A 57,671-nucleotide genomic window follows, 5' to 3' on the forward strand; every position below is an offset into this window, starting at 1 on the left:
CCCCGGCTGCGCGCCCTGCTGGCACTGGATCTTACGGTCGCGGCGGGCGGTGCCATGGTCACCGTCAACACGGTCGTCCTGGTCCGCGACCAGCTGGACCGGGCCGTCGGTGATGTCTCACTGGCGCTCGGCGCGTACGGAGCCGGCTCGCTGACCGCGGCCCTGGCGCTGCCGCGGCTGCTCGAACGGGCCCGCGACCGTACGCTGATGCTGCCCGCCGCCTTCGTGACGGCGGGCCTGCTGGCCGCACTCGCGGTCGGTACGGCCGTCGCTCCCGGGCCCTGGGCGTGGCCGGCCCTGCTCGTCGCCTGGACACTGCTCGGCACCGCCTCCTCCGTCGTCGTCACCCCCTCCGGGCGGCTGCTGCGCCGCTCCGCCACGGACGCCGATCTGCCCGCCGCCTTCGCCGCGCGCTTCTCCCTCTCCCACGGCTGCTGGCTGCTCACCTATCCGCTCGCGGGGTGGCTGGCGGCCCGGGCGGGAATGCCGGTGGCGGCCACCGCGCTGGCCGTCCTCGCGCTGGCCGGCGCCGGCACCGCCCTAGCGCTCTGGCCGCGTACGGACCCCGCCCGCCTCGACCATCTGCACAGCGAACTCCCGGCCGGACACCCGCACGTACGGGACGCGGTCCCCACGCGAGGAGGATTCCGGCACGGCCACGACTACCGTATCGACACCCTGCACCGGCGCTGGCCCTCCGCGCAGAGCGCTTCGGTGAGCCGCTGACCGGCCGCGCGTCCCGACGCGTTCACCGGTCGCCCCGTACGGTGTCGACGAACTCCACCGGATCCCGGGGCAGTTCGTCGCCGCGCCACGCCACATGACCGTCCGGCCGGACGAGCACATAGGACCGTTCGTAGAGCGCGGCGACCGGCCCGTCACCGCCCTCGCGTACGGTGAACGGCACACCCCGGTCGGCGAACGCCCGTTCGATCCGCGCGAGTTGGCCGTGCGCGGCGTGCTCCGCGCCCTTGGTGAAGGCCAGCAGGACGAAGCCGCGCCCGAACAGGTCCAGTGTGGAGGTGGTGGCGTCCCACCACGCGTGCGCGGCCCGGTAACCGGGCTCGCTGCCGGGGCGCCAGGCGGCGTCCGGCTTGCCGTCCCGGGCCGGTACACCGGGGTCCTCGATAATGGCCGGCGAGCGGTAGCGCAGCCCGAAATGGATCTCCGGAGCGTCGAACTCCCTTTGTACGTTGCCGCTCTCCAGCCGCCGCGCCATCTCCGCACGGGCCCGCTCGCCCTCGGGTCCGTCCAGGTGGATCTCGGGCGGCACCCGTCTGCGCAGGGTGCGCTGGAGGTTGAGGTGGGCCTCGTGCAGACTCTCCACGGCGATCGGTCTGCGCTCGGTCTCGTACGTGTCGAGCAGCCGGCGCCCGGCCCAGCCGTCCAGCACGGCGGCGAGTTTCCAGCCCAGGTCGGCAGCGTCGGCCACACCGGTGTTGAGTCCGAAGCCGCCGGAGGGCGACAGGGTGTGCGCGGCGTCCCCGGCCAGCAGGACGCGCCCGGCGCGGTACCGGTCCGCGACCCGGTGGGTGAGATGCCACGCGCCGTCGCTCAGCAGCTCGACCGGGGTGTCAAGGGCGAGGGCGTCCCTGATCAGCGACAACGCGTCGACAACGCCGGTGTCGCTGTCACTGTCGCTGTCGTCGACGCCCACGACCAGGTTGTAGAGATCGCTCCCGTTCAGCGCGCGCAGGGGGAAACGCAGGGTGGACGAGAGCATGAGGAAGTGGACGAGGGCGGCGCGGTCGCCGAGCTGCTTCCTCAACTCGGGTGCGCGGAAAAGGATGTTGCGGAACACCTGCGTACGGTGGCGCGCGGGCGCGTCGATGCCGCAGGACCGGCGGACGGGAGAGGCGGCGCCGTCGCAGGCGACCAGGAACCGGGCCCGTACGGTGCCGGTCGTACCGGTGGCGTGGTCGGTGAGGACGGCGTCGACGTGGTCGTCGGCCGGCAGCACACGGCCGACGGTCGTACGGAGCCGGAGCGGACCGTCCGGGTGAACGCCCACGGCCCGTGTCAGCACGGGGTTCAGCCAGTGTGCCGGACAGATCTGGTCGGGCTCGGGGGTGTGCGCGAAGGCCGGGCGGCCGGCGGCGGTTCCCCGGCGGTACCGGTAGATCTCGTGGCCGCCGACCCGGGTGACCCAGGCGATGTCCAGGGGGTGATCGGCGGGCCAGCCTGCGTCGCGGACGGCGTCCGCGACCCCCCAGCGGCGCAGCAGTTCCATCGAGCGCGGACCGATCGTGCTGACCTTGGGATGCCGGACCGTGCCGTCGCCCGCGTCGGCGACCACACAGCCGATGCCCCGGTACGCCAGGTCCAGCGCAAGCGCCATGCCGACCGGGCCGCCGCCCACGATCAGTACGTCGGTCCGCTCAACGGGGTTGGTCATCACGGGCGTTCCGCGATGACCAGAAGGCAGCCGAAGTCGTCGGCCCCCGCCAGGTCGGACGGCCGGAAGGCGTCCTCGTCGGTGAAGTCGAAGTTTCCCTCGTTCATGGCGGCGGGACGGTCCTCCGCGGTCGCCGCCCTCGCCAGCTCCTCCGCGAGCCGCAGCGTGGTCTGCTCGGTGATGTCGAGGATGCCGCGCAGCCGCAGGCCGCAGCGGTGGAGCAGGGCGACGTAGTCGTCGATGTCCGCGGTGGTGGACATGAGGTCGCGGCAGAACTTGTCGATGCCCGGGTGCCGTACCGCCTTGCGCGGATGGCGGTCGAACACATCGGTGAGAACGAGCCGGCCGCCGGGCGCGAGGACCCGGGCCACCTCGGTGAACACCTGCTCGCGGTCGGGCATGTGGCAGACCGACTCCAGGGCCATCACCGCGTCGAACGCCCCGTCGGAGAAAGGCAGTCCCATCGCATCGCCGTGCCGGAACACGGCCCGGTCGGCGAGTCCGGCCTCGGCCGCCAGCCGGTTGGCGGTCTTGATCTGCTCCTCGCTGATGCTGATGCCGGTGACCCGGGCGCCGGTGTGCGAGACGACCCGCAGACCGGGGCCGCCCACACCGCAGCCGAGGTCGAGGACATGGGACGAGCTGTCGGCCTTCAGCCAGTCGATGAACACATCGGTGAGCCGGTCCATCGCCTCGTCGATCGTGGCCTCGGAGTCCGGTGAGTCCCAGTAGCCGATGTGGACGTTGGGGTTGAAGGTGCCGTCGCGCATCGCGCTCAGTGTCAGCCGGTCGTACAGCTCCCCGACGGCTCCCGGTACGGGCAGGATCTGGGTCTGGTCCGGGACCCGGGTCCGGGTCCGGTTACGGTTCTCGGTCCGGTTCTCGGTCCGGTTCTCGGTCCGGTTCTGGGTCCGGGCGGATTCGGTCATGGCAGCGGCCTTTCGTTGTGGGGTCCGGGAACCTGGGGGGACACGGGCGAGTGGTGCGCGCTCTCGATCTCCCGGCACCGGGCGTAGTCCGGCAGCAGGCCCCGCTCCCGCGCCTCGGCGAGGGTGGGCGCCGCGCGGTCCCGCGCGGAGAGGAGGGGCTCACCGGCGGTGAGGGGCAGCCCGAGGGCCGGATCGAGGACGGACAGGGCGAGTTCGTGCTCCGCCACATAGCTTCCGGAGAGCATGTACGACATGACGGTGTCGTCCTCCAGCGCCACGAACGCGTGGCCCACCCCCACGGGGAAGTAGCTGGTCCGGTGGTCCCGCTGGTCCATCAGTACGGTGTCCCATGCGCCGAACGTGGGCGAGCCTGTCCTGATGTCGACCACGATGTCCAGCGCCTTTCCCCGGGCGCAGTAGACGTACTTCGCGGTGCCGGGCGGTGTTGTGGTGAAGTGGATCCCCCGCACCACACCGCGCCGGGACACACTGTGGTTGGTCTGCGCGACACGGAAGAGCGGGGCACCGTGCGCCTCGGTGAACGCCTCCTCCTGGAACGGGGAGAGAAACAGGCCCCGGTCGTCGGGGAAGGCGTGGGGGGTGAACTCGATCGCCCCCTCGACAGCGAGTTTGCGTGCTTTCACATCTGCTCCCCTGTGAGGTGTGGCCGATGAAGAGGTGTGGTCGATAAAGAGGTACGGCCGGTATGAGGTGCGGCCTGCGGGTGTCACAGGGTGGTCAGCACCTCGCGCACCGCGTGGATCACCTTGTCCTGGAGGTCTGCCGAGAGCGCGGGGTACATCGGCAGCGAGAAGATCTCGGCGGCCAGCGCCTCGGTGACGGGCAGCGAGCCCGGGGCGTAGCCGAGGTGGGCGAAGCCGGTCATGGTGTGCACCGGCCACGGATAGCTGATGTTGAGATGGATGTCGTGGGCCTTGAGGCGCTCGATGATGTCGTCGCGCCGGGGGTGGCGCACCACGTACACGTAGTACACGTGGTCATTGCCGGGGACGGTGTGCGGGAGGACGAGCGCGGTGTCGGCGAGCCCGTCGGCGTAGCGCTGTGCGACGGCCCGGCGGCGGGCGATGTAGGTGTCGAGCCGCCCGAGCTTGCGCCGGAGGATCTCGGCCTGCACCTCGTCCAGCCGGCTGTTGTGGGCGGGGGTCTCCAGGGTGTAGTACCGCTCGTCCATGCCGTAGTAGCGCAGCCTGCGCAGCCGCCGGGCCACGGAGGCGTCCGAGGTGGTCGTGGCGCCTCCGTCGCCGTACGCGCCGAGGACTTTGGTCGGGTAGAAGGAGAAGGCGGCCACCTCACCGGTCGTGCCCGCCAGGGTGCCGCCCTGCCGGGCTCCGTGGGCCTGGGCGCAGTCCTCCAGTACGGCCAGCCCGTGCCGGGCGGCCAGCTCCGTCAGGGGCGCCATGTCCACGCACTGCCCGTACAGATGCACCGGGAGGAGACACCGGGTGCGTTCGGTGATCGCCGCCGCCACCTGGCCGGTGTCCATGAGGTAGTCGTGCGCGCGGATGTCCACGAAGACGGGGGTGGCGCCGGTGGAGTCGATGGCGACCACGGTGGGCGCGGCGGTGTTCGACACCGTGATCACCTCGTCGCCCGGTCCGACGCCCAGCGCCTGGAGGCCGAGCTTGATCGCGTTCGTACCGTTGTCGACACCGACACAGTGGTCCACTCCGTGGTAGGCGGCGAACTCCGTCTCGAAGCCGCGCACACTCGCACCGAGGACGAGCTGTCCCGACCGGAAGACCGTCTCCACGGCGTCCAGGATGTCCGGCCGTTCGTCCTCGTACTCCGCCAGGTAGTCCCATACGCGTGTGGTCATGTGCCCGCCTCTCGTCCGCTCGAACGTGGTTGGATTCACCGGCACTTCGCCTCTTCGCGCAGCTGCCGCGCCAGGGCGGCGACGGTGCGGTCCACCCCTTCGGGCAGCGTGGTCCGGGGGTGCCAGCCGGTGGCCGCCCGGAACGCGGAGGAGTCGATGGTCACACTGCGGAAGTCCGTCACGGGCGCGTGTGACGGCGGTTCCACGGACACCACCGGAACCGGGGGCCGGCCCGTGTGGCCGGACACGGCACGGGCGACGAGCCGGAAAACGTCGCCGAGCGCGTCGCCCCGGCCCGCGCCGATCAGCCAGTGGCCGCCCACCAGGGGGGCCGGCCGGTCGAGCGCGGCGGTGAACGCCGCCGCGACATCGTCGACATGGACGAGATCGCGCCGTACGGTGCCGTCGTGCCACATGGTGAGCGCGTCGCCCGCGAGCGCCCGGCGGGCCATGGCGGACACCACACCGCGGTCGGTCGCGCCGGACGCCGCGCCCTCGCCGTACACCGTGGGCAGCCGGAGGCTGATGCCGCGCACCCGGCCGTCGGCGGTGGCTGCCATCAGGAGGCGTTCCGCGGTCAACTTCTGCCGGTCGTAGGCGGTTTCGGGGTGGTCGGGCTCGCCGCCGTCGAGCGGCTCCCGCGGTGGCGCGCCGACCTGTGAGGCGGCGCCGCCGTACACCACCAGCGGGGGCGGCGCGCCGGGGACGGCAGGCCGCAGCAGGTCGACGAGGTCCCGCAGTACCCCCACGTTCACCCGCTCGGCGCCCGGGTCGCTCTCGGCGGCCCGCCAGCCGCCGTCCCCCAGGAGCAGATGGACCACTGCGTCCGATCCGGCGACCGCCTCGGCGAGCGCCGTCCGGTCGGTGAGATCGGCGGTGACGACGGTGGTCCCGGCCGGGCCGGGTGCCGGTACGGCAGGTCTGCGCGCCACCAGCCGCAGCCGGACCGGACGGCGCGCGAGCGCGCGGACGACGGCCGAGCCCACGAAACCCGAGGCGCCGAGCACCGTGATCAGCGGCTCGGGGGCCGGGGCCGCCGGTGCGCGCTTCACGCCGCGTCCCTCTCCCGGGGGCCCCTGGGCGCCCGGGTCCGTGTCGCCACGGCGTTGAGGCAGGCCAGCAGGGTGCGGGCCTCGACGTTGAGATAGTGGCCGTGCCGGGTGAGGGCGGTGAGCTGGGCGGGGGTGACCCAGGTGTAGCCGGGGGGAGGGTCGAGCGCGGCGGCGATGTCCAGGGCCCCGCGCGGGTCCGGGTCGGCGCCCCTGTCCGCGTCCACGTCCCTGTCCGCGTCCTCGTCCCTGTCCACGTCCACGACGAGGTAGCGGCTTCTGGCGTTCAGGAAGCGTCCGCCCTCCTCGGAGTGGACGGCCTCGTAACGGATGCGCGACGAGGGGGCGCCCAGGACGGCGTCGAGGAAGGGCGGGCGGTCCGCCGCGGGCATATGGGCGTAGTTGCCGGGCGTGCACTGGACGGTCGGGGCCAGCTCGACCGTATCCAGACAGCCGCCCTCGGCACGGGCCTGCACCAGCACATGCGGCACACCGCCGACCTCGCGCACCAGGAACGCCGCCACCCCCAGTCCGACAGGTTCGATCAACGGCTGTGTCCAGCGCACCACTTCACGGTTGCCGGCCCGTACGGAGACGGCGACGACCTTGAAGTAGCGGCCCTCCTCGTGCTCGATCGTCGCGACACCCCGGCGCCAGCCGCGTACGGAGGCGAGCGGGATGCACTGGGCGCGCATGTCGTGGCGGGAGCGCTCGCCGGTGAACCACGACAGGAACTGGAGGTCGGAGAGCAGCGCGCCGGGCGCCGCGTCCCGGTACGGCAGACAGGACAGTACGGTCCTGGCGTTCATGTTGATCAGGTCGTCCGCGTGCAGCAGTTCGGCGATCTGGCCGAGGGTGAGCCAGCAGAAGTCGTCCAGCTCGGGCACCTCGTCCAGGGTCTCGACAATCATGTTGCGATTGGACTTGTGGAAGAACCACGAGCCCTGTTCCGACTGGAGGACATCGACGATGACCCGCTCGCGGTCGGGCCGGAAGAAGCAGTCGATGAGCTTGACGTCCGTGCCCCGGTGGGCCCTGGTGTAGTTGCTGCGGGTGGCCTGCACGGTGGGTGAGAGCTGGAGCAGATTGGGGGTCCCGGGCTCCATCTTGGCCTGCATCAGGAAGTGCAGCACCCCGTCCAGCTCCTTGGCCAGGATGCCCAGGATGCCCACCTCGGGCTGCCGGATGACCGGCTGCTGCCACTCCCGGTGGGGGCCGTCGCCATGGGGGCGGTCGCGCTCCACCACCTGCATGCCCTCGACGGTGAAGAACCGCCCGCTGCGATGCACGAGATTGCCGGTGTCGCTCTCGAACCGCCACTCGTCCAGCTCCGCGAACGGGACGCGTTCCACGTGGAAGACATGGGCCCGGCGGCGCTCGGCCAGCCAGCCCCGGACGTCCTCGGTCGGCAGCCGCGCACCCCGGCGGGTCGCGGCCGACAGGGCGATACGGTCGGCCTGTTCGCGGTCGTGTCGCGGCCGTACGGCGCTGGGCGGCGCGGGGGCGGCGCGGGCCGCCGGGGCGGGCGGTGGGACGAGACTGGACGACATCGGGGAACTCCCTGTCTGTGTCGGTGCTTGCGTCTGCGTCTGTGCTTGTGTCCGGGTCTTCGCGTGTGCCGGGTCAGGGCCGCTCCGCGGTGATCAGGACATAGCCGGTGTGCGGGTGCTTCCCGAATGCCTCCATCAGGTCGGCCGCCGCGGTGATCTGCCGCGCCGCCGCGGTGTCGAGGGAGGCGGCGAGTTCCCGGAAGGCGACCGCGGCATGCCCGTAACTGGCCCGGACCTGCTCCCCGATGTCCGTCAACTCCCGCAGCCGCCAGCCCGATTCGGTGAGCCGGGCACGGTGCTCGTCGGGCGTGTTGATCCCGGCAATCCGGTACATGCGCAGCATGTCGTCCAGCAGCGTGCTGTCGGCGCCGGTGAACGGCCGCCGACTGCACAGGTCGGCGACGACCAGCCGGCCGCCCGGGCGGACGACGCGGCGGATCTCGGCCAGGGCGGTGGTCTGGTCGGACAGATGCAGCAGCGATTCGATCGCCCAGGCGCCGTCGAAGGAGGCGTCGGCGAAGGGGAGATCCAGGGCGTCCGCGAACCGGAAGGCGACCCGGCCACGGGCGGCCGACCGCTTCGCCCGGTCCGCCGCCCGGTCCAGCTCCTGGCGGCTCACTCCGATCCCGGCCACGTGGACGTCGTACGCCTCCGCGATACGCAGGGCCGGGACGCCGTTGCCGCAGCCCACGTCCAGCAGACGCTGCCCCGGCCGGGGTACGAGGTGGGCCGCGACGAGGTCGGTGAGGCGGTCGGTGGCCTCGGTGATCGGGACATCGTGCTCGCCGTCCCAGTAGCCCACGTGGATATTGCCGCCCAGCGCGGTCGTGGTGCCGGCGTCTGCGAACCGGTCGTACACCTGACCGACGGAGCCGGCGGTGGTGTCGGACTGCTGCGTCATGGGTGCCTTCTTCTCGTACGGTGCCGGTGTGTCGGTGTGTCGGTGTGTTGGCGCGTCGGCCGGGGTCATGGGTGGTCGGACAGGGTGAGTACGAGACGCGCCGGCCCGTGGAAGACCATGTCGTCGGCGTAGTCGACCTGTTGGCCGCCGAGGCCGAGCCCGGGAAGGCCGTCCAGCAGCGCCCTGAGGCCGATCTCGGCCTCGGCGCGGGCCAGTGTGGCGCCGAGGCAGTAGTGGATGCCGAGGCCGAAGCCCAGATGCCGGTCGGCGGGGCGTCGTACGTCCAGGACATCGGGGTGCGGGAAGCGCGCGGGGTCCCGGTTGGCCGAGCCCAGCAGGGCGACCACCCGGCTGCCGCGCGGCACGTCGTGCCCGCCGAGCCGGGTGTCCTCGTACGCCCAGCGCGTCACCGCCTGCACCGGCGGGTCGTGGCGCAGCAGTTCCTCGACCGCCCCCGGTGTCAGTTCGGGTGTGGCGCGCAGCTCGTCCAGGGCCGGGGGGTGGGCCCGTAGCGCCAGCACCGCCTTCGCGAGGAAGTTGGTGGTGGTCTCGTGGCCGGCGGTGAGCAGATGGACACAGGTGCCCACGATGCCGTCCACGCTCAGCGGCGCCCCGCTGTTCCGGGCGCGTACGAGGAGGGTCAGCAGGTCGCCGCGGTCCTCCCCGCGCCGCAGCCGCACCTCCCGCCGGAAGTAGCCGGCGAACTCCCGGGAGGCCGCCTCGGCCCGTGCGTAACCGTCACGGCCACCCCGCGACCGGGAGGTGCTGGCCTCCTGGAGGGCCACCGCGTTGGCGCGGAGCCACGCGTGGTGCTCCTGCGGGATGCCGAGCAGTTCGGAGATCACGAGGATGGGGAAGGGCGCGGCGAAGCCCTCCACGAGGTCCGCCTCCCGGCGGCGCTCGAGCCGCTCCAGCAGCCCGTGCGCGATCTCGGTGATCCGCGGACGCAGCCCGGCGACGACCGACGGCGAGAACTCCGTACCGAGCAGGGAGCGCAGTTCGGTGTGGTGCGGCGGGTCCAGGAACACCAGCCAGTTCTCCACGATGGCCCGCAGGGCCCGGTACTCGGCGGGCACCGGTACGGGCACCGTCCCGGGGTTGCCGGACGCCACCCGCGCGTCCCGGCCGAACCGCGCGTGGGACAGCACGCGGACGGTGTCGTCGTAGGAGAAGACGTAGAAGGTCTCCGGCCGGCCGGGGCCCGATGCCCCGCGGTGCACGGGCGCGGCGTCCCGGTAGCGGCGGTACACCGGGTACGGGTGGGCGATGTCCGCCCGGTCCCAGCCGTTGAGGTCGAACCGCGGCAGCGTCGCGGAGGGCATGCGGTCTCCTTCGGTCGGTGGTGGGGGGCGCCCTATCGGTTCGGCGGGCGGAAGTGGCCGGCCCAGAACGTGCTCATCTCCGCCACATGGGCGGGGACCAGGGGGTGTTTGCGGCAGGCGGCGGCGAGGTGGTCGAGGCGCAGCGCGATACCGCGTCGCGCCACGTCCGGGCGGGCCACCGGCGCGGGCCGCTCGGTCAGTTCGAACGACGGCCCGGCGGTCGAGCCCCGGCGCCCCGAGGGGAGGGTCACCAGCAGCTCCGCCAGGGGGCGCATCAGGCCGGTCATCATGTCGATGGCCGCGTTCATCAGGTCGGAGCGCCGCAGGCTCCCGTCCGGGCGCTCCCCGAAGTGCTGGGCCATGAGCTGGAGGGCCATGAAGTACGAGCGGTTGAACAGCTCCATGACCGACCGGGCGTCGGGATCGGTGACGGTCTCCATGGCCGGGTTTCCCTGCCCGAGGGTCGGGTTCCGTACGACGGGGTAGGCCGGATTCCACCGCTCGCGGACCGGGTGCGGGTGAGTGGTGGGGGCGGTGGGGGCGTCGTGGAGGAGATCGGAGATCCGCAGGAACGAGGTGTAGTGGGACTCCTCGGTGTGCGTGTTGTCGGCAACGCGCGGGTCCGGGTTGAGCACCCCTCCCTCGCCCTGCTCGGTGATGACGTCGATCGCGAAGAGCGCGCTGGGCAGGTCGTCCACCTCCAACTGGTAGTCGGGGTGGCGCCGGTTGACCGACTCCCGCAGGAAGAGATGGTGTTCCCCGCCTCCCCTGCCCTTCGCCACCAGGAACAGGTCCGGGACGCGCTCCAGGCCCTCCCGGATCTCCGCGTACAGCTCGCTCAGCGAGGCGTAGAGATGCCGACCGCCGGAGGTCCCGGATGCCGCCTCGGCCGCCACGGGTGCCCCCGACGGCTCCCCCCGCCGTACGTCACCGACGAGATGCGCCGGCCGTTCGATCCGGACGAACCGGTCGACACTGCCGGGTCCCAGCCGCTCCAGCGAGAAGTCCAGTGGCACCGGCAGCTCGTGGTTGACCGTGCCGAAGTCGATCCGGCGCACATGGAACGGTTCACCGAGGGCGGTGATGATGTTGTTGACCAGCAGGAAGTGGATCATCTCCTCGCGGGCGACGGTCAGCAGCATGCCGCGGATGCCCTCGTCGAGGCTCTCCCCGCCGTCCCCGCAGGCGAGTTGGAGCTGCCGGTCCGTCCACGCGCCCCGCCGTACGTACTCCGCTCCCGCGCCATGGGTGGGCACCGAGTAGGCCGCGTACAAGTACTGGAGCATGACGGCGAGTTCGATCGCGGCGGCCTCGCGCAGGGTCGCGACGAGACGGCCGCGGGTGGTGATCCGCCCGGTGCGGCGGGCGGTGGCGGGCACCGGCAGGAGGACCTCGTCCGGCCGCTGTTGGTGGCGCAGATACGCCAGCAGGAGCTGTGCCTTCGGCGCGGAGAGGTCCCGGGTCGGTGGCATGTAGTACGTCTTGGCCTTGTTGCGCGGATCGCACATCTGCCAGATCAGCTTCGCGTACGTCTCCACCTTGCACCGGTCGGCCAGGCTGAAGACCTCCGCGTTCATGAAGGAGTACAGGTGCTCGTAGTACGCGAAGACCTCCGTGTACACGAGGTCGAACGTCGCCTCCTCGCAGCCGCTCCCGGCACCGGCCAGCCGCCAGTCGTCCGGCAGCACCCGCACCGACAGATACCCGGCGCCGGACCAGTAGCCGAGCGCGTCGTCGTGGTCGTGCCCGAGGGCGGCGGAGCCGGGGAGGTCCGGGTCGCAGGGCAGGTCGGCGGCGCCGGTGGACAGCAGCACGCGGCTGGTGCCGGCCGCCCCGCCCCGCAGGGTGAACCACCCCTGTCCCGTACCGTCCGTGTCCAGGGCGCAGGCGCTCGCCCAGGTCCCGGAGCCGTCCCGCCGGCCCGCGCGCAGCCGGACGATGTCGAGGTCGGAGCACCGCGCCTCGGGGGAGCGCGCGGCCGGATGGCGCGGGAGGGCCCGGGGGTTGAAGAACTGCCGTACGCCGATCCCTTCGACGGCGCGGGGCCGGCCCCGTACGAAGGACCGTACGCGTACCTCGATGTCGTGGTCCGCGTCCTCCGGGTCCCGGGGGTGCTCCAGGAAGAGGCACGCGTCGTCGGCCTGGACATTGATCTCCTTCTCGCGCAGGTACGTCACCGGTCCGCCGGGGCCGGTGCCCACCAGGTGCAGTGCCTCCCCGGCCGCCGCGCTCGCCGGCAGCTCGATGGGGACGGTCACCAGGCCGCCGGCCAGGACGTACGCCTCCCCCAGATACGCCTGCCGGGGCACCCGGGCCACCAGCCGGCCGCTGTCCGCCGTGCGCAGTTCGAGATCGCCGAGGTCGGTCCGCGCCGGGCCGGGGCCGAGGATCGCGGTGATCATGTTGAGGGTGGCGTGTTCGTCCGTCAGCTCGACGGTGAGGTGGTGCAGCCCTTCGTGTGTTCGGCCGTACGAGGTCCCGGGCGCGCGCCGGTCCGGGACGAGCAGGCGGCCCGCCGGGTACGTACGCGGCTCGTACGGGCGCCAGGGCGCGATCGTCCCGTGCAGCCGCCACCGGCCCGGCCGGTCGGGAGCCTCCGGGGCGGACGGGTGGCTCAGCGCGAACTGCACTACCAGGCCGCCGGATTGCCCGTCGTCCGCCGTCGCGCGCAGCCGCCGTACGGCCGGTGAGTCGGCGGCCCCGTCGAGCCAGGTCAGCTCCTCGCGCTCGGTCACGAACTGGTGGACCACGGACCGGTACGGCCGCCTCACCGGCCACCGGTCACCGGCGTCATCACCGGTGTCACGCGTACACCCGGTGTCGTGCCACCGCGGCGGCTGGAAGCCGTGGACGGCCCCGGTGGCCATGTATCCGACGTCGTGGGAGCGGCCGTCGCGTCCGAAGCAGAACTGTCCGACCATGAGCGTCGTGGTCCCGTCGCACGACGGATCGACGTCGAAGACGCGCGCCCGGTTGACCGTGGTGGCGAGGTACTCGTTGTAGTGCCCCCACATGTCGACACCGCGGCCCACCACCGGGTCGGCGGTGTCGATGTCACCCGCGCGCACCTCGACACCGACGATCCGCGCGTCCACCGCGAAGTGCCCGTTGCCCGCGAAGTCGTCGCCCTTGGCCGCGCTGAAGGGCCCGTCGGGCGTGGGTGCCCCCGTACGGTCGCGGCGCGGCCCCAGCTGTTCGAGGTAGTCGTGGTACTCGCCGGGCGGGCGGTGTGCCGGGAAGGGCTGCCCGTCGGCGGTGAGCGCCGTGTTCGTCGCCAGATCGACCAGGCCGGACCGCGGGCCGGTGGGCAGATGGGTCGTCGCCACACCGCGGAAGTGCAGCCGGGGCACGTCGAAGACGCTCACGCCGACTCCTCCGAGCGGCTCGGCCGGGTGGTGGCGAACACCCGGCTCGCCCTCGGCGCGTACCACTCGATCTCGTGCGCGGCGTCGATCGCCGACTCGATCGCGCCCTCGATCCACGCGGGCTTCGACGAGCAGTGCTCACCGGCGAAGGAGAGCCCCCGCTGCGGCCGGGCCGCCTCCCGCCGCTCCGCCTCGCGCAGGGCCGCCTCCTGGTTCCAGCGGACGGTGGCGGCCCCCCAGGACCAGCGGTGGGTGCCCCAGTCGCGGCCCGCCATCCCCAGCACCATTCCGGGCCTGCGCAGTTCGGGGTGCATCACACTCAGCTCCCGGGTGACCACCTCGTTCCGCTCGGCCTCGCTCAGCCGGCTGAGCACATCGGCGTCCGGCCCGATGCTGTAGCTCGCGAGGAGCACCGCGCCGAGCGCCGGATCGCCGTCGGCGGGCGGGTAGTACGTCTGCCGCACATGCCCGCCGGTGAAGGAGGCGCCCCCGCTGATCCCGTCCTTCTCCCAGAACGCCTCGCGGCAGTGGAAGGCGATCTTCGTCGCCGCCCAGTACTTCGTCTGATGGACGATGTCCAGCTTGTCCTGGTCGAAGCCGGTCAGCCGCATCCGCCGGAGCACCGTGAACGGAATGGTGCACACCACGTAGTCGCAGATCCGGGTGAGGGTCCTGACACCCTGCCGGATCCGCAGGATCACCGCGTCGTCCCGGACGTCGATGCCCACCACCTCCTGCCCGGTCACGATCTCCCCCCGGATCCGCGAGGCGAGCCGCCGGGGCAGCGCGTCCATCCCGTCGCGCAGCCGCACGATGGTGGAGCTGGTCTCGTCCAGCACATCGTCGAGGAAGCGTTCGAGGCGCGGCGGGCAGAACGACCGCACCTGGGGGTGGTCGGCGAAGAAGGCGTGCAGGTCGATACGGTTACGGGCGCTGCCGCACCGGTAGGGGGTCAGGTCGATGTGATCGACGAGGTCCAGCAGCTCCACGCCGATCTCGTCGTGCAGTCCGTCGTAGAACTGCCGGGGTGCGATGGCGCGGATGCTGGCGTCGAGCCAGGCGCCGAACAGCAGTGTGCTGTCCCGGTAGTGGCGGTTCGGCAGCCCGGCGGCGAACTCGTCGACGAGGGTCTCGTGCGCGTCGCGCACCCGGAGGTATCCGGTGGCACCGGGCAGATAGGCGGCGTCGTCGGAGAACAGCGTCCGGAATTCCCGCACTTGGTTCTGGAGGCCGAGTTCCGCGATGTAGTGCATGGTCAGCCGGTGTCCGGCGGGGATCCGCATCGCGCCCAGTTCGGCGAACGGCCCGGTCCTGCCGCCGCCACCGTCACCACCACCGCCGCCTCCCCCACCGCCGGCGGCGGTGTCGCCGGGAAACCGGTGGGTGTGGATGCGTCCGCCGATCTCGCGGCTTCCCTCGATGATCTGGACGTGGTGTCCGAGGCGCTCCAGCTCGTAGGCCGCGACCAGACCGGCGATGCCGGCGCCGATGACGGTGACCTTCTTCGGTCCGCGGATGGTGCCGCCCGGCCCGTCGATCTCCTGTAAGGGTGCCATCACGGATTGCCTCCAGTACGCGATGTCCAAGGCCGGGAACATGTGCTGGATGAACGCCCGCGTCTTGTCCCGGTCCCGGAAAGGGCGACGCCGGAAGTTGGCCTACCGGCAATTCTGTGCGCGGGGACGGCGCCCCCGTATCCCCCGGCGGACGGGGACACGGACGGTTCACGGGGCGGCCCGCCGGCCCGTCCGGGGTGCCGGGAGGGCGCCGTACCGCGTGAACGCGTGGGGTTTTCCGCGCACCGGGGCGAGGAGGGCGGTACGGGGCGATGCTGGCGTGCGTGACCGGGTGACACGGAGGAACGGTGACCGGGTCCCACGGCAGACGGACGGCAACCGGACGGCAACCGGAGGACGAGGAGGCGACGTTGACGCGCGTGCTGATCGCGACCACACCGGCCCCTGGACATATCGTCAGCATGCTGGACGTCGCACGTGAGCTGACCCGGCGCGGGCATGAGGTGCGGTGGTACACCGGTCGCGCCTTCCAGCAACGGGTGGAGCAGGCCGGGGCGCGCTTCGAACCCATGGACGCCGCACTGGACTTCGGCGGGCTGAGCCGGGAGGAGGCGTTCCCCGCGCACGCCGGGCTGACCGGGATCGCCAGTTTCACGGTCGGGGTCCGGGACATCTTCTACCGGACCGCGCCGGACCAACTGGCCGACCTGCTGGCCGTGCTCGAACGGTTTCCGGCGGACTGTCTGCTCGCCGACGACATGTGTTACGGCGCCTGCTTCGCCGCCGAGCGCACCGGAATCCCGCTGGCCTGGCTGAGCAACTCGGTCTACATCCTGGGCAGTCGGGACACCGCCCCGCTCGGCCGGGGGCTGGGTCCCGGCGCCTCGCGGCTGGGCCGGGTGCGCAACGCGCTGCTGCGGTGCGCCGGGGACCGGGTGGTGCTGCGGGGTCTGCGCCGGGAGGCCGACCGGACCCGGGCGCTGGTGGGACTGGACCGGCTCGGGACCAGCGCCATGGAGAACATCGCGCGCCCGCCGGCCCTCTATCTGATGGGCACCGTGCCGTCCTTCGAGTTCCCCCGCAGCGATCTGCTCCCGGGCACCCACTTCGTGGGCGGGCTGCTCGGGCTTCCCCCGGAGGACTTCGAACCGCCGCTCTGGTGGCCGGAGTTGCTGGGCGGCCGGCCGGTGGTGCTGATCACGCAGGGCACCACGGCCAACGATGTCGGCCGGCTGCTCGTGCCGGCCGTCCGGGCGCTGGCCGACAGCGATGTCCTCGTCGTGGTCACCACCGGAAGCACCCTCGACGTCGGCCGGCTGCGTCCGCTGCCGGCCAATGTGCGGCTGGAGCGGTTCGTCCCGTACCACCATCTGCTGCCGCACGTGGATGTGATGGTGACGAACGGGGGCTACAACGGTGTCAACGCGGCGCTCGCCCAGGGGGTGCCGCTGGTCGTCGCGCCGGGCTCGGAGGAGAACCCGGATGTGGCGGCGCGGGTCAAGTGGGCCGGGGCCGGGCTTGTCCTCGGCCGGCGGGCCGTGTCGGAGTCCCGGCTGCGCGGCGCGGTGACCACCGTACTGAACGACGAGCGCTACCGGCTGCGGGCACGCGCGCTGGCGCGGGAGCACCGGAGCCTCGACGCCCCGCGACGGGCCGCCGAACTCATCGAGTCCATGGCCGATTTCCAGGGCCAGATCCCCACCGGAGGTATCGCACGGTGAACGTCACGACGAAGACCGGCCTGGCGCACCCCCCCGAGACGGCCATGCCGACGGACCCGGGGCCCTTCGACTGCATGCCGGAGCTGCTGGCGGCGGCGCGGGTGGCGCCGGTCGTCCGGATCCCCTATCTCGGCCACCACGCCTGGGTCGTGTGCGATCCGGAGCTGGTACGGGCCGCGCTCACCCACCCCCAACTGGCCAAGGACGTCAGCCTCGTTCCCGACTGGATGCGCAGGCCGGGCCTGATGGTGGGATCGCAGCCGGACCCGGAGTACGCCCGCGCCATGATCATGAGCGACGGCGAGCACCACGCGCGGATCCGGCGGATGCACGCGCCGGTGCTGAGCCCGCGCAACACCGAGCAGTGGGGCGCGCGGGTCAGTGTCAAGGTCGACGGCTTCCTGGACGAGCTGGAGCGGTCCCACTCCGGTGTGTCCGGCGAGGTCAATGTGGTGACGGCCTACACCCACCGGATCCCGCTCGCCTTCATCTCCGAGATGCTCGGCCTGCCGCCGGAGGCGGAGCGGCAACTGCGCGCCATCACCGACATCATGCTCTACTCCTCCGACTACCCGGCGCGCACCGAGGCGGTCGGCGCGCTGTACGGGGCGGCCGAGGGCTGGGTACGCGACCCGGCGCCGCTGCGGGACGGGGTGATCACGGGGCTGCTGGCCTCCTCCGACGGGCCGGACGCGGCGGTCACCGAGGGCGAGGTCATCGTCTGGACCCTAGGGATGATCATCACCGGTTACGAGACGACCGGCAGTCTGATTTCCGCGTCGCTGTACGAGGCCCTGCGGCGCCCGGCGGAGGAGCGTCCGCGTACCGACGACGACATCCGGGCGTGGGTCGAGGAGACCCTCCGGGTGCACCCGCCGTTTCCGCACCCGACCTGGCGCTTCGCCACCGCCGATATCGATCTCGGCGGCTATCTGATCCCCAGGGGCGCTCCGGTGCAGGTCAGCATCGCGGCGGCGAACCGTGAACCGGGCGAGGAGGCCGACAGCTTCGCCGCGGACCGGCAGGGGCAGGGGCATCTCACCTTCGGTCTCGGTATGCACTACTGCATCGGTGCTTCGCTGGTCCGGCTGGAGGCGCAGATCGCGGTGCGCGGTTTTCTGCGCCGCTTCCCCCGGGCGCGGCTGAGCGAGGACACCGCCGTCGGCTGGGAGTCGGAGTGGATGATCCGCCGGATGAGTGTTCTGCCCGCCACACTGACCTGATGAGGAGGGCGGCGGGAGTGTGACGCCGTAAAGCCATGTGCCGTCAGGAGACCGTTGTTACGCCGTGAACCGGGTCAGCGCCATCCGGGAGCGGATCCCGAGCTTGCGGTAGATCTGCCGCAGGTGGAAGCCCACCGTGTGCGGGGAGATGAACAGATGGTGCGCGGCCTGCTGGTTGGTGAGCCCGTCGGCCACCAGCTCCGCGACCTTGCGCTCGGTCTTGGTGAGGCTCTCCCAGCCGGAGACCGGGCGCTCGGTGTGCGTCCAGTGCCGGCGCCGCACACCGAGCCCGCGCAGCCGGGCCCGTACCCGGGCGGCGTCCCTCTCGCCGCCGAGCGCGCCGTAGCCGCTCATGGCGCGGTCCAGCTCGCCGATCGCGGTCTCCCGGTCGCCGCGCGCGCCCCGGGCGAGGAGCAGGCCGGCGTGGTCCTCGGCCGCCGCGGCCCGCGCCCAAGGGTTACGGTGCAGCCGGCCGGCCCGGGCCACGGCGTCCGCGTCGCCCTCGGCCAGCGCGCGGGCGTGCGCGGCGGCGGCGAGCACGGCGGGCACGCACCCGTTGCGCGTGCGGAGGTACTCCGTCGTGTCGACCACCGCCCGCGCGATGTCCGGGGTGTCCGCCGCGAGCGCGCAGCGGACGCACCAGGCCGCGGCGGCCGGGTCCTCCAGGACGAGTTCGCGGAGCGCGCCGGCGTCCGCGCCGATCTCCGCCAGCACTTCCGTCGCCGCCAGAGAGCCCGAACGGGCCTCGGCCACCTGCGCGTTGAGCAGCAGGCGCGCGGCCCACCACGGGCCGGAGGGGTCCTGGGGGAAGCCCTTCTCCAGGCTCTTGATGTGGTCCTCGGCCTGGGTGAGCGCTCCCCGGCGCAGGGCGACGAGGGTCAGCACCAGCCACGCCTGCGGGGCGAGCACCGGGAGGTACGAGCCGTCCGCGCCCACTCCGGACCGCGCCTCCTTCTCGGCCTCGTCCAGGCGTCCCTGGGCGAGCCGCAGCGGCGCCCGGAGCAGGGCCGCCACCGCGACGGCCGGGGTTCCCGTACCCGAACCGGCCGTCCGGGCGGAGCACCGGATGACGGCCGACGCCTCCTCGTACTCGTCGGTCCTGATGAGCGCGGAGGCGAGGAACCAGCGCGGATCGAGGAGCCGCGCGTCCTCGCCCTCGCGGTCGAGCGCGACGGCTCCGCGCAGGATGCCCAGGGCGTCGCCGACATGGCCGGCGCGCCACTGGCCCAGCGCGTGGAAGGCCATCGCGCCGACCCGTACGGCCGGTGCGTGGTGGTCGGGCGCGCCGAGGATTTCCCGCGCCCGTCCGGCGGCGGCGCTGTCGCCGGTCAGGCAGGAGGCGGCGAGATGGGCGATCACGGCTTCGGGCTGCTGGAATCCGCCGTCCCGCGCCGCGAGCGCGTCGCCCGCGACCCGGCGGGCCGTCCGCGCGTCCCCCAGGAGCAGCAGCGCGGCCGACATCGAGGCCCGCAGCGCGGCGATGTCGCCACCGGCGGGCGCGGTGGGAGGGGGTGCCGGTGAGGGAGCCGCCGAGGCTGACGCCGCCGGGGTTGACGCCGCGGGCACTGACGCCGCCGGGGGCGACGCCGCCGTGTGCCGTACGGCCTCCTCGATCGTCTCCTTGGCCAGGGTGACCGCCCGGTCCGGGGCGCCCGCCCTGATGAAGGCGTCCACCGCGGTCTTCCCGAGCCGCAGCCGATCGGCGTGGCCGGGGGGCAGCAACTCCATGCCACGGGTCGCGAGGGAGGCCGCGGCCGACGGGTCGGTGGCCAGCAGGCGGCGGGATCCCTCGGCGATGACGCGCAGCGCCTCGGCGTCGCCGGGCCGGGCGATGTGCGCCAGCTGGAGGGCGGCGCGGGCGACCCCGTCTGGGCGCGACAGCAGCAGCTCCGCCGCCTGCCGGCGCAGCAGGGCGCGTACGGGGAGCGGCACGGAGTCGAGCAGCACCCGCCAGACCGGCTCGCCGCGGAACGCGAGGTCGCGCTCGCCGCAGACCAGAATCCCTCGGTTGACCGCTTCGTCCACCGCGGCCAGCAGCCCGGCCGGCGCTTCGCCGAGCATGGCCGACAGATCCTCCGGCGCGAACGGCGAGCCGAGCACCGCGGCCAGTCTGAGGGCCTTGACGGTGGGCGCGGCGAGCGACCGGAGATCCCGCTGGATCATGGCGGCGAAGCGCTTCGGCACGGGCGCGGGCACGCCTCCCGCCGGGGCGCCGCCGGGTGGGCCGGGACGCAGCCGCGCGGCGCCGTCGACCACGCGTAGGTCGCCGTCCTCCATGAGCCCGCGCACCAGCTCGATCACCGCGCGGGGGGTGCCGTTGACGCTCTCCGCGAGCGCGAGGAGCGCCGGCCCGGGGACGGCTCCGGCGCAGTCGGCGACCAGCTGCGCCAGCGCGTCCCCGGGCAGCGGGCCCAGCTCCCGTACCGGCTCCACCGGGACTCTGCCCTGGAGCCCGGCGAGACAGGTCTTCACCGGCTCGTACGGCGCGGACTGACGGTCCGAGGCGAAGGCGAGCAGCCAGAGCACCGGCCGGCCCGCGTACGCCACGACGAGATCGCACAGCGCCGTCAGGGCGGGCAGGTTCGCCAGATGCAGATCGTCGAGCGCGACGACGGTGGGACGCGCGGAAAGCTGCTCCGCGTCCTCACGCAACCGCGCCCGCGCCGCCTCGATCGCACCGGAGGCGCTCGGCCCGGGGTACGCCTCGGGAGCGGCCGAGGCACCGCTGACAACCGCGACGCCGTTTCGGCCCGCGACCGCGACGGCTTCCACGAGCAGCCGGGTCTTGCCCGCGCCGCGCGCGGCCTCGATCAGAAGGACCTTGCTCCGCCGGGTACTTGTCACGCCGTGCAGATGCGCGTTCATCTGCGCCAGCTGCTGCTGCCGGCCGCGCACCGGCGGCAACGGTCGTGCGGGAGGACCCATGAAGCTCCTCGTGAATTACTCTTCGAGACGTTCCGACTTCACAGCGTGACCAATACCAGAGTGGCACGACCGCCGCCCGGAAACGACCGCGCACAACAGTTCACCGCACGGCGCTAGCAGCACTCCCGTAGCACCCCCGCACCCCCGCACGCCCCCCGGAACGAGTGACACCCGGTTTCTCGGGTCCCCTGATCCCGCGGTCAGTACCAGGACGGCCCGGCGTTGGTGTACGGCGCCTCAAGTGCTGCCGCTTCCTCGTCCGAGAGCTGGAGGGGGAGCGCCTCCACGGCCTGCTGGAGGTGGTGGGCGCGGGTGGCTCCGACGATGGGCGCCGAGACCAGGGGGTTGCGCAGCACCCAGGCGAGGGCGATCTGGGCCATGGAGACACCGCGGGCCTCGGCGAGCCGCTGGACGGCGTCGATGACCGGCTCGTCGTGCCGGCTGTCGAAGGCTTGTACGACGTGGTCGGTGGTGGAGCGGGGGCTCTGCTCGCCGACGGGGCGGGCCAGGCGGCCCTTGCCGTTCGGGGAGTAGGGCACCAGTCCCACGCCCATGTCCCCGCACAGGGCCATGAGTTCGGGTTCGTCCTGGCGGCGCAGGAGGTTGTACTGATTCTGCATGGACGCGAAGCGGGTCCATCCGCCGAGGTCGGCGGCGTGCTGGAGCTTGGCGAACTGCCAGGCGTACATCGACGAGGCGCCGAGGTAGCGGACCTTGCCGGCCTTGACGATGTCGTGCAGTGCCTCCATCGTCTCCTCGACCGGTACGTCGTCGTCGAAGCGGTGGATCTGGTAGAGGTCGATGTAGTCCGTGCCCAGCCGGGTCAGCGAGGCGTCGACCTGCTCCAGGATCGCCTTGCGGGACAGTCCCTCACCGCCCGGCCCCTCGTGCATCCGCCCGCGCACCTTGGTGGCCAGGACGATGTCCTCGCGCCGGGAGTACTCCCTGATGGCGCGGCCGGTGAACTCCTCGGACGTACCGGCCTGGTACACGTTGGCGGTGTCCCAGAAGGTGATGCCCAGCTCGACGGCCTGCCGGAAGAAAGGCGCGGCGTCGTCCTCGGTCAGCGCCCATGAGTGGGCGCGAGGGGCGGTCGGGTCGCCGTAGCTCATGCAGCCGAGGGCGAGACGGCTCACTCGCAGCCCGGTGGTCCCGAGACGGGTGTACTCCATGGTGACGCTCCTTCACGGTCATCCGCGTGCCGGCGTACGTGCCGACACCACGAAGTCGGGGGTGTGTCCCGCGGCCGGTGCGCGTCGGTCCGGCGCCGTACGGGAGGGTTCAGTGTGTGGTGTATCCGCCGTCGACGGGCAGAGCCACACCGACGACGAAGCTCGCGGCGGGGCTGCACAGCCACAGGACGGCCGCGGCGATCTCGTCGGGCCGGCCCAGCCGTCCGATCGGCTGCTGCTTCATGATCTCCGCCATGGCCTCGGCCTGGCCTTCGAGCATCCCGGCGACCATCGGGGTGTCGATCACACCGGGGCACACCGCGTTGATCCGGATGCCCCTGGGCGCGTACTCGACGGCGGCGCTCCTGGTCAGACCGATCACACCGTGCTTGGACGCGTGGTAGGCGGCCCGCTCCGGCAGACCCACCAGACCGCCCAGGGAGGAGCAGTTGACAATGGCGCCGCCGCCGTCCTGCTGCCGCATCCGGCGCAGTTCATGCTTCTGGGCGGCCCAGACACCGCGCAGATTCACGGCGTTGACACGGTCGAAGTCCGCGGCCGTCTCGTCGGCCGCGTCACTGGGCGGGGCCTGCACACCGGCGTTGTTGAACGCCATGTCGAGACGGCCGTACGTCGCGACCGCGCGGTCGACCATCGCCGCCGCCTGCTCCTCGTCCGTGACATCGCAGACGACACCGACCGCCCGATGGCCGGCCGCGGCCAGTCCCTCAGCCGCGTGCTGGACGGCCCGCTCGTCGAGGTCGGCCAGGACGACGGCCGCACCGGCCTCGGCGAAGGCCCGGGCGGTGGCCAGGCCCATCCCGGAGGCCGCGCCGGTGATCAGGGCGACCTGGCCATGGAAATCGTACGTCGGGGTCATGCGGGTTCCCATCGTGAGGTGGCGTGGGGTGAGTGAAGGGGGGAGCGGTGTGAACCGGTGTGGGCGCCGGGGGGCGTGGTGATTCAGCCCGAGGTACGCGTGCGGGTGCTGGTGCGCGGGCCGTCGTACTCCGCGTCGGTGACGTGCTCCAGCCACTCCACGTCGTCGCCCTCCCACAGCGCGATGTGCTCCATGAACCGGTCCGGCGTCGCGCCGTGCCAGTGTTCCTCGCCGGGCGGGCAGCCGATGGTGTCACCCGGGTGCGCCTCGATGATCACACCGTCGCGGGTGCCGACCAGGGCCACTCCGGACACGATGTGCAGGGTCTGGCCCAAGCCGTGGCGGTGCCAGGCGGTACGGGCGCCGGGGGCGAAGCGGACCATGTTGACCCGCACCCGGGAGGGCTCCTCGCCCCGGTGGATCACATCCGCCCAGACATCGCCGGTGAACATCCGCGCGGGCAGCTTCATGGTCGCGGGCTGGTCGATGATCTCCATGGTGGTACTCCTCGCACGGCCGCCGCGGAAGGGCGGGCCGTCAGTGCGTCAGCGGGTATACGGGTACGCGGGTGAGCGGAATCGTGCTCCATAACCGATGGAACCGCAGGTCACACGGGTGAGGAAGAACTCGTTGATACGTGTACTGGCAGTACACCCCTCGGCCCGGGACAGCGCCGTACCGGCCGACGTAGCCTCGACACCATGGACAACCGGAGTGAGGTACGCGCGTTCCTGACCAGCCGCCGCGCCAGGATCACGCCCCAGCAGGCAGGGCTGCCCGCCCACACCGGCAACCGGCGCGTCAAGGGACTGCGCAGGGAGGAAGTGGCGCTGCTCGCCGGTGTCAGCGCCGAGTACTACGCCCGGCTGGAGCGCGGCAGCCTCTCCGGCGTCTCCGAGACCGTCCTCGACGCGCTCTCCCGCGCCCTTCAGCTGGACGAGGCCGAGCGCGCTCACCTGGACGATCTCGCCCGTACCGCCAGCACCACCCGACGCCCGCAGCGCCGACGGGCCCCGCAGGCCGTCCGGCCCAGCCTCCAGCACCTGCTGGACGCCATGACCGAGGCGCCCGCCTTCATCCGCAACGGCCGCCTCGACATCCTCGCCACCAACCGGCTCGGCCGCGCCCTGTACGCCCCGGTCCTCGCCGGCACCGCCCGGCCCGTGAACCTCGCCCGGTACGAGTTCCTCAGCCCCGGCGCGGCGGACTTCCTGCCCGAGCTGGACCGCCAGGCCGCCGGGGCGGTGGCGCTGCTGCGCACGGAGGCGGGCCGCGATCCGTACAACCGGGATCTGACCGACCTCATCGGTGAACTCTCCACCCGCAGCGAGAAGTTCCGCACCCTGTGGGCCGCCCACGACGTACGGCTGCACCAGACCGGTGTCAAACACTTCCGCCACCCCGCGGTGGGCGAACTCCTGCTCCCCTTCGAAGCCCTGCCCATCCCCACGGACCCGGGCCTCACCCTCACCGCCCTGAGCGCCGAACCCGGCACCCCGTCCCACGACGGCCTCAAACTGCTGGCCAGCTGGGCCGCCACCCTCGACCAGGAAGGCCAGGAAGGTGGTCAGGACGGCCCGGGCGGTCAGGACGGCCCGGGCGGCCCGCCCGCCGTACCCACAACAGGAGTGTGAACAAGGACGGCGACAGCCTCAGGGAGTTCCGGCGGCGCCGAGCGCCTCGCGGAGTTCCGCGAACAGCCGGAAGAGGTCACGGCGGGGCGCGATGTGCAGCTCGTCCGCCTGCCACACGGCGAAGGCGACGAGAGGATGTGCCCGCAGCGCGTCGAGGTCGGTGGCATCCGGATCGCTCAGCCTGAACCGGAGGCGTACGAAGCAGTGTGTCAGCCGGGTGACGTTCTCCCGGCCGCCGACACCGCGGAGGATCGCGAGCGCGTCCGGACCCGGCTCGCCACTGGCCGGGCCGGGGTCCTGCTCGCCACTAAGCGCCGGCACGGGGCCGCTCCGCCCGGTCGGTGTGCCCCGTCAGACGGCTGACGTGCAGTGCGAGATAGAGGATCTCCTCGCGGCCGACCTCCCAGTCGAACAGCTCCTCCATCCGGTGCGCCAGCCGTTCGGCGCACGCGTACTCAAGCGGTCTCGCGTTCTTGACGGCGTCACCGACCTGGTCACCGACCTCGGGCGACTGCTTGCCGTCCCGGGCGCGCAGGAAGAGGTAGCGCAGATGGGTGACGAAGCGGGCCGCCGCGAGGGAGCGCTGGTCGATCGTGACACCGAAGTCCTCGCCGATCGTCTCCAGCGCGACCCGCAGCCACTGCGTCATCTCCACCGTCGCCGCGATGTCGCCGGAGCCGATCTGGGCGTTGACGAAGTGGAGGGCGAGGGGCAGGGCCTCCGTCCGGTCCATCCGTACACCGAGCCGCCGCTCGATGATGTCCAGCGCCACCGTGCCCATCTCGGTCTCCGCCGGGTAGAGGTTCTCGATCTCCCACTTGAGCGGGTACTCGATCGAGGCTCCGGCGCGGGCCCGGGCGAGCGCGAAGTGGACATGGTCGGCCAGGGGCAGCAGGACGTGTTCACTGATCTTCTCGCCGAGCCGGGCCCGGGCGGCGGCGACGACCTCTTCCATGACCGCGATCTCGTCGAGGGGAATCTCGGCGGCCAGGGCGGCGAGGCGCTCGGCGGGCATCGCCTGTGCGACGAACTGACGTTCGACACGGTCAGCGTCCACCACGTCGCCGGGCTTGACCTGGAAGCCGACCCCGCGTCCCAGGAACACGGTTTCGGCGCCGTGCTCGTCCACCCCGAGCACCACGTTGTTGTTGAAGATCTTCTTGACGCGCATCGTTGCGTGAGTCCTTACTGACCAGGCCCAGGAGCAGGATAGTCGTGCTCCTGGGCCTCGCGGGGAGCAGGGCTGGGGACTACGGTGTCCCGTCACCCCGCACCAGGCCGGCGCCCTGGCTGCGGATGACGTCGGCGTACCAGCCGAAGGACTTCTTCCGGTGGCGTGCGAGGGTTCCGCTGCCGTCGTCGTCGCGGTCGACGTAGATGAAACCGTAGCGCTTGCTCAGCTGCGCGGTGCTGGCGCTGACGAGGTCGATGCAGCCCCAGGTGGTGTAGCCCAGGACGTCGACACCGTCGGCGATCGCCTCTCCGACCTGGACCAGGTGGTCGTTGAGATAGGCGATGCGGTAGTCGTCCTCCACCGTCGGCCGGCCGTCCACCTCGATCAGCTCGTCCCTGGCCCCGAGCCCGTTCTCGACGATGAACAGCGGCTTCTGCCACCGGTCCCAGAACTGGTTCAGTACGATGCGCAGCCCCGTCGGGTCGATCTGCCACCCCCACTCGCTGGCTTCGAGCGTCGGGTTCTGCACCCCGCCCAGGATGTTGCCCTCGCCCGCCTTGCGCAGCTCGGGGTCGGCCGTCTCACAGATACTCATGTAGTAGCTGAAGGAGACGAAGTCGACGGTGTGCGTGAGGAGTTCGCGGTCCTCGTCGGTGATGTCGAGTTCGATGCCGTTCTCGCGCAGGTGGCGCAGCGCGTATCCCGGGTAGGCGCCCCGTACGTGGACATCGCCGAACATCAGGTTGGCGTGGTCCGCCTTCATCACGGCGAGCGCGTCGGAGGGGTGGGGGGTGAGCGGGTACAGCGGCATGGCGATCACCATGCAGCCCACCTTCGCGTCCGGCGCCTTCTCCCGGGCGATCTTGGTGGCGAGCGCGCTGGCCACGAGTTCGTGGTGGACGGCCTGGAACAGCTCCTGCTGGGAGAGTTCCTCCTTCGGTGTCGCGATCCCGCCGCTCATGAAGGGCACGTGCAGCACCGAGTTGATCTCGTTGAAGGTCAGCCAGTACTTCACCCGGTGGCCGTAGCGGTCGAACAGCACCCGGACGTACCGCTCGTAGAAGCCGATCAGCTCGCGGCTCGCCCAGCCGTTGTACTTCCGCGCCAGCGCCAGCGGTGTCTCGTAGTGGGAGATCGTGACGAGCGGCTCGATCCCGTGCTTCTCCAGCTCGTCGAGGACGCGGTCGTAGAAGGCCAGCCCCTCCTCGTTGGGCAGCTCGTCGTCACCGTTCGGGAAGATACGGCTCCAGGCGATCGAGAAGCGGAAGACGGAGAAGCCCATCTCGGCGAAGAGGGCGATGTCCTCGGCGTAACGGTGGTAGAAGTCGATGCCCTCCAGCTTGAGGTTCTCGGGCGTGGGGCCCTCGGTGCGCGGGCCGAAGATGCCGCCGGGCAGGACGTCCTGGATGGATACGCCCTTGCCGCCCTTGTCGTGGGCGCCCTCGATCTGGTTGGCGGCCGTCGCGCCGCCCCACAGGAAGCTCGCGGGGAAGGGGCTCGGGGTGTTCGGGTCGGTCATGTCTCTCCTCAGCCGATGAGTTCGAGGGCGGCGTTACGGGGCTGTACGTCGCCGGTGGCGGTGGGCACGACCGCGGTGTGACTGCCCGGGTCGGTCACGATCAGTACGGTGATGGGGTTGTAGCCCGCGTCCGTGATCACCTGAAGGTCGACGTCGGTCAGCAGATCGCCGGCGTTCACCCGCTGTCCCTGGGTGACGGCGGGGGTGAATCCCCGGCCCTTCAGTTCGACGGTGTTCAGACCGATGTGCACGAGCACTTCCACACCGGTGTCACTGCGGATGCCGAAGGCGTGCGGCATCACGCTCAGGAGGGTGCCGGAGAGGGGCGCGTACACCTTGCCCTCGCTGGGGATCACCGCCAGGCCGGATCCCATCGCCCCGGAGGCGAAGACCTGGTCGGGCACCTCGTCGAGCGGTACGACCTTCCCCGCGACCGGGGTCTGGAGCGTCGCCACGACATCCTCGGCCACAACGGCCTCGGCCACGTCCGGGGTGGTGGTCGCGCCGGCCGCCGCGGGCAGGTCCTTGAATCCGACGATCATCGTCAGGGCGAAGGCGACGACCATGGCGACCGCGCAACCGATCAGCTGGAGCGTGAAGTTGCCGATGCCCAGGGTGGCGGTCAGGGTGATGGCGGCGGGGAAGACGAATCCCTCGGCCGCCGAACCGCCCGATGCCGCGATGGCGCCACCGACCGCCCCACCGACGCAGGCGAAGACGAACGGGCGCTTGAGCCGCAGTGTGACACCGTAGATCGCCGGTTCGGTGATGCCCGCCAGGAAGGCGGAGATGGCGGCCGGGCCGGCCACGAGCTTGAGGTCGCGGTCGCGTGTCCTGAGGAACACCGCGAAGGTCGCCGCCGCCTGGGCCAGCACCGGGGCGAACAGCGCCGCGGTCATCTCCGTGTGACCCGTGTTGGCCAGCTGCTGGACGATGATCGGCACAAAGGCCCAGTGGACACCGAAGAGGACGAGAACCTGCCAGAGACCGGCGAACACACCGCCGGCCGCCCAGGGAGCCACTCCCCAGAGCCAGTCGACACCGGACGCCAGACCGTCGCCGATCCAGGTCGAGGCCGGGCCGATGGCGAGGAACGTGACGGGGACGACGACCGCGAGGGTGATCAGCGGAGTCGCGAAGTTGCGCACCACCTCCGGTGTCACCCGCTCCGCCAGACGCTCCACGTGCGACTGGAAGTACACCGCCAGGATGGTCGGGATGACGGCGGACAGATAGCTGACCATCACGACCGGGATACCGAGGAACGTCAGCTCCCCGCCTCCCTGGCCGAACGCCTGGAGCGTCACACTCGTACCGTCCGGGCCCGGCATGACCGCGATGGTGGCGGAGTAGACCAGGGCGGCGGCGATGGCCATCGAGGTGAACTGGTTCGCCTTGAAGCGCTTGGCGGCGGTGACGGCCAGCAGGATCGGCAGGAACTGGAAGGCGGCGTCGGCGGCCGAGAACCAGATCGCGTACGTCGACGTGGTGCCGAAGTCCGGGCTGATCTTCACCGCGACCGTGAGGAACGCCTTGAGCAGACCGACGGCCGCCAGGACCCACAGGAACGGGGTGAAGATGCTGGTGACCAGGTCGATCGTCCGGGCGAGCAGATTCCCGGAGGAGCCGGAGCCGGATCCGGCGCCGCCCGTCTCCACGCCCTGGGCGAGGGCCTCCTCGTACACCTTGGCGACCGTGTTGCCGATGACGACCTGGAACTGGCCGCCCGCCTCGACGACCGTGATGACACCGCCCGTGGACTCCACGGCGGCCTTGTCGGCCTTGGCCGGGTCGACGAGTACGAAGCGCAGCCGGGTCGCGCAGTGGGCAAGGGACCTGACGTTGTCCTTGCCGCCGACGCCTTTCAGGACCTCTTCGGCGATCGATGCGTACTTGTTCTTGCTTGTGGTTGTCACGGCTCCTCCTTGAGCCCCGCTGCCCCGGATCCGCGTGCCCGGTATCGGGCAACAAAAAAACCCAAGCCGCGGCCCTTTGCCATTCCGGAGAATAGGCGGGCCTCAGCTTGGGTTTTGCCTGTGGTCCAGTAACAATCCCATGCTTTGGTGCGACACCTGAGGTGTCTTGGGGCGAGACAGTAGACGTCTGTTTTATCCGTGTCCAGATGTGATGCACGACGAGTTCTCCCGGCGGGGGTCGTATACGACGTGACGGTGGACCCATTGACGCCCGGACGGACTCGCGGCTACCGTGCGGCAGACGGATTGTGACCGGCGTCAGCCGGGCAAGACCTGGGACGAGCTGCCGAGAGGCGGGGGTTCCCGGGTCTTTTTTTGTGCTTACGGCAACCGGGAGTGGCGAATGCGAACGCGTGACGTCCAGTGGGGGATCCTCGGCGCGGGCAAGATCGCCCGTGTCTTCGCGGCGGACCTCGCCGCCGCCGGGCTGCGTGTGTCGGCGGTGGCCGCCCGCGAGCCCGCCCGCGCGGAACGGTTCGCCCGGGAGACCGGCATCCCGCGCGCCCACGGCTCGTACGAGAGCCTTGTCGAGGACCCCGACGTGGATGCCGTGTACGTCGCGACCCCGCAGCCCTTCCACGCCGGCCAGGCGCTGCTGGCGATCGAGGCCGGCAAGGCGGTGCTCGTCGAGAAGTCGTTCACCTCCGACGCCCGCGCGGCCCGTCGCCTCGTGGACGCGGCCCGCGACCGGTCGGTGTTCCTGATGGAAGCGATGTGGACCCGGTTCCTGCCCACGTTCGACGCGGTCCGCGCCGAGCTGGCCCGCGGCGCGATCGGGGAGATCCGGGGCGTCGTCACCCACCACTTCCAGAAGCTGGACAGCTCACCGACCGGCCGGCACTACGACCCGGCGCTCGGCGGCGGAGCCGTCGCCGACCTGGGCGTGTACGGAATCTCGGCCGCCTTCCATCTGCTCGGCCCCGCGCACCGGATCACCGCCACGGGCTCCGCCACCCCGGCCGGTGTCGACACGAGCGCGGAGATCGTGATGGGGCACGGCGGGGGAACGACGTCCACCACCCTCACGGCCATGGACACGCCCGGTCCGAACGGCGCCGCCGTGATCGGCACGGACGGCTGGATCGAACTCGACCCCTACTGGTTCACCTCGACGGGCTTCACGCTGTACGACGCGGGCCGCCCCGGCAGTCCCGTACTGCGCTACGAACCGCCGGGCCATCCCGGGCGCGGGATGTACTTCCAGGCGCTGGAGGTGGAGCGGTGTCTGCGCGAGGGCGAGCGCGAGAGCCCGCTCATGCCGCTGGACGAGAGCGTCGCGGTGATGAGCGCCCTCGACACGATCCGCGGCGACATCGCCGCACCGGCACACGCATCGGCACACGTATCGGCGTCGGGGGCGGGCCGGCGATGAGGCTGCATCTCGTACGGCACGCGCGCACCGAGTACAACGCCGCCGGCCGTCTCCAGGGCTGGTGCGACTCGCCCCTGGCGGCCGACGGCCTCGGACAACTCCGGGCGACCGCCGCCCACTTGGCCGGCGTCGGGCTCACCGCGGCCTGGGCCAGCCCCTCCGGGCGGACGATGACCACCGCGCGGGAGATCCTCCGGCACCACGACGGACTGCGGCTGCGCGCGGACGACGGACTGCGGGAGTACGCGTTCGGCGCGCTGGACGGACACCCCGAGAGCGAGCTGTTCGGTCAGGTCGATCCACGCGAGTTCTTTGCGGATGTGATCGAGGGAAGACATCCGGGACTGCCCGGCGGGGAACCGGCCGCCGACTACCTCGCCCGGGTCGCCGGCGCCTTCGAGCGGGTCGTACGCGCGCATCCCGACGGCGAGGTCCTGGTCGTCGCGCACGGCATCACGCTGGTTACCTATCTGACACTTCTCGGGAGTACGGGCGTCATACCGCTCGCGAATTGCAGCGTGTCGACCGTCGAGATCACCGGGTCCCGGGCGGAAATCGTCCGCGTCGGTTTCGTACCTGCCGAACCGGCCGTACCCGCCGCCCGAACCGCACTCTGACCGTTCCCTATTACCCCCTCAGCATTACCCCCTCAGCACCGTGAAATGACGGCGCTGAGGAATGACGACCCGTGACAACCCTTGACCCCAAGGAGTGGAAAATGCCGGAGCGCCACGCCACCGTTCTGTGTTCGCAGGGGCTGCACGCCCGACCCGCCGCCGCCCTCGCCCGCGCGGCGTCCGGAACCGGCCACCGCATCACCATCCGCCGGACGGACGGGAGCCCGGTCTCGGCGGGCAGCACGCTGATGCTGATGAGCCTGGGCCTCAGGGAAGGGGAGAAGGTCGTCCTCGCCTCCGAGGACGACACGGCCGGGCCCGCGCTCGACCAGCTCGCGGCGCTGCTCGCCACCGAACTCGACGGACAGTGATGACCACCGCGAACCAGCCCCGTACGGTGTCAGGGCTCGGCGTCGGCCGCTCGGCCGCCGTCGCGCCGCTCGTCCTCGTACGGGCCGCCCCCGCCATCCCGCCGGACGCGCGACGGCCGCTCGATCCGGCGGAGGCCCCCGCGGCGCTCGGCCTGGCCCGGCGGGCGCTGGCCGAGGTGGCCGCCGACTTCACCGAACGGGCCGCCGCCGCGCCGGGCGCGCTCGGTGACGTACTGCGCTCCACGTCCGGCATGGCGGCGGATCCCGAACTGGCGGACAGGGTGCGCGCGCGGATCGAGGAGGGTCAGGGTCCGGCCGTCGCCGTGGACGGGGCCATCGCCGAGATCATCGCGCTGCTGACGGCGGCCGGGGGCCTCTTCGCCGAGCGCTCGACCGATCTGACGAGCGTGCGCGACCACACCGTGGCCCGTGTCCTCGGACTGCCCGCGCCCGGACTGCCCGAGCTGCGCGGCCCGTCCGTCGTCTGCGCCGTCGACCTCTCCCCCGCCGACACCGCCTCGCTCGATCTGACGAAGGTGGCCGCCCTCGTCACGGAGTCGGGCGGGCCCACCGGCCACACGGCCATCATCGCCCGGCAGCTCGGCATACCGTGCGTCGTACGGGCGGCCGGTGCGACCCGTATTCCCGAGGGGACCGTGGTCGCGGTCGACGCCGCGAACGGCACCATCACGCCCGACCCCGGCCAGGCCCTGGTCGACTCCCTCCGCGCCCGGGCGGAGGGCGAGCGCGCGCTGGCCGAGGACACCTCACCCGGCGCGACCGCCGACGGCCATCCGGTCGCGCTGCTCGCCAACGTCGGCACCGTCGACGACATCGAGCGGCTCGGCCCCTCGGCGGCCGAGGGCGTGGGGCTCTTCCGTACCGAAGTGCTGTTCCTCGACGCGGTACGGGCGCCGTCGCGCGAGCAGCAGACCCCCGTATACGCACATGCGTTCGCCGCGGCGAAGGGCGCCCGAACGGTGGTGCGCACCCTCGACGCCGGCGCCGACAAGCCCCTGGCGTTCGCCACGCAGGAGGACGAGGAGAACCCGGCGCTGGGAGTACGCGGCTACCGGCTCGTCCGTACGCTGCCCGAACTGCTCGAAGAGCAGCTCGCCGCCCTGGGCGAGGCCACCCGCGCGCTCCCTGCGGCGGACCGCGCCCAGGTCTGGGTGATGGCCCCGATGATCTCCACCCCCGAGGAGGCCCGCATCTTCGCCCGGCTCGCCCGGGCCCACGGCATCGAGACCGTCGGAGCGATGATCGAGGTCCCGGCCGCCGCGCTGCGGGCCGACGCGATCCTCGCCGAGGTCGACTTCGTCTCCCTCGGCACCAACGACCTCGCCCAGTACACGATGGCGGCCGACCGCCTGGACGGCGCGCTCACGGACCTGCTGGACCCCTGGCAGCCCGCCGTACTGAGCCTCGTCGCGGCAACCGCCCGCGCCGGCACGGCCACCCGCAAGCCGGTCGGCGTATGCGGAGAATCGGCGTCCGACCCCCTGATGGCCCTGGTCCTCACGGGCCTGGGCGTCACCAGCCTCTCGATGTCCGCACCGGCCCTGCCCGCGGTACGCCACGCCCTCCGCCACCACCCACTGTCCCAGTGCCGAGCCATGGCCGAGGCAGCCCTCTCCGCCCCCACCGCCCCCCAGGCCCGCCAAGCCGCCCTCACCCTCACCGCCCCAGAGGTGACGACACTGCTCGGACTCGGCGGCGAGCGACGGGGGTGAGTCCGGGGCTCGTGGGGCTCGTGCCCCCGGCTTCGGGCCCCTTGCGGGGGTAGCTGGGCGACGGACTATCCGTAGAAGCTCAAGCGGACGTCGCGGTGGGTGTTGCTGATGTTGGTGTCGACCAGGCAGACGGACTGCCAGGTGCCCAGCTCCAGTCGGCCGGCGATCACGGGCAGGGTGGCGTGGGGAGGGACGAGGGCGGGCAGGACGTGGTCTCTGCCGTGGCCGGGGGTGCCGTGGCGGTGGAGCCAGCGGTTGTCGGCGGGCAGGAGGGTGCGGAGGGCGGCGAGGAGGTCGTCGTCGCTGCCCGCGCCCGTCTCGATGACGGCGATCCCGGCGGTGGCGTGGGGGACGAAGACGTTCAGGAGGCCGTCGCGGCCCGCCGCGCTCTCCTGGAGGAAGGTCTCGCAGGCGTGGGTCAGATCGGTCACCGTCTCGTCGGTGCCGGTGGTGATGTGCAGGATCCTGGTGGTGAACGCGTCGGGCATGGGGACATTCTCCCGGCCGGTGGGCGGGGCCGCGCGTCCGGGGGCCGAGACGCCCGGGAAGATTTCGCCGCCCCCGGGCTGTTGGTAGAACCGTGAACAATTCTGGGGCGCGGGATGGCGCCGTGCGGGACGGCGGCGTACGGGACGAGTCGGGCGATGTCGAGGTGGTCGTCGTCGGCGCGGGGCAGGCGGGGCTGTCCGCCGCCTACCATCTGCGCCGGTCCGGGCTCGTCCCCGACCGGGACTTCGTCGTACTGGACCATGCCCCGCGGCCCGGCGGCGCGTGGCAGTTCCGCTGGCCGTCGCTGACGTACGGCAAGGTCCACGGCATGCACTCGCTGCCCGGGATGGAGCTGACCACGGCGGAGTCCGACGCCGGCCGGCCGTCCTCCGAGGTGATCGGCGGCTACTTCACGGAGTACGAACGGCGCTTCGGCCTGCGGGTGCGCCGGCCGGTGGATGTCCGGGCGGTCCGCGCGGTCCCGGCGGACACCGGGCGGCGGCTGCTGGTGGAGACGGACGGGGCGAGCTGGTCGGCGCGGGCGCTGATCAATGCCACGGGCACCTGGGACCGGCCATTCTGGCCGCGCTATCCGGGCCAGGAGACCTTCCGGGGGCGGCAGTTGCACACCGCGGGCTATCCGGGGCCGGCCGCGTTCGCCGGGCTGCGGGTGGTCGTGGTGGGCGGTGGGGCCTCCGGTACCCAGCATCTGATGGAGATCGCGGAGGTCGCGGCGGACACCACCTGGGTGACACGCCGGCCGCCCGTCTACCGCGAGGGCCCGTTCGACGAGGAGCTGGGGCGGGCGGCCGTCGCGCTGGTCGAGGAACGGGTGCGCGAGGGGCTGCCGCCCCGGAGCGTGGTCTCCGTCACCGGGCTTCCGCTCACACCGGCGATCGTGCGGGCGCGCGAGACCGGGGTGCTCGACCGGCTGCCGATGTTCGACCGGATCACCCCGGACGGTGTCGCCTGGGACGACGGCCGGACGGTAGCGGCCGATGTGATCCTGTGGGCGACCGGCTTCCGCCCGGCCATCGACCATCTCGCGCCGCTGGGGCTGCGGGAGCGCGGCGGCGGGATCCGGCTCGACGGGACACGTGCCGTCCGGGACGAGCGGATCCACCTCGTGGGATACGGGCCTTCGGCCTCCACGATCGGCGCCAACCGGGCCGGGCGGGCGGCCGTACGGGAGATCCGCGAGCTGCTCGCCCGCGTACCGGCCACCGTCTGAGCCCCCTGGGATCCCTGGACGCGTTCGGGGCGTGCGGGTCAGCCTTGGTCGGTTGCGGCCGCGCGGTTCCGGTTGAACTCGGCGACGTTCTCGCGCTGTTCGGCGTATGTGGCGGTGAACCGGGTGTCGCCGGGGCGGACGGTGACGAAGTACAGCCAGTCCCCGGGCGCCGGATCGCGCGCCGCGTTCATCGCCTCGTCCCCCGGGTTCCCGATCGGTGTGGGCGGCAGTCCCTTGTGCGCGTAGGTGTTGTAGGGGCTGTCGGTTTTTGTGTCGTGGTGGCTGGTGTCCAGGGTGGAGCGGTTCAGCGCGTAGTTGACGGTCGAGTCCATCTGGAGCGGCATGCCCAGCGCGAGCCGGTTGTGCACGACCCTGGCGACCTTGCCCATGTCCGCCGCCGTAGCGGCCTCGGCCTGCACGATGCTGGCGATGGTCACCGTCCGGTGGAGCGCCGCGTCGGCGGTGTCCTTCGCGGTGGCCGAGGAGCCGCCGTGCTGACCGGCGCCGAACCGCTGGTGGGCGGTGCTGACCATATAGGCGAGCAGTCCGGCCGGGGTCGTGGACGCGTCGACCGGATATGTGGCCGGGAAGAGATAGCCCTCGGGATTGCCGTCGGCGCCCTTCGGCAGCGGGAGCTTCGCCGTCGCCAGCGCCTTGACCGTGGTGCCGGCGGGCAGCCGGAGCGCCTCGTCCACGGAGCGGTAGATCTGGCCGGCGCGGCGGCCTTCCGGCACGACCAGCGTCGTACGGCGCTCGTCGCCACCGCCGTCCGGGGTGAGCACGGGCACCAGCACGGCCGTCGCCAGGGCGAGGACCGCGGTCGCGGTCAGGGCGATCCGGCCGCGGCGGGTCAGGCGGGGTCTGCTCATGCGGGCACGCTAACCCGGTGTGATCAACGATCCGGGCACCTGGCGTACGGCGACACGGACGGGCACACGGACAGCGGACCACGCACACCCGGGGCCGGACCGGATCCAAACGCTGAGGCAGGACCGGGGCCGGACGGAACGCCTTTCAACGCACGGCCGGCTCCGGTTCGGTCAGGGACACCCGCTGCTCGTCCGTCCCGGGCGCCTCGGATATATCAGTCCCCATGGGCGCCGGGCGGCCGTCCCTGCGGACCAGCGCGGCGTAACGGCCGTCCCGCGCGAGCAGTTCGTCGTGGGTACCGCCCTCGGCGATGACGCCCGCGTCGAGGACCACGATGCGGTCCGCTTCCCGGACGGTGGAGAGACGGTGCGCGATCGTGATTGTCGTACGGCCCTCGGAGAGCGCGTCGATGGCCTGCTGTACGGCGAGTTCGGTACGGGTGTCCAGCGCGCTGGTCGCCTCGTCGAGGATCAGCACGGGCGGGTCGCGCAGGATCGTGCGGGCGATGGCGAGACGCTGCTTCTCACCGCCGGAGAACCGGTATCCGCGCTCGCCGACCAGGGTGTCGTACCCGTCGGGCAGCGAGCTGATGTGGTCATGGATCTGAGCGGCCCTGGCGGCCGCCTCTATCTCCTCGTCGGTGGCGTCCGGCTTGGCGAAGCGCAGATTCTCCGCGACCGAGGCATGGAAGAGATAGGTCTCCTGGGAGACCACGCCGATCGCGCGCGCGAGGGTGTCGAAGTCCAGCTCGCGCACATCCACCCCGTCGAGGAGAACCCGGCCGGCCGTCACGTCGTACAGCCGGGGTACGAGATAGCTGAGCGTCGACTTGCCGGAGCCGGTGGGGCCGACGACGGCGAGACTGCCGCCCGCCGGGACCGTCAGGTCGATGCCCTTGAGGGTCGGCCCGCTCTTGTCGTCATAGCTGAAGTCGACGCCGTCGAAGCGCACTTCGCCGCGGACCGCGCCCAGCCTGACCGGCCGTTCGGGCTCGGTGATGTCGACGGGCAGGTCGAGGTATTCGAAGATGCGCTGGAAGAGGGCGAGCGAGGTCTGCATGTCCACGCCGGTCGACAGCAGGCTGACGGCGGGGCGGAACAGGCCCTGCTGGAGCGAGACGAAGGCGACCAGTGTGCCGAGGGAGACCGCCGTGCCACCGGCGCCCAGCACGATGCCCGCGGCCCAGTAGATGACGGCGGGCATGGCTGCCATGACGATCCCGATGACCGACATGCGCCAGCGGCCCGCCATGCTGGAACGGATCTCCAGATCGACCAGCCGCTCGGACTCGTCGGTGAAGGATTTGGTGAGCGAGTCCGCCCGGCCCATCGTGCGGCCCAGGAGGATACCGCTCACGGAGAGCGATTCGGTGACGGTGGCGGCCATGGTGGCCAGCTGCCCCTGGCGGGTGGTGGTGATCTTCCTGCGCTCGCGGCCGACCTTCCGGCTGATCCAGACGAACACCGGCAGCAGGACCATCGAGACGATTGTCAGCCGCCAGTCGAGCGCGAGCATCGCGACGACCGAGGCGATCACGGCCGTGAGATTGGAGACCAGGGAGGTCGCCGTGGAGGTCACGGTCGCCTGCATACCGCCGATGTCGTTGGCTATGCGGGACTGCACCTCCCCCGTCCGCGTCCGGGTGAAGAAGGCCAGCGGCATGCGCTGGAGCCGGCTGTAGACGCCGGTGCGCAGATCGTGCATGACGCGCTGGCCGACCGTCGTGGAGATAAAGGTCTGGAGCACGCCGAAGACGCTGCTGACGACCGCGGTGAGGATCATGCCGAGGGCGAGCAAGCTGAGCAGTCCCGTACGGCCCTGCGGGATCGCGGTGTCGAGGATCTCGCGGAGCATGAACGGTGAGGCGACCGCCACCAGCGACGAGGCCGCGACGAGCAGCCCGACGACGGCGAGGCGACCGCGGTAGGGGCGGAAGAGACCAAAGATCCGCCGCAGCTGCGCGGGCGGCTCCGGCCGATCCGGGTGTTCCGCCGCGCCAGTGCGGGGCGACGGTGTCCAGGTGAGTGTCTCGGGTTTCATGGGCTCCTTCGAAAACATGCGGGGCTGTGACCGTCCGACCGGGCGGAGACGATCCGACCGGCGACTTCACAGAGCATAGCTCATTGTTACCTATGCTCACAATGAACATTGCCCTGATATTATTCCGGCATGACCACCCCTGACGTCGACGGCATGCTCGCCGAGCAGCTCCTGCGGCTGACGCGACGGATCCACCGCATCCAGAAGCACCAGTTGGAGCCGATCGGCATCACCCCCGCGCAGGCCCGGCTGCTGCGCACCCTCGCGCTGTACGACACCCCGCCCTCGATGGCCGATCTGGCCCGCCGCCTCGAAGTCGTCCCGCGCGCCGTGACGACCCTGGTCGACGGGCTGGAGTCCTGCGACCGGGTGCGGCGCGCCCCCGACCCGGCCAACCGCCGGGTGGTCCGGATCGAGCTGACCGCCACCGGCACGGCCACGCTGCGGGCGCTGCGCGATGCCCGCCGGTCCGCCGCCGAGACCGTCCTGGCGCCGCTGACCACGGATCAGCGCGAGGTGCTCGGCGGGCTGCTCACGACGCTGGTGGACGGCGGTGCGGAGTTCCGCCGCTGACCCACCACCCCGCCGCACCGCCCGCCGGCCCGTTCCACCACCCCGCCGCGCCTCCTTCCGCCCCGCCCCACCGACCTCCCGCGCCTCCTTCCGACCCGCCCCACCGGCCTCCCGTATCTCCCTCCGACCCGTCCCACCGGCCGGCCCGTTGGCGTAAAACCGACGCGCGCTGGAGAAAACCCGTTGCCCCGCACCTCCCGGCAGGGCGAACCTTGCACGGTTTGGGCCATCCACGAGTCATGGGACATCATGCAGATTCGCGACCTTCCGTACCCCGACCCGGGGATTCCAGACGCCCGTTCGGGCCCCCGCTTCCTGGTGTGGCTCGGACGCAATCAGCTGGGCGGCCAGCTCAAGGCCCTGAGCTGGGGGCTGCTGCACTTCCTGGGCATCGGCGGCCTCCCGGTGGGCGCCGGCCTCGCCATCCAGGCCGTCATCGACCGTTCGGGCACCCGGCTCGCGGTCGCCGGCGGGCTGATCGCCCTGTTCGGCGTCGCCATCACCGTCGGTGACACCATGCTGCACCGCACCGCCGTCACCAACTGGATCACCGCCGCCGCCCGCGTCCAGCAGCTGCTGGCCCGCAAGGCCGCCGAGCTGGGGTCCGCGCTGACCCGGCGCGTCGCCGCCGGTGAGGTCGTCGCGGTATCCACCGGCGACGTGGAGAAGATCGGCTGGTTCGTGGAGGCGCTCTCGCGCTTCCTGGCCTCCGTCATCGCGGTCGTGTTCATCTGCGTCGGGCTGGTCCTGTATCTGCCGGAGCTGGGCGTGCTGATCGCCTGTGCCGTGCCCGTACTGGCCCTCTCCGTACTGCCGTTGCTCCCGCACGCCACCCAACGCGCCGACATCCAGCGGGAGAAGGCCGGCAAGGCCACCGAGCTGGCCTCGGACACCGTCGCCGGACTGCGGGTGCTGCGCGGCATCGGCGGTGAGGAGCTGTTCCTCGGCCGCTACCGCCGTGCCTCCCAGGAGGTGCGCGAGGCCGCCGTGCGCAGCGCCCGGATGTGGGCCCTGATCTCGGCGATCCAGGTGCTGCTGCCGGGCGTGCTGCTGATCTCGGTGGTCTGGTACGGCGCCCATCTGGCCCTCGACGGGCGTATCGGCGTCGGCTCGCTGGTGACGGTCTACAGCGCGGTAACGCTGCTGATGTTCCCTTTGCGCCACTTCGAGGAGATCGCCATGGCGTACTCCTTCTCCCGGCCGTCCGCGAAGCGCGCGGCCCGGGTGCTGTCGCTGGAGCGCACGGCGTTCGAGAGCGAGCGCGGCGGCCTCGACGACGCACGGCCGACCGGGGAGCTGTACGACCCCGCCACCGGTCTGCGTGTCGCGCCCGGGCTGCTGACCGCGGTGGTGTGCGGCGACCCGGACGCGGCGGGACGGCTGGCCGAGCGGCTGGGCGGGCACGCCACGGAGGAGGAGCAGAGCGCGTCCGTACTGCTGGGCGGGGTGCCGCTGGACGGTCTCCCGCTGACCGCGGCGCGGGCCGCGGTGCTCGTCCAGGACAAGGACCCGGTGCTGCTCTCCGGGACGCTGACCGAGCTGCTGGACGTCCCGTCCTCGGGCGTGGTCGCCGCCGACAAGGCCCTGGCCGCGGCGCAGTGCGGGGATGTGCTCAACGCGCTGGCGCAGGCGTCGGTGGACGGCAGCGGTGATCCGATGCGCTCCACGATCACCGAGCGCGGCCGGTCGCTCTCCGGCGGCCAGCGGCAGCGGCTGGCGCTGGCCCGCTCGCTGGTGACCGACCCCGAGGTGCTGGTGCTGGACGAGCCGACGTCCGCCGTGGACTCGCACACCGAGGCACGGATCGCGGAGGGGGTGAAGGCGCTGCGGACCGGCCGTACGACGGTCGTGTTCGCGTCCTCGCCCCTGCTGCTGGACCACGCGGACGCCGTGGCGTTCGTCCACGACGGCAAGGTCGCGGCGGTGGGGACGCACCGCGAGCTGCTCGTGGCCGATCCCGCCTACCGGGCGGTCGTCACCCGCGAGACGGACGAGGAACAGGCCGCCGAGCCGCCGGTCGCCCCAGGACGCGTCACCACCGAACACCGCGCCACAGATCACATCGACGCGCGGCAGATCATCACACCGGCCCCGTCGCCGGCCAGGGAAGAGATCGAGGAATCCGCATGATCGGCGTAGTGCCCCCGGCCTACGACCCGGCCGCGCCGTCGTCGGCGACGACCCTGCCGGTCGGCTCCCCCGCGACCGTACGGTCCTACGTGAGCGGGCTGCTGAAGCGGCACCGCGCCGCGTTCACCGTGCTCATCACCGTCAACGCGGTCTCGGTGATCGCGTCGATGGTCGGCCCGTTCCTGCTCGGCGGGATCGTCGAGGACCTCTCCAACGGCGCGCGCGAGCTGCATCTGGAGCGGGTGGCGTTGGTGTTCGCGCTGGCGCTCGTCGTCCAGACCTTCTTCGTACGGATGATGCGGCTGCGCGGCGCGATGCTCGGTGAGGAGATGCTCGCGGATCTGCGGGAGGACTTCCTCGTCCGGTCCGTCGGGCTGCCGCCCGGTGTGCTGGAGCGCGCGGGCACCGGCGATCTGCTCTCCAGGATCACCACGGACATCGACCGGCTGGCGAACGCCATGCGCGAGGCCGTGCCGCAGCTCGCGATCGGCATCGTATGGGTGGTGCTGCTGCTCGGCGCCCTGACGGTCACCGCGCCGCCGCTGGCGCTCGCCGTGCTGATCGCGCTGCCGCTGCTGCTCGCCGGCTGCCGCTGGTACTTCCGGCGGGCACCGTCGGCGTACCGCTCCGAGGCGGCCGGTTACGCGGCGGTCGCGGCGACGCTCGCCGAGACGGTCGACGCGGGCCGGACCGTGGAGGCCCACCGCCTCGGCGGACGGCGGGTGGAGCTGTCGGAGCGGCGGGTGGGCCAGTGGACCGCGTGGGAGCGGTACACGCTCTCCCTGCGCTCGGTGCTCTTCCCCGTCATCAACGTCACCCATGTGACGATCTTCCTGGCCGTGCTGGTGATGGGGGGCTCCTTCGTCCTCCAGGGCTGGATCACCGTGGGACAGCTGACCACGGGCGCGCTCTTCGCCCAGATGCTGGTGGACCCGGTCGGGCTGATCCTGCGCTGGTACGACGAACTCCAGGTCGCCCAGGTGTCCATCGCCCGGCTGGTCGGGGTGCGCGACATCGAGCCGGACTCGGGCGACGGCGCGGTGACGCCGGACGGCCGGGACGTCAGCGCCGACGAGGTGCGCTTCGGCTACCGGGAGGGCGTCGACGTACTGCACCGGGTCACCCTGGACATCAGCCCGGGCACCCGGCTGGCGCTGGTCGGCCCCTCGGGCGCCGGCAAGTCGACCCTGGGCCGGCTGCTGGCGGGCATCTACGCGCCCCGGAAGGGGCGGGTCACCCTGGGCGGCGCCGAGCTGTCCGACATGCCCGCGGAGCGGGTACGGGAACATGTCGCACTGGTCAACCAGGAGCACCATGTGTTCGTGGGCCCGCTGCGCGACAATCTGCTGCTGGCCCGCCCGGAAGCGGCGGACGCCGAGCTGTGGGCGGCGCTCGGCGCCGTCGACGCGGACGGCTGGGCGCGGGCTCTCGACAGCGGTCTGGACACCGAGGTCGGCTCCGGCGGTACGGCCCTGACACCGGCCCAGGCGCAGCAGATCGCGCTGGCCAGGCTGGTGCTGGCGGACCCGCACACCCTGGTCCTGGACGAGGCGACGTCCCTGCTGGACCCGCGCGCGGCCCGGCATCTGGAGCGCTCGCTGGCGCGGGTCCTGGACGGCCGTACGGTCGTGGCGATCGCCCACCGGCTGCACACGGCGCACGACGCGGATGTGATCGCGGTGGTCGAGGACGGCCGGATCAGCGAACTGGGGAGCCACGACGAACTGGTGGCGGCGGACGGCGCGTACGCGGCGCTGTGGCGGTCCTGGCACGGATAGGAGCGGGGAGGCGGGGACGGGGCGGCGGGAGGGCCCGGTCCAGCAGGCAGCAGGGGGCCAAGTGGTTCCCGTAACCCGTACGGGTGAGTTTGGGGTACTTTCCGCAACGAATGGCGGCGCCGGGGCGTGTTCCCGGCCGTACAAGCCATTCGAGAGTGGGGAGTTCGACATGCGAGCACTTCGTACGGCGCTGGTGGCCGGGTCCGTGATCGCCGCCACCGCCGCCCTGACCGGCGCCGCCACCCCGGCGGCCGAGGTGGCGGGGGCGCGGGCGGCGGCCGAGCCGAAGTTCCTGGCCGCCAAGGACCTGCCGCCGCACCCGACGATGTCGTGGAAGGCGGGCAAGATCGTCAAGGGGCTGCCCGAGGACGGCACCTTCTGTCTGGGCAAGCCGTCCGCGGGCAAGTGGGCCGCCCATCGCGACTTCAACACCGAGTCGGACACCTCGGCGAGTCAGCTCACCATCGTCGCGTCGGACGCGACGGCGGCCCGCAAGCTCGCCGAGTCGATGGAGAAGGCCCTCAAGGACTGCGCGCCGGAGTTGGTACGCGACACTCCGGGCAGCATCGGCGGCTGGGACGACCACGGAAAGATCGCGGTCAAGGACGGCGCCCACGCGTACGCGGTCTTCGCCTCTCACCCCAACTCCGAGCCCAGCATCCACGCCTTCGGTGTGGGCCGCAGCGGCAGCACGGTGACCGTGTTCCACTGGGGCCAGATGGGCCATCTTGAGGACGTCCCGGTCACGGCCTTCAAGAACACGACGAAGAAGGCGGTCAACTCGCTCTACTGATCAGCCGCGTCGCCCCCGGTGACGGCGGTGTACGGGCGGGTGGGGCGGCCCGTACACCTTCCCGTCGATGACCACCGGGGGCGATGTACGCAGGAGCCCCCGGCCACCCATCGGTTAGACGAGATTGAGGGCGAACAGCGCGCCCACCCCGCCCAGCAGCATGAACACCGGCATCAGCACCTTGACCTCCACCCAGGCCCCCGCCTTGAAGCGCATCGCCTTCGGCGGGCCGAGGGGGTACCAGCGCTTGCGGCCGATCGGGATGGGCCACAGGACCGGGCAGCCGGAGACCGTCAGCGCGTCGCCGATGTCGTGCACCAGCGCGCCGACGACTATCGGCAGGCCCAGCCAGAGGTACTCCTGCCCGGGGGAGGCGAAGAGCCAGTCCGCGCCGTTGCCCGGCTGGTCGAGGATGCCCGCCAGCATCCACGCGCTGGTGGCGCCCAGCAGCCAGACGAGGATGTCGCTGGAGACCCGGGCGGCCTTCCAGAGCAGGCCCTCCACCGCGAGCACCATATGGACGAAGAGGATGGCGAGGACACCCCAGCGCCCCCCGGCGTACGCCACCGCCGAGGCGCCCGAGCCGATCAGGACCGCCCAGAGCCAGGTGTGGGTCAGGGTGCGGTGGCCGCCCGTCCTGCGGGGGTCGCCGGGCTTGCGGGTGGCCTTGTAGACGGCGAACGACAGCTTGTCGACGACCTCGCAGAGGGTCTTGGACACGGGACCGAAGGCGCGGGAGATCGTCGCCGCCTTGTGGTCGAGGTCGGGGGCGAGGGCGGCGCCCGAGCAGATCAGCGCGCCGACGACCAGTACCGGCCAGGGCATGGCGTGGTCGGCGGCGGCCGCCGCCGCGCCCAGCCCCAGCCAGGCCGCCGCTCCTGACAGAGAGTGTGCCGGTCCCATCATCGTCGTACCCGTCCCGTTGGAGTTGTGGTGAAGCCCACTGTCCTGATGCCCAGTTGACATCGCAGAGTATCGCCCGTGATCTTCTGGCGGACGTCCGGTTCCCGCATCCGGACGGAAGACAGGCAAGATGGGGGTGTGACCCTTATCGATCAGCTGCCGCCGGATGCCGACCCCGATGCCCTCTTCGAGGCTTTCTCCTCCTGGGCCGAGGACAGCGGCATCACCCTCTACCCGGCTCAGGAGGAGGCGCTGATCGAGGTGGTGTCCGGGGCCAATGTGATCCTCTCGACCCCCACCGGCTCCGGGAAGAGCCTGGTCGCGGCGGGTGCGCACTTCACGGCGCTGGCTCAGGACAAGGTCACCTTCTACACCGCGCCGATCAAGGCGCTGGTCTCCGAGAAGTTCTTCGACCTGTGCAAACTCTTCGGCACGGAGAACGTCGGCATGCTGACCGGCGACGCCTCCGTCAACGCGGACGCGCCCGTCATCTGCTGTACGGCCGAGGTGCTGGCGTCCATCGCGCTGCGCGACGGGAAATACGCCGACATCGGTCAGGTCGTGATGGACGAGTTCCACTTCTACGCGGAGCCGGACCGGGGCTGGGCCTGGCAGATCCCGCTGCTGGAACTGCCGCAGGCCCAGTTCATCCTGATGTCGGCCACGCTCGGTGATGTCGCGCGCTTCGAGACCGATCTGACCCGCCGCACCGGCCGGCCCACCTCCGTCGTACGGTCCTCGACCCGGCCCGTACCGCTCACGTACGAGTACCGCCTCACCCCGATCACCGAGACGCTGACGGAGCTGCTGGAGACCCGGCAGGCGCCGGTGTACATCGTGCACTTCACACAGGCCGCCGCCGTGGAGCGGGCGCAGTCGCTGATGAGCATCAACATGTGCACGCGCGAGGAGAAGGACAAAATCGCCGACCTGATCGGCAACTTCCGTTTCACCACCAAGTTCGGCCGGAATCTCTCCCGTTACGTACGGCACGGCATCGGGGTGCACCACGCGGGCATGCTGCCCAAGTACCGGCGGCTGGTGGAGAAGCTCGCGCAGGCGGGTCTGCTGAAGGTGATCTGCGGGACGGACACACTCGGCGTCGGTGTCAACGTCCCCATCCGTACGGTGCTGTTCACCGCCCTCAGCAAGTACGACGGCAATCGCGTACGCACCCTGCGCGCCCGGGAGTTCCACCAGATCGCGGGCCGGGCCGGGCGGGCCGGGTTCGACACCGCCGGGCTGGTCGTGGCGCAGGCGCCGGAGCATGTGGTGGAGAACGAGAAGGCGCTCGCGAAGGCGGGCGACGATCCGAAGAAGCGCCGCAAGGTGGTGCGCAAGAAGGCGCCGGAGGGCTTTGTCGCGTGGTCGGAGACCACCTTCGACAAGCTGATCGACTCCGATCCCGAGCCGCTGACCTCGCGTTTCCGGGTCACCCACACGATGCTGCTGTCGGTGATCGCGCGGCCGGGCAACGCCTTCGAGGCGATGCGCCATCTGCTGGAGGACAACCACGAGCCGCGCAGGCAGCAGCTGCGCCACATCCGGCGGGCGATCGCGATCTACCGTTCGCTGCTGGACGGCGGGGTGGTGGAGCGGCTGGCGGTCCCGGACGCGGAGGGCCGTATCGTCCGGCTGACCGTCGATCTCCAGCAGGACTTCGCGCTCAACCAGCCGCTGTCCACGTTCGCGCTGGCCTCGTTCGAGCTGCTGGACAAGGAGTCGCCGTCGTACGCGCTGGACATGGTGTCGGTGGTGGAGTCCACACTGGACGACCCGCGCCAGATCCTGGCCGCCCAGCAGAACAAGGCGCGCGGCGAGGCGGTCGGCGCGATGAAGGCGGACGGGATCGAGTACGAGGAGCGGATGGAGCGGCTCCAGGAGGTCACGTACCCGAAGCCGCTCGAAGAGCTGCTCGTCCACGCGTACAACGTCTACCGGACGAGCCACCCGTGGGTGGGTGACCACCCGGTCTCGCCGAAGTCCGTGATCCGGGACATGTACGAACGGGCCCTGTCCTTCACGGAGTTCACGTCCCACTACGAGCTGGCCCGGACCGAGGGCATTGTGCTGCGCTATCTGGCGGGCGCGTACAAGGCGCTGGAACACACTATTCCGGATGATCTCAAGTCGGAGGACCTGGAGGATCTGACGGCCTGGCTGGGCGAGATGGTCCGGCAGGTCGACTCCAGTCTGCTGGACGAGTGGGAGCAGCTGGCCAACCCCGAGATCGAGACCGCCGAGGAGGCGCGGGAGAAGGCCGACCAGGTCAGGCCGGTCACCGCCAACGCGCGGGCCTTCCGGGTGCTGGTGCGCAACGCGATGTTCCGCCGGGTGGAGCTGGCCGCGCTGGACCGCTTCTACGATCTGGGCGAGCTGGACAACGAGTCCGGCTGGGACGCGGACCGGTGGGGCGAGGCCATGGACGCGTACTGGGACGAGTACGAGGATCTGGGTACGGGCCCGGACGCGCGCGGGCCGAAGCTGCTGGCCATCGAGGAGGACCCGGCGCACGGCCTGTGGCGGGTCCGGCAGACCTTCGCCGACCCCAACGGCGACCACGACTGGGGCATCAGCGCGGAGGTCGACCTCGCGGCCTCCGACGCGGAGGGCCTGGCGGTCGTGCGCGTCACAGCGGTCGGTCAGCTCTGAGCGCGATCGGGCGGCTCTGAGCACCACACGAACGGGAGCATGAGGCACATGACGAACCCTGCCGAGAGACTGGTGGATCTGCTCGATCTGGAGCGGATCGAGGTCGATATCTTCCGGGGGCGCAGCCCCGAGGAATCCCTTCAGCGGGTCTTCGGCGGCCAGGTGGCGGGCCAGGCGCTCGTCGCGGCCGGCCGGACGACCGACGGCGAGCGCCCGGTGCACTCGCTGCACGCGTACTTCCTGCGCCCGGGGCGGCCCGGTGTGCCGATCGTCTACCAGGTCGAACGGGTCAGGGACGGACGGTCGTTCACCACCCGGCGGGTGACCGCCGTGCAGCAGGGCCGCACGATCTTCAATCTGACGGCGTCCTTCCACCGCCCGGAGGAGGGCAGCTTCGAGCACCAGCTGCCGCCCCGGCTGGAGTTCCCCGACCCCGAGTCGCTGCCGACGCTCTCCGACGAGGTACAGGCCCATCTGGGCGCGCTGCCCGAGCCGCTGGAGCGGATGGTACGGCGCCAGCCCTTCGACATCCGGTACGTGGACCGGCTGCGCTGGACCCGCGAGGAGATCGAGGGCGCGGACGCCCGCAGCGCGGTGTGGATGCGCGCGGTGGGTCCCCTGGGCGACGACCCGCTGGTGCACACCTGCGCGCTGACGTACGCGAGCGACATGACCCTGCTCGACGCGGTACGCATCCCCATCGAACCGCTCTGGGGCCCACGCGGCTTCGACATGGCGTCACTGGACCACGCGATGTGGTTCCATCACCCGTTCCGCGCCGACGAGTGGTTCCTGTACGACCAGGAGTCACCGATCGCGACGGGCGGCCGGGGGCTGGCCCGGGGGCGGATCTACAACCGGGAGGGGCAGTTGCTGGTCTCGGTGGTACAGGAGGGGCTCTTCCACAAGCTGACCGGCTGAACCAGGCTCTGCGAACGGCACGCGCTGTCCGCCGCTCCGCGAGGCGCGGGACGGCGGACAGCGCGGGAGAACGGAGCTGCCCGCCCCGTGTCGTCACATGTCGAGTCCCGCGCACTGCAGGAGCACCGGCTCCAGGCGCAGCTGCGAGCCGTCACGGTCGAACACCTGGAGGGCGTCGAGGCAGGCGAAGCACCAGGCTGCCTCCTCCTCGTCCCCGGTACGGTAGGCGATGGCGGTCAACACGGCCTCCCGGTCGACCGATTCCCCGCCCAGCTCCGCGACGACGGACCGGTAGCCCGCCGCGAGCACAGGATCCGTGTACACCCCGGTGGCGTCGAGGAAGACACGGGCCGCTGAGCGGTCCGTGAGCATGTCTGCCAGCCGTCGGAGAACCTCTTCGGGGTCACCGAGCTCGCCGTGCAACCGGTGCGCACGGTCGACGAGGATGGGCCATCCGCCCGTCAGCGCGTGAAGCCGGTCCAGTCGTTCGCCCGTGGTGAACAATTCAACGGCCTGCGCCCAGCCTCGCAGGCTTCGGCGGTCGTGCCGGCGCAGCACCACGGGAGCCGCGGCGGTCCGCTCCCGGCCCGTCAGCAGGTCGCGCCACAGGTCCAGTTGGCCGTCGTCGGTCACGATCACAACAGCGCGGGTGACCCCGGGGGTGCTGGGCAGCAGGGTGTCGGCCTGGTCGACCGCCTTGCGGTAGGTCTCCGGCTTGGCCGGGTTGTCGAAACCGGCGAAATCGCTGATGATCACCCGTCGTTCGCGGGGACGTCCCCCGGTGAGCTCCTGCTTGAAGACACTGGGTTTGCCGACGGGCGGCAGCTCCCAGTCGGCGATGCGTCCGGCGACGGCTCGCAGGGTGTCGCTCACATCGGTGATTCCGGTGGCCGCGGTGCCCAGGACCACCCTTGTCTGGTTGGCCCGAGCGCCAAGGAGATCGTCCAGCTGGGAGAAGGTGAGCGGCGCGGACCTGCCGTCGGACAGCTCAGGGCGCCCCTCCAGCACGATGCTCTCGCCCAGCTCGCAGTCCTGTTCGGCTCTCAGCAGCCGGGCCTCGACCTCGTGTGGCGTTCCGATCATGCGCAACGCGTTCGGACCGCGCAGATGCCAGCCCTGGCCGTCATGGTTGGGCGCCAAAACACCCAGCCCCACCATCTCGGAGAGATAGGCGCGGAACCCCTCGGTGTCGAGTTGCGCGAACCCCTCGCGCCACCAGGTCTCGCACCACTCACGTAGTTCGGCGTCACTCAACCGTACTTCCAGGCCGTGGTGCCGCGCCTGATACGCCAGCACATTGGCGATCACGTCGTACCGGTGGTCCAGGCTCAGCGTCTCTGTGAAGGCCGCCGAGATACCCGTCCTGAGGGTGGTGTCCGACTCGACGGCCTCGATGTCGGCGGCCTGTACCGTGTAGGGCGGTCCCTCGGCACCGCGCCGCGCCCGCTTGCGGTGCATCAGTTCGACGAGCCGATGGCCGAACATCTGCAGCAGGAAGGGCTGGTACGAGCAGTAGCCGAGGACCCTGTTCACCAAGTCCACATCGCCGAACTCGAAGCCGAGCGCCCGCATGGGCTCGACCAGGAGATCGGCGGCGAACTGCGGAGCGAGCGGGCCGATCACCTTCGGGGTCTGCGCGAGATGCCCGAACGGTCCATTGCTCGCGAGCTTGGAGAATCGCTGTACGGAGTGCAGGCCGGCGAAGACGACCTTCGCCCGGTCCTTGGTGTCGGACCCGAGCCCCTTCAGCTTCTTGGTCTGGGCGAAGCGAGGGGCGTCCGCCTCGAAGAACTGGTCGCACTCGTCAAGAAGGATCAGCAGCCGGCGCCGGGAGTCCTCGTCGAGCCAGTGACCGATGCCCTCACGTACGCGATCGAAGCGGTCCTTCTGCGACTTGCGGCCCTGAGGCCGGCCCAGCACCTGGGCATCGGTCAGTTCCCGGTCCAGGACACTCCACAGGGCCTCCGGCCCGAGGGAGCTTCCCTTGCCGATGTTCTCCTGGTCCAGGTTCACGTACACCGACTGGTGGAACCCGGGGCGCTGCTCCATGAAGCGTTCCCCGGCGTCGCTGAGCAACGCTGATTTGCCCAGGCCGCGGCCACCGTAGATGACCTGAGTGCCCTGCGGGTCGAGGATGCTCTTGCGTTCCGCGTCCCGCCCGTAGAACATTTCCCCGCCGATCCGGCCGCGCTTCTCCCTGATGTACGGGTTGACGCCGGAGAACGGCAACAACGTCTGTGTGGCCGTGCTGACCTGCCGGTTACCACGGGCCGCGAGGTAGGCCAGGGCGGCGTCGTCCACAACGAGCAGCGGCTGCAGACGGTCGGACCCGGCGGCGAGTTCGGCGCGGGCCTCCCGGCCGAGGGTGCCGAAGTAGACGACCAGAAGACTGGTCTCGCTGGGATCCCTGGACGCCAGGCTCATGACCACCTTGGCGGGCGGTCGGCCCCAGAGCATGAGCACGCGGAGGGTGCCGCCCTGCTCCTTGATCTGCGATCCGAAGGCCGGCACCTTGGCCCGGCCGTTGATCTCCACGCCGGTCGCTTCGAAGAAGCGGTACTCGCGCCGGTGCGGCGACAGCCCTTCCAGCGGCCGGGCGCTCTTGGCGTCGTAGCCCAGGAGCTTCAGGGCCGGGAGCAACTGCCGCCGGGCGGAGGCGTTGGGACGGTCCTTCGGTTCGGTGGCGCCCAGCTCGCGCCAGTCGTTCAGGGCGTCCGCCGCGAGTGCCGCCTCGTCACTGGAGAGGTTTCCGTAGTCCAGGACGGGAACGCCCGGGTGCTTCCCGCCGGAGCGGACCATCGCGATGAGTTCGTGGTCGATGCCCTTGGGCAGTCCGTCGGGCACGACAGGAAAGAACTCGGTCAGATGGGACTCGCCCGCGTCGATCTCCGGGACGGGTTCGCCGATCTCCAGGAAGTAGACGAGGTCCGCGGCGGTCGCCAGGCCGCCGGTGTCCAGGTGCCGCAGGACCTGTGCCCGTTCCTCCTCTCCGAGGTCCAGTGCGTCGAGCCGGGCGCGGATCCGGTCGGTCGCTTCCTGACGGTACGCGGGCAAGTCCACCCGTACCGTGTCCAATGCCCGCCGTACGGCGATCAGTTCACGCTGGCCGGTGTCGTCGTCGAGGTGGGTGCACGCGTCGGCCAGCAGCTCCTGGAGCCTCAGATCCTGGTCATCCGTCACAGCGCTGTCGGCCTGGGCCCGGCGCAGCTCCGCGACGAGTTCGTCGTGCGCCGCGCGCAGAGCCGTACGCCGCGTTGCTTCCAGCTCGTCGATCTCGGCGCTCTTCCGCGGGCCGAACACCGCACTGTCCGAGCCCCGCAGCGCTCCTTTCGCCGCCAGCTCCACCAGAGTGCGGGCCGCCGTGAACGCGTCGCGAGCGAGCCGCTCGGACAGCGCCTCCTCCCAGCCGCGCTCCACAGCGATCAGGAGCAGATCGAGCGAGGGCTGCTCCCCGATGGTGTCGCAGACCTTGAGCAACTCCGCGTCCAGGACGAGTTCGGCATCGGCTCCGCCGCCGGGGGGCGCGGTGCCCGCTCCGTCGGACAACAGGACGAAGAGCTCCTCCATGGCGCTGCGCGCCGCCCACGCGGTCGCGGTGGCGACAGTGCCGGGGCGGCTCGCCAGGTGTTCGAGCTCCACCAGGACGTCGTCGCGCCGGGCCAGCACCGACTGGCGCAGGGACGAGATCTCCTTGGCGGCCCGGTTCCCGTCCGACCGGTCGCCCCTGCGGACCCCTTCGACCGCCAGACACCAGTCCTTGGCCAAAACGGTGGCCCGCTCGACGACATGGACCAGGTCACGCCGTCCGGAACCCTGAAGCGGTTTGCCGCTGGACGAACGGTACGTGCGGTCCATGCGGTCGATCTCGGCGTTGATCTCGGAGAGTTTCGAGAGGCGTTCCACCTCCCCCCGGACCGTCGGCAGAGCGTCCCGGTCATCGTTGATCACCACCGTGAGCATCGATCCGAGCAGCCCGTCTCCGGGAACCAGCCATCGTTTGGCGATGGCTGTCGCCCTGGCGAACCGGAGGCGCTGCGGCGCGATGAGGACGGCACACTGTTCGCGAAGGTCCCGCAGCCGGGCCTCGGTCTCGGAGACGTCGGCGATGACGACCAGCGGCGGGGCGATCATCAGGGCCCCGCTGAGCGCACGGTCCGCGACGGCGGTCGCCACTTCTCCCAGCGCGCCCGGCAGCCGGTTCACCATGTCCTTGAGCTGAGCACCTGCCACATGGTCTCCGGTCACCAGAGCCGCACGCAACAGAGCCGGGAACAGCACGAGTTCGCCGGCCTCCGAGTCCCGGCCGACGAATCCGCCCTGCCGCTGGAGCAGGTCGGTGACCAGCCGGGTGCCGCGGCCTGCACCGGAGCCGAGCAGCGCGGCCGCGCCGGCCAGCCGGAGCGCCGTCACCTGGGAATCAGGGCGCCCCGCGGCCCGCGCCACATGGTGCGCGAGCCCGAACCGCCGCTCCTCGATCAGCCGGGCCAGGGCCCGCTCAGCCGCCGCGTCGTCGCCGTCCGGCACGTCGCCGATGGGCTCGGGCCCGGTGTCGGACGTGGGCGTGACCTCTTCGCCCATAGCCGGCGGGGCCGGCAGGGGCACCGCGTCCGGCGCATCCGCGGAGAGTGCTTCGGGGGTGGCCGGGGCGGAGTGGGTGATCGCTTCCGGTTCCGCGTCGGGCCGGGGGCCGGTGAGCCCGGCGGGCTCGTCAGTGGTGTCTTCAACGGGGCGGTCGTTGGGTCTCTCGACCGGCTCCTCGGCCGGGGCCGTGACCGGTCGCTCGTCCGCCACCGGGACAGTCTCCCGTCCGGCGGCGGCCTCCCGCGCCTCGCCGGACGGCAGGGTGGCCGCGGCGCTTCGCTCCGCGGCCGGCGCCCCGGACTCGTCGGGTTCGGGCACGGTGCTGCCCACTACCGGTTCGGGCAGCGTCAGTTCGCGTACGAACACCGCCGCCGGGACACATGCGGGGAGTACGCGCACGATCTGCGCCTGAAGGGCCAAAGTCTCCGCCATGGCATCCGTCCGTCGCACCAACCGGACAAGGGCGGCCAACTCGGTGAGCAACGTGCCTTCCTGGCGTTCCCGCTCCGCCCACACCGACATATCCAGGAGCCGCTGGGCGGCGGCGCTCACGGCCTGGGCGGCGGAGGCGACAGCGGGGTCGTCCGTCCGGCAGCCAATGGAGACCAGTTCCCTCAGTGTCTCCCGCACGACGCGATCGTGGTCGCGAGCCACCCGGTACGACCGCGCGACCCTCGCCATGTCCTCCAGTCGTAGCGTCTCCACAACGATGTCCACCGCGTCGAACACGGTCCGGGCGCTGTCGAAGAGCCCTCTCAGCCGGGTCAACGGCATGAGGTCGTCCTCGGCAGGAGGGCGCCCGTCCCCGACCGCCGCGGTGACGCGCCGGGCGGCCGGCAGAGCCTCCGCGAGTGCGCACTCCAGCCTTCGGCAGGCATCTTCCGGGTCCGACGCGGTCCGGTCCCGGGTGCCGTCCGACGGCGCGGCGGGCGGGTTCGGTACGGCGACGTCGGCTCCCGGCCGGTCAGCACCGGAGGACGGGCCGTCGGTCGGGGCGGGCCGCGGCTTCTCACGCCCGGGACCGCCCAAGACCTCGGGGGCGCCAAGGGAGAAGTCCGGGTACGCCTCCACCACGGAGCGCGCGGCGGCACGCACGGCGTCGAGCCTTCGCTTCTCCGCCGGGTCCGACGCCGTTTCGAACCAGTCCCGCTCCGCTGCCCAAACGATGACATACGCGTCCGCGACCGATGCGTTGCACCAAGCGAATACAGCCGTCCGGATCAATGGCGCGCCCCACCGGGAAACGGGATCGGAGACAGCGTCGCCGTCTTCGGCGAAGGCGGCCGTCCCGACATCCCGCATCACGGTATGGGTGAGTGTCCTGACACCACAGACACACGAGTTCTGCCGTGCCTCGCGCCGCAGCCTGGAAAGGACGTCCCTGCACAGAGCGCTGCCGGCACGTCGGGGAGCCGCCATACGGATCCCCAGGCTTCCGAGCAGTGCCTGTCGGTCTTTGGGCGGAAGGGAGTTGAAGGCCAGTTCCACCGAGCCGACCTTCAGGTCGTCCAGGGCGGCGGCGGCCGGTTGCTCCAAGGCGCTGAGTGTCTCGGTCAGAGCTTCGAGACGCTCGACCGACACGCCCTTCGGAGACAACGGCGGCTCCGAGATGACGTGGTAGCGGTTCTGCATACGTGCGTGCTCCGTTCGGTGGTGGGTTCCGTGTGAGCGGTCCTGCCGGAAGGGTCAGTGGCCGCGGGTGTGCTGGGTCACGAACGTGTAGCCGTCGGGCAGTTCCCAGCCGTCGGCCTTGCCGAGCCTGCGGCAGTGCTCCAGAAAGGCGGCCCGCTGTGCTTCGCTCGGAGAACACCCGGGCAGCAGACGGCGCAGATGGCCGGGTACGTACTGCACACCGCGCATCCGCTCGGCCGTCGGCCCGGTGCCGCCCCAGGGCCTTATCACCCTCGTCACGGCCGGCCGATACCGAATGAGCGGTATCGGCCGCTCCCCTGAGCGCGCGGGGAAGTGTGGTCGGCCGTTGGCGTCACGGCTGCCGACGGCTGTCTCGAGGAGCCGTCCACTGAGGAGTTGGGCCACCGCCGCCTCCAGTTCGGCGGAGTGTGTTCGGGGCGGCCAACGACCGTAGACGGCGAAAGGCAGCCAGGAGCGGTCGAGCAGTGCATGGCCGTCCGGTGTCAGCAGCCCGCAGCGGCGGACTGTACGCATCACCAGTGGTCCGGGCCTCAGACCGACCGACGTGTCGCCGCCGCGGCCACTGCCCGGCGCGTCCTCCCGGGTGAGAACACACGGGTCGTAACAGTGCTCGATGACGCGGTCGTCGACCCGTACCGGCCGGTCCAGCCGGACGGTGACCACCCGCATGACCCGGCCGCCGCGCGGCCAGTGGAGCTCAAGGACCATACCGGGGAAGAAGTCGTGGGGCCAGACCACACCGGTCAGGCGGCCCTTTCCGTCATCGAGTTCCGCGAGGGCGCGCTGAACAGCTTCACTGTCGTCGAGGGCGCCTCCGGGGTGGTCGAGTTCGAGCCGTATGACGGGCCGTCCACCGCAGGTCGTGCGCAGTTCCTCGGCGATGAGCGAGGGCAGCGGAAGACAGCCGTCGATGAGTGAGGCCAGGCGCAGCGGAAGTCGGCAGACGATCTCGTCCGCACCGGACCGCAGCAGCTCGCTCTCGCCGAGGAGTGCTCCGTCCGGGAGAGGAGAGTCGACCGGCTCCGGATCGTTGGCCGTCGGTGTCGTGGAGGCCCATCCCCGTCCGGCCGGGGCCAAGGGATCCCCCGTGCCTTCCGTGTCGCCCGGGTAGTGGGAACGCCAGACACCCCCTCCTTCGAAGGCATCGTCGAGTGTGACCCGAGTGCCGTTCCTGAACAGACCCTGTTCACTGTCGCGTTGAACAACGTCGGCGAGCGTGATGTTCGCCCGGCACACCGCCGCGGCGTACTCGACACCCTTGAGCAGGTCCTGGGCTCCGGGAAAGGCCCGCAGTCGGGGCCCGACCGCGGTGTGTACGGTGACCGGCGCGGCCAGCCCGTAGCGGCGCCGTGACGGACCGGCCGCGTGTTCCACGGCGGCCGCGAGGCTCCTCAAGTCGTCACCGCCGAGGGGGCCCTTGTCGCGCCAGCAGGCCGCGAGTGCCTGCCGGGGCATGGCGTACGGGCCCCACATCCGCAGCAGTTCGCCGGAGGAGAGGACACGGCGCACGGTGTCGAGCAGACGTAACAGACCGGCGCGGAGTCTGTGGTCCTCCGTGCTGCCCACGAGTTCACCGATGGACACGGGGACGAAGGGGCTGAGGAGTTGCGCTCGTGCGCTCGTCAGCAAATAGTCCGCATAGGCGGTCAGGTCATCACACCGTGCCGCTTCCCGGGACGGGTAGCACGCTTGGATGACGACGTGCCCCTGCTCATTGATCCAGCGCTGATGAGCGCGCAAGCGGTTGAGCTGGGCAGACGAAGGACTCAGTCCCGGACCGAAGGCATGCGGGTCCGGGACCAGGAGTTCCCGCCGCCGCGGCGAGGTGTCCTCCCCCGGCCGGCCCGGGCCTTCCGCACCCGCCGGAGCGCCGGACACCCAGGCCGGTACGTCACCGAAGGCTCCCGCCTCCGGGTGGGCGCCTTCCTTGTAAACAATCTCGGCGTAGAGGGGGTCCGCCCCTGTGGTGATACGCACCATGGCGCCGACGGGGAGGGCCGGGGCGCGTTCGCCGAGTGTGACCTCGGGAAAGTCGTCGAGGCGCAGTGGGCTGCGGCCGTAGCCATCGCCGTCGAGGTCGTAACCGAAGTACACGACGTTGAAGGCGACGGCGGCGTGTACCGGCGTACGGCGTGCCGCGACGACCGCTTCCAGATACCGCAGCAACCGCTCCCGCTCCACGGGCGGTACGGCATCGTGGCCCTCGCACATGGCAGCGGTCAGCAAAGGATGTTGACCGTACGGATCCGGCACCTCGGGTGCGGTCGGGTCCGGCTGCCGGAACTCCGGCGGCCTGTCGACGCGTTCCCCGCTCTCCTGATACTCCGTCACATAGCTCTGTTGCTCTCCGGCCGGTCCCCCAAGTTCCTTGACGGCTGCTGGTCCCCGCGGATTTCCACGCATGTCACCTCCGCCGCACCACAGGCCGCACTGACCCACATGCGGTACTTCACGCAGGCTATGCCTGTCTGCCGCTCTCCGACCATGTTTTCGCCAACTTTCCCCCTCTTGACGCCACGTCATCCGGCAGTTCCGGGCACTTGCGCAGCCAGGTGGTGAGTGCCCACCACCAGTGGAGGGTGCTCAGGGGTTCGGGCGGGGTGTCGGTCAGGGATTCGCCGGTGATCCGGTGGAGTCTGCCGAGGCGGTAGCGGACGGTGTTGGGGTGGGTGAACAGGCTGGCGGCGGTGCGGTCGAGGCGGCGGCCGTGGTCGAGGAATGTCACTGCGGTGAGGGCCAGTTGGCGGTGGAAGCCGTCCGTGTGGTCCAGGGAGCCGAGCAGGCGGTCGCTGAGCCAGGTTCCCAGCAGGGGCTGGCCATCGAGGGCGATCTCGGCGGCGAAGGCGGTGAGGTCGTGGGGTCCGCGCAGCCCATGGCGGCCGGCGATGTCCAGGGCCCGCAGGCAGAGCCGGTACGCCGGGCGGAGGCCGTCGAGGGGGGCGGCCGGGGCGGTCACGGCCAGTGGGCCGGCGGCGGGCCAGGTGTCCCCGGGCGCGCGGGGGCACAGGCCCACCGTGTGTCCGTCGATCACACCGAAGACACCGCCCACGGCCCCGGGGACCGCCACAGCACCGCCGAAGACACCGCCCACGGCCCCGCCCGGCGTCGGGGCGGTGGTGGCCGCGACGAGGCAGTGGTAGGTGCCGCCGGGGCGGAGGCCCGTCGCGGTCAGCTCGTCGGCGGTCGGGGGCGGGCCGGTCACCAGCAGGCGCCGTAGCAGCGCGGTCCTGGTCTCGGCCGCCGTGGGGGGCGGCGCGGCCAGTTCCACGGCGCGGTATCCGCTGATCACCTGGCGCTCGACCGCGTCCCCGTACTCCTTCAGGAGCAGTACGGCCTTGAGCAGTGAGCCGTCCGGGACCCCGGCGGACCGGCAGCGTTCGACGGTCAGCTCCGCCGCGCGGGTGAGGGCGGCCTGCACCCCGCGCAGCAGGGCGGTCATCGGCACGCCCTGTCCGGCCCGGTCGGCGCCCAGCAGCAGTGCGGCGGCGAGGTCGTGCTCCCCGAGCCGTCCGACGTCGGTGAACCAGTCGCCGGCCGCGGTGACCAGCGCGGCGACATGGCGGCAGCTCTCCGCCTCGCCGAGCCGGGCCACCTCGGGCGAGTGGGTCATGGCGGCGCGGACGAGTTCGCCGCACACATCCGCGTCGGCGGCCATGGCCCGCAGGATTCCGGCGGCCGGCTCGCGTTCCCGCGTGAGGGTCATCCGCGTCGCCCTTCTCCGTACGAGCGCTGTCACCGGCGTACAACGGCGGGGCGGCCACGTTGGCACCCGGCCCCTACCACTGCTCGGTGTCGACCTGATGAGATGTGAGCTACCGCACAGTAACAGCGCCGCTCCCGGGACGGCACCCTCCGTACTCCCCCTCCGGAAGGCA

The 57,671-nt window shown here is 71.6% G+C and carries 40 protein-coding genes (1 of these 40 only partly in view); 15 read left to right on the top strand and 25 right to left on the bottom strand.

Annotated elements, in window-relative coordinates; all coding sequences use genetic code 11:
* Positions 1-726, top strand: partial view of an MFS transporter gene (locus tag DVK44_RS01700; RefSeq protein ID WP_114657977.1) — the 3' portion only. The gene continues 651 nt to the left of window position 1, outside the view; the window shows 726 of its 1,377 coding nt (coding positions 652-1,377); the start codon falls outside the window, past its left edge; its stop codon occupies positions 724-726.
* Positions 727-748: 22 nt separating this feature from the next.
* Here DVK44_RS01700 and DVK44_RS01705 read toward each other — a convergent pair whose 3' ends face one another.
* From DVK44_RS01705 to DVK44_RS01755, 10 genes are all read right to left on the bottom strand, one after another.
* Positions 749-2,395, bottom strand: coding sequence for an FAD-dependent monooxygenase (locus tag DVK44_RS01705; RefSeq protein ID WP_114657978.1), 1,647 nt, complete (start codon positions 2,393-2,395; stop codon positions 749-751).
* Positions 2,395-3,324, bottom strand: coding sequence for a methyltransferase domain-containing protein (locus DVK44_RS01710; RefSeq protein WP_162793625.1), 930 nt, complete (start codon positions 3,322-3,324; stop codon positions 2,395-2,397). Before DVK44_RS01710 ends, DVK44_RS01705 begins: the two co-directional genes overlap by 1 nt.
* The gene (locus DVK44_RS01720; protein ID WP_114657979.1) at positions 3,321-3,968 is read right to left on the bottom strand and encodes a dTDP-4-dehydrorhamnose 3,5-epimerase family protein; all 648 of its coding nucleotides are present in this window, start codon (positions 3,966-3,968) and stop codon (positions 3,321-3,323) included. The genes DVK44_RS01710 and DVK44_RS01720 overlap by 4 nt, the downstream gene beginning before the upstream one ends.
* A gap of 83 nt (positions 3,969-4,051) precedes the next feature.
* Positions 4,052-5,161 carry a DegT/DnrJ/EryC1/StrS family aminotransferase gene (locus tag DVK44_RS01725; protein ID WP_114657980.1) on the bottom strand — a complete coding sequence of 370 codons (1,110 nt, stop codon included), beginning with the start codon at positions 5,159-5,161 and terminating at the stop codon, positions 4,052-4,054.
* Between the two features lie 35 nt (positions 5,162-5,196).
* Entirely contained in the window at positions 5,197-6,213 is a 1,017-nt protein-coding gene (locus DVK44_RS01730) for an NAD-dependent epimerase/dehydratase family protein (protein WP_181957380.1), read from the bottom strand.
* Positions 6,210-7,760, bottom strand: coding sequence for an NDP-hexose 2,3-dehydratase family protein (locus DVK44_RS01735; protein ID WP_114657981.1), 1,551 nt, complete (start codon positions 7,758-7,760; stop codon positions 6,210-6,212). Before DVK44_RS01735 ends, DVK44_RS01730 begins: the two co-directional genes overlap by 4 nt.
* Positions 7,761-7,833: 73 nt before the next feature.
* The gene (locus DVK44_RS01740) at positions 7,834-8,661 is read right to left on the bottom strand and encodes a methyltransferase domain-containing protein (protein WP_114657982.1); all 828 of its coding nucleotides are present in this window, start codon (positions 8,659-8,661) and stop codon (positions 7,834-7,836) included.
* Positions 8,662-8,726: 65 nt separating this feature from the next.
* Entirely contained in the window at positions 8,727-9,983 is a 1,257-nt protein-coding gene (locus DVK44_RS01745) for a cytochrome P450 (protein WP_114657983.1), read from the bottom strand.
* 32 nt (positions 9,984-10,015) lie between these two features.
* Entirely contained in the window at positions 10,016-13,348 is a 3,333-nt protein-coding gene (locus tag DVK44_RS01750) for a ferritin-like domain-containing protein (protein ID WP_114664838.1), read from the bottom strand.
* Positions 13,345-14,904 carry a flavin monoamine oxidase family protein gene (locus DVK44_RS01755; protein WP_114657984.1) on the bottom strand — a complete coding sequence of 520 codons (1,560 nt, stop codon included), beginning with the start codon at positions 14,902-14,904 and terminating at the stop codon, positions 13,345-13,347. Before DVK44_RS01755 ends, DVK44_RS01750 begins: the two co-directional genes overlap by 4 nt.
* A gap of 380 nt (positions 14,905-15,284) precedes the next feature.
* On the opposite strand from DVK44_RS01755, the gene DVK44_RS01760 reads away from it, so the two are divergent.
* Together DVK44_RS01760 and DVK44_RS01765 are read left to right on the top strand one after the other, a co-directional pair.
* Positions 15,285-16,586, top strand: coding sequence for a glycosyltransferase (locus DVK44_RS01760; RefSeq protein ID WP_114657985.1), 1,302 nt, complete (start codon positions 15,285-15,287; stop codon positions 16,584-16,586).
* Entirely contained in the window at positions 16,583-17,809 is a 1,227-nt protein-coding gene (locus DVK44_RS01765) for a cytochrome P450 (protein WP_228446949.1), read from the top strand. Before DVK44_RS01760 ends, DVK44_RS01765 begins: the two co-directional genes overlap by 4 nt.
* Before the next feature lie 57 nt (positions 17,810-17,866).
* Here the strand turns inward: DVK44_RS01765 and DVK44_RS01770 are convergent, their stop codons facing one another.
* From DVK44_RS01770 to DVK44_RS01785, 4 genes are all read right to left on the bottom strand, one after another.
* A complete protein-coding gene (locus DVK44_RS01770; RefSeq protein WP_114657986.1) occupies positions 17,867-20,734 on the bottom strand; it encodes a LuxR C-terminal-related transcriptional regulator in 2,868 nt (955 codons plus the stop codon).
* Between the two features lie 200 nt (positions 20,735-20,934).
* A complete protein-coding gene (locus tag DVK44_RS01775) occupies positions 20,935-21,906 on the bottom strand; it encodes an aldo/keto reductase (protein ID WP_114657987.1) in 972 nt (323 codons plus the stop codon).
* A 109-nt stretch (positions 21,907-22,015) separates the two neighbouring features.
* Positions 22,016-22,786 (bottom strand): SDR family oxidoreductase, encoded by a 771-nt coding sequence (locus tag DVK44_RS01780; RefSeq protein WP_114657988.1) that lies wholly within the window; start codon positions 22,784-22,786, stop codon positions 22,016-22,018.
* A gap of 83 nt (positions 22,787-22,869) precedes the next feature.
* A complete protein-coding gene (locus DVK44_RS01785) occupies positions 22,870-23,283 on the bottom strand; it encodes a (R)-mandelonitrile lyase (RefSeq protein WP_114657989.1) in 414 nt (137 codons plus the stop codon).
* A gap of 204 nt (positions 23,284-23,487) precedes the next feature.
* On the opposite strand from DVK44_RS01785, the gene DVK44_RS01790 reads away from it, so the two are divergent.
* Positions 23,488-24,420, top strand: a complete 933-nt coding sequence (locus tag DVK44_RS01790) for a helix-turn-helix transcriptional regulator (RefSeq protein WP_114657990.1) — start codon at positions 23,488-23,490, stop codon at positions 24,418-24,420.
* 18 nt (positions 24,421-24,438) lie between these two features.
* On the opposite strand, the gene DVK44_RS01795 is transcribed toward DVK44_RS01790, so the two are convergent.
* The 4 genes from DVK44_RS01795 to DVK44_RS01810 form a co-directional block, all read right to left on the bottom strand.
* On the bottom strand, positions 24,439-24,741 hold the full coding sequence (locus DVK44_RS01795; RefSeq protein WP_114657991.1) for a PTS transporter subunit EIIB: 303 nt from the start codon (positions 24,739-24,741) through the stop codon (positions 24,439-24,441).
* Positions 24,728-25,591 carry a PRD domain-containing protein gene (locus tag DVK44_RS01800; RefSeq protein WP_114657992.1) on the bottom strand — a complete coding sequence of 288 codons (864 nt, stop codon included), beginning with the start codon at positions 25,589-25,591 and terminating at the stop codon, positions 24,728-24,730. Before DVK44_RS01800 ends, DVK44_RS01795 begins: the two co-directional genes overlap by 14 nt.
* A gap of 79 nt (positions 25,592-25,670) precedes the next feature.
* Positions 25,671-27,113 carry a glycoside hydrolase family 1 protein gene (locus DVK44_RS01805; protein WP_114657993.1) on the bottom strand — a complete coding sequence of 481 codons (1,443 nt, stop codon included), beginning with the start codon at positions 27,111-27,113 and terminating at the stop codon, positions 25,671-25,673.
* An 8-nt stretch (positions 27,114-27,121) separates the two neighbouring features.
* A complete protein-coding gene (locus tag DVK44_RS01810; protein WP_114657994.1) occupies positions 27,122-29,029 on the bottom strand; it encodes a beta-glucoside-specific PTS transporter subunit IIABC in 1,908 nt (635 codons plus the stop codon).
* Positions 29,030-29,432: 403 nt separating this feature from the next.
* Here DVK44_RS01810 and DVK44_RS01815 point away from each other — a divergent pair, with 403 nt between their 5' ends.
* From DVK44_RS01815 to DVK44_RS01830, 4 genes are all read left to right on the top strand, one after another.
* A complete protein-coding gene (locus DVK44_RS01815; RefSeq protein ID WP_114657995.1) occupies positions 29,433-30,461 on the top strand; it encodes a Gfo/Idh/MocA family protein in 1,029 nt (342 codons plus the stop codon).
* Complete coding sequence (locus DVK44_RS01820; protein ID WP_114657996.1) at positions 30,458-31,078, top strand: histidine phosphatase family protein; 621 nt, start codon at positions 30,458-30,460, stop codon at positions 31,076-31,078. Before DVK44_RS01815 ends, DVK44_RS01820 begins: the two co-directional genes overlap by 4 nt.
* A gap of 71 nt (positions 31,079-31,149) precedes the next feature.
* A complete protein-coding gene (locus DVK44_RS01825; RefSeq protein WP_228446950.1) occupies positions 31,150-31,449 on the top strand; it encodes an HPr family phosphocarrier protein in 300 nt (99 codons plus the stop codon).
* Positions 31,449-33,182, top strand: a complete 1,734-nt coding sequence (locus tag DVK44_RS01830; protein WP_114657998.1) for a phosphoenolpyruvate--protein phosphotransferase — start codon at positions 31,449-31,451, stop codon at positions 33,180-33,182. The genes DVK44_RS01825 and DVK44_RS01830 overlap by 1 nt, the downstream gene beginning before the upstream one ends.
* Before the next feature lie 65 nt (positions 33,183-33,247).
* Here the strand turns inward: DVK44_RS01830 and DVK44_RS01835 are convergent, their stop codons facing one another.
* Positions 33,248-33,670 carry a secondary thiamine-phosphate synthase enzyme YjbQ gene (locus DVK44_RS01835; RefSeq protein ID WP_114657999.1) on the bottom strand — a complete coding sequence of 141 codons (423 nt, stop codon included), beginning with the start codon at positions 33,668-33,670 and terminating at the stop codon, positions 33,248-33,250.
* Positions 33,671-33,792: 122 nt separating this feature from the next.
* Between DVK44_RS01835 and DVK44_RS01840 the strand changes: the two genes are divergently transcribed.
* Positions 33,793-34,902 (top strand): FAD-dependent oxidoreductase, encoded by a 1,110-nt coding sequence (locus DVK44_RS01840; protein WP_114658000.1) that lies wholly within the window; start codon positions 33,793-33,795, stop codon positions 34,900-34,902.
* Positions 34,903-34,940: 38 nt separating this feature from the next.
* Here DVK44_RS01840 and mltG read toward each other — a convergent pair whose 3' ends face one another.
* Together mltG and DVK44_RS01850 are read right to left on the bottom strand one after the other, a co-directional pair.
* The gene (gene mltG, locus DVK44_RS01845) at positions 34,941-35,771 is read right to left on the bottom strand and encodes an endolytic transglycosylase MltG (protein WP_114658001.1); all 831 of its coding nucleotides are present in this window, start codon (positions 35,769-35,771) and stop codon (positions 34,941-34,943) included.
* Positions 35,772-35,916: 145 nt separating this feature from the next.
* Positions 35,917-37,812 carry an ABC transporter ATP-binding protein gene (locus tag DVK44_RS01850; protein WP_114658002.1) on the bottom strand — a complete coding sequence of 632 codons (1,896 nt, stop codon included), beginning with the start codon at positions 37,810-37,812 and terminating at the stop codon, positions 35,917-35,919.
* A 129-nt stretch (positions 37,813-37,941) separates the two neighbouring features.
* On the opposite strand from DVK44_RS01850, the gene DVK44_RS01855 reads away from it, so the two are divergent.
* The 4 genes from DVK44_RS01855 (at position 37,942) to DVK44_RS01870 (ending at position 43,086) form a co-directional block, all read left to right on the top strand.
* Positions 37,942-38,385 carry a MarR family winged helix-turn-helix transcriptional regulator gene (locus tag DVK44_RS01855; RefSeq protein WP_114658003.1) on the top strand — a complete coding sequence of 148 codons (444 nt, stop codon included), beginning with the start codon at positions 37,942-37,944 and terminating at the stop codon, positions 38,383-38,385.
* Positions 38,386-38,634: 249 nt separating this feature from the next.
* Positions 38,635-40,515 (top strand): ABC transporter transmembrane domain-containing protein, encoded by a 1,881-nt coding sequence (locus DVK44_RS01860; RefSeq protein WP_114658004.1) that lies wholly within the window; start codon positions 38,635-38,637, stop codon positions 40,513-40,515.
* Positions 40,512-42,293, top strand: coding sequence for an ABC transporter ATP-binding protein (locus DVK44_RS01865; RefSeq protein WP_114658005.1), 1,782 nt, complete (start codon positions 40,512-40,514; stop codon positions 42,291-42,293). The genes DVK44_RS01860 and DVK44_RS01865 overlap by 4 nt, the downstream gene beginning before the upstream one ends.
* Before the next feature lie 169 nt (positions 42,294-42,462).
* Positions 42,463-43,086 carry a hypothetical protein gene (locus tag DVK44_RS01870; protein ID WP_162793628.1) on the top strand — a complete coding sequence of 208 codons (624 nt, stop codon included), beginning with the start codon at positions 42,463-42,465 and terminating at the stop codon, positions 43,084-43,086.
* A gap of 114 nt (positions 43,087-43,200) precedes the next feature.
* Here DVK44_RS01870 and DVK44_RS01875 read toward each other — a convergent pair whose 3' ends face one another.
* Entirely contained in the window at positions 43,201-43,992 is a 792-nt protein-coding gene (locus DVK44_RS01875) for a metal-dependent hydrolase (RefSeq protein ID WP_114658007.1), read from the bottom strand.
* Between the two features lie 75 nt (positions 43,993-44,067).
* Here DVK44_RS01875 and DVK44_RS01880 point away from each other — a divergent pair, with 75 nt between their 5' ends.
* A complete protein-coding gene (locus tag DVK44_RS01880) occupies positions 44,068-46,641 on the top strand; it encodes a DEAD/DEAH box helicase (RefSeq protein ID WP_114658008.1) in 2,574 nt (857 codons plus the stop codon).
* A gap of 48 nt (positions 46,642-46,689) precedes the next feature.
* Positions 46,690-47,562: an acyl-CoA thioesterase gene (locus DVK44_RS01885; RefSeq protein ID WP_114658009.1), complete on the top strand. Its 873-nt coding sequence runs from the start codon at positions 46,690-46,692 to the stop codon at positions 47,560-47,562.
* A 93-nt stretch (positions 47,563-47,655) separates the two neighbouring features.
* Here DVK44_RS01885 and DVK44_RS01890 read toward each other — a convergent pair whose 3' ends face one another.
* From DVK44_RS01890 to DVK44_RS01900, 3 genes are read right to left on the bottom strand one after another with little or no spacing between them, the layout of a single operon-like run.
* Positions 47,656-53,775, bottom strand: a complete 6,120-nt coding sequence (locus tag DVK44_RS01890) for a hypothetical protein (RefSeq protein ID WP_114658010.1) — start codon at positions 53,773-53,775, stop codon at positions 47,656-47,658.
* 54 nt (positions 53,776-53,829) lie between these two features.
* Positions 53,830-56,199: a hypothetical protein gene (locus DVK44_RS01895; RefSeq protein ID WP_228446951.1), complete on the bottom strand. Its 2,370-nt coding sequence runs from the start codon at positions 56,197-56,199 to the stop codon at positions 53,830-53,832.
* Positions 56,200-56,254: 55 nt separating this feature from the next.
* Positions 56,255-57,499, bottom strand: coding sequence for a PucR family transcriptional regulator (locus tag DVK44_RS01900; protein ID WP_114658011.1), 1,245 nt, complete (start codon positions 57,497-57,499; stop codon positions 56,255-56,257).
* Positions 57,500-57,671: the final 172 nt, after the last annotated feature.

The organism is Streptomyces paludis (genome assembly GCF_003344965.1).
GTDB lineage: Bacteria > Actinomycetota > Actinomycetes > Streptomycetales > Streptomycetaceae > Streptomyces > Streptomyces paludis.

Excerpts from the sequence above, each read along its gene's own strand:
- DVK44_RS01800 (WP_114657992.1), bottom strand. The coding sequence starts at position 25,591 with ATGCGCGTCAAGAAGATCTTCAACAACAACGTGGTGCTCGGGGTGGAC.
- DVK44_RS01890 (WP_114658010.1), bottom strand. The coding sequence starts at position 53,775 with ATGCAGAACCGCTACCACGTCATCTCGGAGCCGCCGTTGTCTCCGAAG.
- DVK44_RS01875 (WP_114658007.1), bottom strand. The coding sequence starts at position 43,992 with ATGATGGGACCGGCACACTCTCTGTCAGGAGCGGCGGCCTGGCTGGGG.
- DVK44_RS01805 (WP_114657993.1), bottom strand. The coding sequence starts at position 27,113 with ATGACCGACCCGAACACCCCGAGCCCCTTCCCCGCGAGCTTCCTGTGG.
- DVK44_RS01705 (WP_114657978.1), bottom strand. The coding sequence starts at position 2,395 with ATGACCAACCCCGTTGAGCGGACCGACGTACTGATCGTGGGCGGCGGC.
- DVK44_RS01785 (WP_114657989.1), bottom strand. The coding sequence starts at position 23,283 with ATGGAGATCATCGACCAGCCCGCGACCATGAAGCTGCCCGCGCGGATG.
- DVK44_RS01820 (WP_114657996.1), top strand. The coding sequence starts at position 30,458 with ATGAGGCTGCATCTCGTACGGCACGCGCGCACCGAGTACAACGCCGCC.
- DVK44_RS01755 (WP_114657984.1), bottom strand. The coding sequence starts at position 14,904 with ATGGCACCCTTACAGGAGATCGACGGGCCGGGCGGCACCATCCGCGGA.
- DVK44_RS01870 (WP_162793628.1), top strand. The coding sequence starts at position 42,463 with ATGCGAGCACTTCGTACGGCGCTGGTGGCCGGGTCCGTGATCGCCGCC.
- DVK44_RS01780 (WP_114657988.1), bottom strand. The coding sequence starts at position 22,786 with ATGACCCCGACGTACGATTTCCATGGCCAGGTCGCCCTGATCACCGGC.
- DVK44_RS01815 (WP_114657995.1), top strand. The coding sequence starts at position 29,433 with ATGCGAACGCGTGACGTCCAGTGGGGGATCCTCGGCGCGGGCAAGATC.
- DVK44_RS01710 (WP_162793625.1), bottom strand. The coding sequence starts at position 3,324 with ATGACCGAATCCGCCCGGACCCAGAACCGGACCGAGAACCGGACCGAG.
- DVK44_RS01900 (WP_114658011.1), bottom strand. The coding sequence starts at position 57,499 with ATGACCCTCACGCGGGAACGCGAGCCGGCCGCCGGAATCCTGCGGGCC.
- DVK44_RS01740 (WP_114657982.1), bottom strand. The coding sequence starts at position 8,661 with ATGACGCAGCAGTCCGACACCACCGCCGGCTCCGTCGGTCAGGTGTAC.
- DVK44_RS01775 (WP_114657987.1), bottom strand. The coding sequence starts at position 21,906 with ATGGAGTACACCCGTCTCGGGACCACCGGGCTGCGAGTGAGCCGTCTC.
- DVK44_RS01885 (WP_114658009.1), top strand. The coding sequence starts at position 46,690 with ATGACGAACCCTGCCGAGAGACTGGTGGATCTGCTCGATCTGGAGCGG.
- DVK44_RS01735 (WP_114657981.1), bottom strand. The coding sequence starts at position 7,760 with ATGTCGTCCAGTCTCGTCCCACCGCCCGCCCCGGCGGCCCGCGCCGCC.
- DVK44_RS01895 (WP_228446951.1), bottom strand. The coding sequence starts at position 56,199 with ATGCGTGGAAATCCGCGGGGACCAGCAGCCGTCAAGGAACTTGGGGGA.
- DVK44_RS01865 (WP_114658005.1), top strand. The coding sequence starts at position 40,512 with ATGATCGGCGTAGTGCCCCCGGCCTACGACCCGGCCGCGCCGTCGTCG.
- DVK44_RS01790 (WP_114657990.1), top strand. The coding sequence starts at position 23,488 with ATGGACAACCGGAGTGAGGTACGCGCGTTCCTGACCAGCCGCCGCGCC.
- DVK44_RS01830 (WP_114657998.1), top strand. The coding sequence starts at position 31,449 with ATGACCACCGCGAACCAGCCCCGTACGGTGTCAGGGCTCGGCGTCGGC.
- DVK44_RS01835 (WP_114657999.1), bottom strand. The coding sequence starts at position 33,670 with ATGCCCGACGCGTTCACCACCAGGATCCTGCACATCACCACCGGCACC.
- DVK44_RS01725 (WP_114657980.1), bottom strand. The coding sequence starts at position 5,161 with ATGACCACACGCGTATGGGACTACCTGGCGGAGTACGAGGACGAACGG.
- DVK44_RS01855 (WP_114658003.1), top strand. The coding sequence starts at position 37,942 with ATGACCACCCCTGACGTCGACGGCATGCTCGCCGAGCAGCTCCTGCGG.
- DVK44_RS01860 (WP_114658004.1), top strand. The coding sequence starts at position 38,635 with ATGCAGATTCGCGACCTTCCGTACCCCGACCCGGGGATTCCAGACGCC.
- DVK44_RS01770 (WP_114657986.1), bottom strand. The coding sequence starts at position 20,734 with ATGGGTCCTCCCGCACGACCGTTGCCGCCGGTGCGCGGCCGGCAGCAG.
- DVK44_RS01745 (WP_114657983.1), bottom strand. The coding sequence starts at position 9,983 with ATGCCCTCCGCGACGCTGCCGCGGTTCGACCTCAACGGCTGGGACCGG.
- DVK44_RS01850 (WP_114658002.1), bottom strand. The coding sequence starts at position 37,812 with ATGAAACCCGAGACACTCACCTGGACACCGTCGCCCCGCACTGGCGCG.
- mltG (WP_114658001.1), bottom strand. The coding sequence starts at position 35,771 with ATGAGCAGACCCCGCCTGACCCGCCGCGGCCGGATCGCCCTGACCGCG.